This is a genomic window from Terasakiella brassicae (assembly GCF_014641495.1).
GTDB classification, from domain to species: domain Bacteria; phylum Pseudomonadota; class Alphaproteobacteria; order Rhodospirillales; family Terasakiellaceae; genus Terasakiella; species Terasakiella brassicae.
Genome location: NZ_BMHV01000004.1, coordinates 173,015 through 221,055, shown reverse-complemented (window position 1 = coordinate 221,055; position 48,041 = coordinate 173,015). Strand labels below are relative to the sequence as shown.

Annotated in this window: 48 protein-coding genes and 1 pseudogene (1 of these 49 cut by a window edge); 23 read left to right on the top strand and 26 right to left on the bottom strand. The window is 48.5% G+C overall.

The features are described from left to right. Window positions 1-904 precede the first annotated feature (904 nt). The 6 genes and pseudogenes from IEW74_RS04205 to IEW74_RS04180 all read right to left on the bottom strand — a co-directional run bounded on the left by IEW74_RS04205 (window position 905) and on the right by IEW74_RS04180 (window position 4,466). The gene (locus tag IEW74_RS04205; RefSeq protein ID WP_188661923.1) at window positions 905-1,204 is read right to left on the bottom strand and encodes a hypothetical protein; all 300 of its coding nucleotides are present in this window, start codon (window positions 1,202-1,204) and stop codon (window positions 905-907) included. Beyond that, entirely contained in the window at window positions 1,201-1,479 is a 279-nt protein-coding gene (locus IEW74_RS04200; RefSeq protein WP_028879217.1) for a hypothetical protein, read from the bottom strand. The genes IEW74_RS04205 and IEW74_RS04200 overlap by 4 nt, the downstream gene beginning before the upstream one ends. A gap of 68 nt (window positions 1,480-1,547) precedes the next feature. Continuing rightward, window positions 1,548-1,940 carry a hypothetical protein gene (locus IEW74_RS04195; RefSeq protein ID WP_188661922.1) on the bottom strand — a complete coding sequence of 131 codons (393 nt, stop codon included), beginning with the start codon at window positions 1,938-1,940 and terminating at the stop codon, window positions 1,548-1,550. Then, window positions 1,922-2,353, bottom strand: a complete 432-nt coding sequence (locus IEW74_RS04190) for a hypothetical protein (protein WP_156950671.1) — start codon at window positions 2,351-2,353, stop codon at window positions 1,922-1,924. Before IEW74_RS04190 ends, IEW74_RS04195 begins: the two co-directional genes overlap by 19 nt. A gap of 38 nt (window positions 2,354-2,391) precedes the next feature. After that, window positions 2,392-2,760 (bottom strand): annotated as a pseudogene (locus IEW74_RS17490) (putative phage abortive infection protein); the annotation flags it as partial. Between the two features lie 68 nt (window positions 2,761-2,828). Next, window positions 2,829-4,466, bottom strand: a complete 1,638-nt coding sequence (locus IEW74_RS04180) for a tyrosine-type recombinase/integrase (protein WP_028879213.1) — start codon at window positions 4,464-4,466, stop codon at window positions 2,829-2,831. Between the two features lie 351 nt (window positions 4,467-4,817). Here IEW74_RS04180 and IEW74_RS04175 point away from each other — a divergent pair, with 351 nt between their 5' ends. The 4 genes from IEW74_RS04175 to IEW74_RS04160 all read left to right on the top strand — a co-directional run bounded on the left by IEW74_RS04175 (window position 4,818) and on the right by IEW74_RS04160 (window position 8,175). Further along, entirely contained in the window at window positions 4,818-5,882 is a 1,065-nt protein-coding gene (locus tag IEW74_RS04175) for a saccharopine dehydrogenase family protein (protein ID WP_188661921.1), read from the top strand. Further along, window positions 5,883-7,388, top strand: a complete 1,506-nt coding sequence (gene amaB, locus IEW74_RS04170; protein WP_188661920.1) for an L-piperidine-6-carboxylate dehydrogenase — start codon at window positions 5,883-5,885, stop codon at window positions 7,386-7,388. It abuts the gene before it with no gap. An 84-nt stretch (window positions 7,389-7,472) separates the two neighbouring features. Further along, window positions 7,473-8,021, top strand: a complete 549-nt coding sequence (locus IEW74_RS04165; RefSeq protein WP_188661919.1) for a PhnA domain-containing protein — start codon at window positions 7,473-7,475, stop codon at window positions 8,019-8,021. Between the two features lies 1 nt (window position 8,022). Then, window positions 8,023-8,175, top strand: a complete 153-nt coding sequence (locus tag IEW74_RS04160; protein ID WP_188661918.1) for a hypothetical protein — start codon at window positions 8,023-8,025, stop codon at window positions 8,173-8,175. Here the strand turns inward: IEW74_RS04160 and IEW74_RS04155 are convergent. Beyond that, window positions 8,150-8,701 (bottom strand): SLOG family protein, encoded by a 552-nt coding sequence (locus tag IEW74_RS04155; RefSeq protein WP_188661917.1) that lies wholly within the window; start codon window positions 8,699-8,701, stop codon window positions 8,150-8,152. The genes IEW74_RS04160 and IEW74_RS04155 overlap by 26 nt on opposite strands. A gap of 73 nt (window positions 8,702-8,774) precedes the next feature. After that, the gene (locus IEW74_RS04150; RefSeq protein WP_188661916.1) at window positions 8,775-10,343 is read right to left on the bottom strand and encodes a helix-turn-helix domain-containing protein; all 1,569 of its coding nucleotides are present in this window, start codon (window positions 10,341-10,343) and stop codon (window positions 8,775-8,777) included. 266 nt (window positions 10,344-10,609) lie between these two features. Here IEW74_RS04150 and IEW74_RS04145 point away from each other — a divergent pair, with 266 nt between their 5' ends. From IEW74_RS04145 to IEW74_RS04125, 5 genes are all read left to right on the top strand, one after another. Continuing rightward, window positions 10,610-11,938, top strand: coding sequence for a substrate-binding protein (locus tag IEW74_RS04145; protein ID WP_229734232.1), 1,329 nt, complete (start codon window positions 10,610-10,612; stop codon window positions 11,936-11,938). Between the two features lie 90 nt (window positions 11,939-12,028). Next, the gene (locus IEW74_RS04140) at window positions 12,029-13,045 is read left to right on the top strand and encodes a branched-chain amino acid ABC transporter permease (RefSeq protein ID WP_188661914.1); all 1,017 of its coding nucleotides are present in this window, start codon (window positions 12,029-12,031) and stop codon (window positions 13,043-13,045) included. Window positions 13,046-13,049: 4 nt separating this feature from the next. Further along, a complete protein-coding gene (locus IEW74_RS04135) occupies window positions 13,050-14,156 on the top strand; it encodes a branched-chain amino acid ABC transporter permease (protein ID WP_188661912.1) in 1,107 nt (368 codons plus the stop codon). Beyond that, on the top strand, window positions 14,156-14,932 hold the full coding sequence (locus tag IEW74_RS04130) for an ABC transporter ATP-binding protein (RefSeq protein WP_188661910.1): 777 nt from the start codon (window positions 14,156-14,158) through the stop codon (window positions 14,930-14,932). Before IEW74_RS04135 ends, IEW74_RS04130 begins: the two co-directional genes overlap by 1 nt. Continuing rightward, window positions 14,929-15,714: an ABC transporter ATP-binding protein gene (locus tag IEW74_RS04125; protein WP_188661908.1), complete on the top strand. Its 786-nt coding sequence runs from the start codon at window positions 14,929-14,931 to the stop codon at window positions 15,712-15,714. The genes IEW74_RS04130 and IEW74_RS04125 overlap by 4 nt, the downstream gene beginning before the upstream one ends. Before the next feature lie 70 nt (window positions 15,715-15,784). Here IEW74_RS04125 and IEW74_RS04120 read toward each other — a convergent pair whose 3' ends face one another. Both IEW74_RS04120 and IEW74_RS04115 read right to left on the bottom strand, forming a co-directional pair. Next, window positions 15,785-16,432 (bottom strand): type 2 periplasmic-binding domain-containing protein, encoded by a 648-nt coding sequence (locus IEW74_RS04120; RefSeq protein ID WP_188661906.1) that lies wholly within the window; start codon window positions 16,430-16,432, stop codon window positions 15,785-15,787. Between the two features lie 156 nt (window positions 16,433-16,588). Further along, entirely contained in the window at window positions 16,589-18,778 is a 2,190-nt protein-coding gene (locus IEW74_RS04115) for an NADP-dependent isocitrate dehydrogenase (protein WP_188661903.1), read from the bottom strand. A gap of 483 nt (window positions 18,779-19,261) precedes the next feature. Here IEW74_RS04115 and IEW74_RS04110 point away from each other — a divergent pair, with 483 nt between their 5' ends. Further along, a complete protein-coding gene (locus IEW74_RS04110; protein ID WP_188661901.1) occupies window positions 19,262-20,488 on the top strand; it encodes an NADP-dependent isocitrate dehydrogenase in 1,227 nt (408 codons plus the stop codon). Between the two features lie 197 nt (window positions 20,489-20,685). Continuing rightward, window positions 20,686-21,264: a hypothetical protein gene (locus IEW74_RS04105; RefSeq protein ID WP_188661899.1), complete on the top strand. Its 579-nt coding sequence runs from the start codon at window positions 20,686-20,688 to the stop codon at window positions 21,262-21,264. 68 nt (window positions 21,265-21,332) lie between these two features. On the opposite strand, the gene IEW74_RS04100 is transcribed toward IEW74_RS04105, so the two are convergent. Both IEW74_RS04100 and IEW74_RS04095 read right to left on the bottom strand, forming a co-directional pair. After that, window positions 21,333-23,201 carry an alpha/beta fold hydrolase gene (locus IEW74_RS04100; RefSeq protein WP_229734231.1) on the bottom strand — a complete coding sequence of 623 codons (1,869 nt, stop codon included), beginning with the start codon at window positions 23,199-23,201 and terminating at the stop codon, window positions 21,333-21,335. 399 nt (window positions 23,202-23,600) lie between these two features. Then, on the bottom strand, window positions 23,601-23,930 hold the full coding sequence (locus IEW74_RS04095) for a DMT family transporter (protein ID WP_188661897.1): 330 nt from the start codon (window positions 23,928-23,930) through the stop codon (window positions 23,601-23,603). A gap of 327 nt (window positions 23,931-24,257) precedes the next feature. On the opposite strand from IEW74_RS04095, the gene rpmB reads away from it, so the two are divergent. Then, on the top strand, window positions 24,258-24,551 hold the full coding sequence (rpmB, locus tag IEW74_RS04090; RefSeq protein WP_188661895.1) for a 50S ribosomal protein L28: 294 nt from the start codon (window positions 24,258-24,260) through the stop codon (window positions 24,549-24,551). A gap of 79 nt (window positions 24,552-24,630) precedes the next feature. Here the strand turns inward: rpmB and IEW74_RS04085 are convergent, their stop codons facing one another. From IEW74_RS04085 to IEW74_RS04065, 5 genes are all read right to left on the bottom strand, one after another. Further along, a complete protein-coding gene (locus IEW74_RS04085) occupies window positions 24,631-25,521 on the bottom strand; it encodes an esterase-like activity of phytase family protein (RefSeq protein ID WP_188661893.1) in 891 nt (296 codons plus the stop codon). A gap of 2 nt (window positions 25,522-25,523) precedes the next feature. Further along, on the bottom strand, window positions 25,524-27,374 hold the full coding sequence (locus IEW74_RS04080; protein ID WP_188661891.1) for a cobaltochelatase CobT-related protein: 1,851 nt from the start codon (window positions 27,372-27,374) through the stop codon (window positions 25,524-25,526). Next, window positions 27,374-28,372 (bottom strand): cobaltochelatase subunit CobS, encoded by a 999-nt coding sequence (cobS, locus tag IEW74_RS04075; protein ID WP_188661889.1) that lies wholly within the window; start codon window positions 28,370-28,372, stop codon window positions 27,374-27,376. The genes IEW74_RS04080 and cobS overlap by 1 nt, the downstream gene beginning before the upstream one ends. 15 nt (window positions 28,373-28,387) lie before the next feature. Further along, complete coding sequence (locus tag IEW74_RS04070; protein ID WP_229734230.1) at window positions 28,388-28,975, bottom strand: J domain-containing protein; 588 nt, start codon at window positions 28,973-28,975, stop codon at window positions 28,388-28,390. A gap of 141 nt (window positions 28,976-29,116) precedes the next feature. After that, the gene (locus IEW74_RS04065) at window positions 29,117-29,494 is read right to left on the bottom strand and encodes a helix-turn-helix domain-containing protein (protein WP_188661887.1); all 378 of its coding nucleotides are present in this window, start codon (window positions 29,492-29,494) and stop codon (window positions 29,117-29,119) included. A gap of 208 nt (window positions 29,495-29,702) precedes the next feature. Between IEW74_RS04065 and IEW74_RS04060 the strand changes: the two genes are divergently transcribed. Then, window positions 29,703-29,981, top strand: coding sequence for a BolA family protein (locus IEW74_RS04060; RefSeq protein WP_188661885.1), 279 nt, complete (start codon window positions 29,703-29,705; stop codon window positions 29,979-29,981). A gap of 126 nt (window positions 29,982-30,107) precedes the next feature. Further along, window positions 30,108-30,425 carry a ribbon-helix-helix domain-containing protein gene (locus tag IEW74_RS04055; protein ID WP_188661883.1) on the top strand — a complete coding sequence of 106 codons (318 nt, stop codon included), beginning with the start codon at window positions 30,108-30,110 and terminating at the stop codon, window positions 30,423-30,425. 88 nt (window positions 30,426-30,513) lie between these two features. Here IEW74_RS04055 and IEW74_RS04050 read toward each other — a convergent pair whose 3' ends face one another. From IEW74_RS04050 to IEW74_RS04030, 5 genes are all read right to left on the bottom strand, one after another. Next, window positions 30,514-31,080, bottom strand: coding sequence for a DUF2889 domain-containing protein (locus IEW74_RS04050; protein WP_188661881.1), 567 nt, complete (start codon window positions 31,078-31,080; stop codon window positions 30,514-30,516). Window positions 31,081-31,182: 102 nt separating this feature from the next. Then, window positions 31,183-31,638 (bottom strand): CBS domain-containing protein, encoded by a 456-nt coding sequence (locus IEW74_RS04045; protein ID WP_188661879.1) that lies wholly within the window; start codon window positions 31,636-31,638, stop codon window positions 31,183-31,185. Window positions 31,639-31,766: 128 nt separating this feature from the next. Continuing rightward, window positions 31,767-33,026 carry an HlyC/CorC family transporter gene (locus IEW74_RS04040; RefSeq protein WP_188661872.1) on the bottom strand — a complete coding sequence of 420 codons (1,260 nt, stop codon included), beginning with the start codon at window positions 33,024-33,026 and terminating at the stop codon, window positions 31,767-31,769. A 31-nt stretch (window positions 33,027-33,057) separates the two neighbouring features. After that, window positions 33,058-34,185, bottom strand: coding sequence for a 3-dehydroquinate synthase (gene aroB, locus IEW74_RS04035; RefSeq protein WP_188661870.1), 1,128 nt, complete (start codon window positions 34,183-34,185; stop codon window positions 33,058-33,060). Then, window positions 34,175-34,735 (bottom strand): shikimate kinase, encoded by a 561-nt coding sequence (locus IEW74_RS04030; protein WP_229734229.1) that lies wholly within the window; start codon window positions 34,733-34,735, stop codon window positions 34,175-34,177. The genes aroB and IEW74_RS04030 overlap by 11 nt, the downstream gene beginning before the upstream one ends. A gap of 172 nt (window positions 34,736-34,907) precedes the next feature. On the opposite strand from IEW74_RS04030, the gene IEW74_RS04025 reads away from it, so the two are divergent. From IEW74_RS04025 to IEW74_RS04000, 6 genes are all read left to right on the top strand, one after another. Continuing rightward, a complete protein-coding gene (locus IEW74_RS04025; RefSeq protein ID WP_188661866.1) occupies window positions 34,908-35,048 on the top strand; it encodes a hypothetical protein in 141 nt (46 codons plus the stop codon). Window positions 35,049-35,054: 6 nt separating this feature from the next. Further along, on the top strand, window positions 35,055-36,788 hold the full coding sequence (locus IEW74_RS04020) for a hypothetical protein (protein WP_188661864.1): 1,734 nt from the start codon (window positions 35,055-35,057) through the stop codon (window positions 36,786-36,788). A gap of 20 nt (window positions 36,789-36,808) precedes the next feature. Further along, a complete protein-coding gene (locus tag IEW74_RS04015; RefSeq protein WP_188661862.1) occupies window positions 36,809-37,732 on the top strand; it encodes a site-specific tyrosine recombinase XerD in 924 nt (307 codons plus the stop codon). A gap of 148 nt (window positions 37,733-37,880) precedes the next feature. Continuing rightward, window positions 37,881-38,927 (top strand): HpcH/HpaI aldolase/citrate lyase family protein, encoded by a 1,047-nt coding sequence (locus IEW74_RS04010; RefSeq protein ID WP_188661855.1) that lies wholly within the window; start codon window positions 37,881-37,883, stop codon window positions 38,925-38,927. Between the two features lie 153 nt (window positions 38,928-39,080). After that, the gene (locus IEW74_RS04005) at window positions 39,081-40,262 is read left to right on the top strand and encodes a GGDEF domain-containing protein (protein WP_188661853.1); all 1,182 of its coding nucleotides are present in this window, start codon (window positions 39,081-39,083) and stop codon (window positions 40,260-40,262) included. A 102-nt stretch (window positions 40,263-40,364) separates the two neighbouring features. Further along, window positions 40,365-41,324: an acetyl-CoA carboxylase carboxyltransferase subunit alpha gene (locus IEW74_RS04000; protein WP_188661851.1), complete on the top strand. Its 960-nt coding sequence runs from the start codon at window positions 40,365-40,367 to the stop codon at window positions 41,322-41,324. Window positions 41,325-41,403: 79 nt separating this feature from the next. Here IEW74_RS04000 and IEW74_RS03995 read toward each other — a convergent pair whose 3' ends face one another. Continuing rightward, window positions 41,404-42,456 (bottom strand): quinone-dependent dihydroorotate dehydrogenase, encoded by a 1,053-nt coding sequence (locus tag IEW74_RS03995; protein WP_188661849.1) that lies wholly within the window; start codon window positions 42,454-42,456, stop codon window positions 41,404-41,406. A 74-nt stretch (window positions 42,457-42,530) separates the two neighbouring features. Further along, window positions 42,531-43,130 (bottom strand): tetratricopeptide repeat protein, encoded by a 600-nt coding sequence (locus IEW74_RS03990; RefSeq protein WP_188661847.1) that lies wholly within the window; start codon window positions 43,128-43,130, stop codon window positions 42,531-42,533. Between the two features lie 183 nt (window positions 43,131-43,313). On the opposite strand from IEW74_RS03990, the gene IEW74_RS03985 reads away from it, so the two are divergent. The 3 genes from IEW74_RS03985 to der are packed head-to-tail and all read left to right on the top strand — an operon-like array spanning window position 43,314 to window position 46,814. Beyond that, the gene (locus tag IEW74_RS03985; RefSeq protein ID WP_188661845.1) at window positions 43,314-43,979 is read left to right on the top strand and encodes a tetratricopeptide repeat protein; all 666 of its coding nucleotides are present in this window, start codon (window positions 43,314-43,316) and stop codon (window positions 43,977-43,979) included. Window positions 43,980-44,003: 24 nt separating this feature from the next. Further along, entirely contained in the window at window positions 44,004-45,344 is a 1,341-nt protein-coding gene (locus IEW74_RS03980; protein WP_188661843.1) for a PQQ-binding-like beta-propeller repeat protein, read from the top strand. Window positions 45,345-45,383: 39 nt separating this feature from the next. Next, on the top strand, window positions 45,384-46,814 hold the full coding sequence (der, locus tag IEW74_RS03975) for a ribosome biogenesis GTPase Der (RefSeq protein ID WP_188661841.1): 1,431 nt from the start codon (window positions 45,384-45,386) through the stop codon (window positions 46,812-46,814). A gap of 47 nt (window positions 46,815-46,861) precedes the next feature. Here der and IEW74_RS03970 read toward each other — a convergent pair whose 3' ends face one another. Both IEW74_RS03970 and IEW74_RS03965 read right to left on the bottom strand, forming a co-directional pair. After that, window positions 46,862-47,299 (bottom strand): BLUF domain-containing protein, encoded by a 438-nt coding sequence (locus IEW74_RS03970; RefSeq protein WP_188661839.1) that lies wholly within the window; start codon window positions 47,297-47,299, stop codon window positions 46,862-46,864. Window positions 47,300-47,323: 24 nt separating this feature from the next. Further along, window positions 47,324-48,041, bottom strand: the 3' portion of a protein-coding gene (locus tag IEW74_RS03965; protein ID WP_188661837.1) for a vWA domain-containing protein. Its footprint extends 455 nt past the window's final position; the window shows 718 of its 1,173 coding nt (coding positions 456-1,173); its start codon lies off the right edge, out of view; it ends in the stop codon at window positions 47,324-47,326.

Sequence of the window (48,041 nt, the reverse complement as noted above, 5' to 3'; positions counted from 1 at the left end):
GTCCAGTCCGATATAATGTCTCATGGTCACGTTCCTTTTTATGGCCTTTATGAAGCTGCTTTCACAGACTTCGAGCTTACCATCGGAGCGTGACCAACCGCTATTACGGCCATGTTACCACTCTCATCGCATGGTTGCTACTCCGCGATTATTGCGATTTCGGCATCGAATCCAAAACAAGAACATTGTTAGGAATAAATTAATTGACGATTCAGTATGCCCTGATTTAGAAGGCAAATATGGTGGCTGGGACATGCAACTGATGGCCTGTGCTAAATAAAACCATACGACATACAAAGAGGCTCTTGTCACACCTAAATTGGCGATACCGGGACACATGACCGGCGGCGTAAGCTCCAAGCCTCGGAGCGACTGGCAGATCGACTAAATTAGCGGTTCCCACCAGCATAAAAAAAGGGGCCACGGCGGTGTTGCCGCTGTGTAGAACTCAGGCATTTTATTAAATTTTCTCTTAGGTTCAAAAAAGATGCTGGCACTGTGAAAAAGATTACAACCAGCACGTTCACATTGGCTTCCAACCAAGGTCAGTCTGAACGACCGTCAGGTGCTTCGGCACGGATGTTCGATGTATTGTGGTAGTGTAAGCGGCTGACCGCCTACCCGTTGTTATTTCTAGCAACAAGTCGATTGGTTGGGGTGTTATGACGGCTCATTGCAGGTCATACCTTCATCTCCCCTTGTCTCGCGATTATTTTTTTCACGGGACAGGGGGGATGAAGGTATATCTGGTCTATTGCAGGTGATAAAATCATTTGGTCCTCAGACCCAAATGAAAAACAAAATTAACGTAAACCCCGCAGGCGAATGCCAAGGGGTTAAGTTAATTTTCCGACGAACGCGACTGCGTTTGGCGGTTGACTATTATATGTCCTCTTAGCGGACATTATTCTGATTTCAAGAAGTCTATTTTGACATCGAGATCATAGACCAAATAAAGCAGATCGTCGGACGAATTCGACCAAATTTCAATATTCACATAATCTTGCCATATAGCGAGCATATCTCGGCAGAACCGATCCAAGTCTTTTGTGTGAAGTAACGTTGAAATTGATACCGGATGCATTCGCGGCAGCAATTCAACCAATCGATCCAGTTGTTCACCCGTTAAATCAATGCCAAGGCAATGTTCATAGTCGGCATGTGTCGGTTTTTCTAGGGAAACATAATCATCAATAGAAATCATTGTCCAATCTCCATCTCGATTTGACGAATGTAATGCCGCAACCAACGCTTAAGCGTTTCATTGCGACAATTTTTAGTCAATTCTGACAGGAAGTTCTGCATGGCGACCCAAACTTCGCCACTGGGATTACTTTTGGTTCGCCGTAGCGTCGAAAAATACGTTCGGGAACGTTGGACCTGTGCAGTTAGGTCCGACCAACTACGGATCAAATTATTGGCGACCAGAAATTTTTGGATCACCATATAAAGCGGCAAATCGGTGTCTGCGATAATCATAACTTCATCTCCATTAAAATTATTATACAGAGATATTTATCAATGACGATCTACCATGATGAATTATGTCAATCGGATTTACATAGCGGAATGGGAATAACCTGCATAGAATTGTTAACAATGTTAACACTGAGGATGTCATCCCCTGTGATGTTAACGTTAACACCGTCGAGAATGGCGTTAACACCCGTATCTGTCAGTTTACACCATGCAGCGTCTATGACGCTGTTAACGGCATCTTCCGGGCTTGACGATACGATCATCACATTCCCCGTCGCCGCAACGCGATACGGCCCGTTATAGCGTTGCTGGACGCTGATGTCGAGAAACTCAACCTTATAACTATCAATACTCATACCGGGCTGTGCAAATGCATCAGGCATGTATCGGGGTGGAAGTGTCCCAGTGATGGATACCGGGATGATGTAAATCTGCTTGGTCATCATACGGACAAATTCCAATCTGCACCATGATCGGTTGATGAAATTTCCGCCGTTTCCAAATCAACGGCAATGACATTACCATCCAGCATAATTTCGACATCCAGCAGGATGTCAACGAAATCCGTGCAACGAACTGAAACGAGAGGGTTTTGCCCAATACGCTCCAGTGCATCAGTCAGGGTCTTCCCAAAAACCGCAATCACACCACAGCCATGGATAAATGCCGATTGCATGCCACCATCAAGGTTCTTATAGCAATGTTCGAAGGTCGCATTACCCAGCACATGGCCTTCGATAGTCATCTTCATCTGGTCAATAACCAGATCACCTGCCGTGGGCATAGTGTTGCCACGAACCTTCACTGGCACGGTGTATAAAAAATCGGCACATTGATACGGGGTATTTGAAATAGCAAAATCGCACAGTCGCATGGGAACCTCCATCAGTTGATGGCGGTATTTATCAGCAGCTAAGATTTCAGATTGTCTTCTATATAGGGGGCTTCTTCTTGGCGGCCTTCTGACGTAATCTTTGTATATAACGAAATCAAATTATCATTACCTTCAAAAGCCCAACGCTTAAACTGTGTAATGCTTTCTTCTCGGATTAACGATGTTGAACGTAAATCTTTGAATATCGAAATCCGCTCACACTCTGCTTTCAGGGCCATACCATCTCTCGTCAACGACTTGAAATATATTAGTCCTAGTTCAGCTTCGGATAGGTTTGAGCGGAGTATTCCTACGTGCTTCGCAATGTCAAAATCATCTGACAATGAAGCATGCTGACCAGTGATGAGTTTGATAATATTCAGCAGCACCCGGAAGTAATGATCTAAATCTTTGGAATATGATGATGAATACGAATTCTGAACTGAACTATTTTATATAAATATTCAACGGTGGTTCACGATTTATAACTGGCTGGTTTGACAAGGTGTTCGATACCGAACTCAAGTTCTGCGAGGCTGGTAATTAAAGTCGAGGGGGGTATCTGATCTGCGTATTTGGCTGCGGCATCTTTTTTCATCCCCCAACCGGCGACGGTCTTCCAATCGACTTCTCGAATTTTCTTATTATTATTTGCGTAAAACTTGTATGTATGACGATATGAATGGAACTTCTGTTTCTCATTCCAAACGCCACGTTCCTCCATCCACTCCTTCATCATCTTCTGTGGATCGCCAACATAGAAATTATTGGCTTTGGTCGTATGGACATCTGCAAACACCATTTTTTCCCCGGCAACTTTCCGCATACTCACATAATCGATGAACCCCCATTCAATCAGTTTAGGGTGCACCGGAAGCCAGCGTGGTCTGTCGGTTTTAGTATGAGGAAGATGGATGACCCAAAGATCACCGTAATCAAAGAAAACAGATTCAGTCTCCATGGAAAAAATCTCATTCCCCCGCATGCCATGAAACAGTGCTAACAATGGTGCCCAGCCCCAGTTATTATGACGGGTTGGTTCCCAGTCCGTGAACAGATCAGTTAATTGCTCAGGGGTCATATTCGTTCGTTTAGACCCTTCGGTTTTTCCACGGATACGGTTGGCTGGGTGCGACAGGTTGTATTTCTTACCAAATTCATCGATGGTCCAGTTGAAGAATTGGGTGATGTGTCCGATGTATTTTTCGGCTGTATCGTTCATCAGAAGTTGCGGAACCGGCTGTGGCTCTAAACCCTTCTCCAAAATTTCTTCGTTTTCTTCTTTGAGTTCTATTATCTCGTCAGCCTGTTCTTGTGGCGATTTTGTTTTTTTACGATGCCAGCCGTATGGAAGGTTTCGAATGATCCGGCGAATGTCATAGATGTCATCTCGTTCGATGGAGCCTATTGGACGGTCCGCATAGTGCGTTTCAAGGATGGTCAATAATGTTGAATAGTTGCTGCGTTTCCGGTTTCCTTTATCCGGGTTCAAAAAATCGTCTATCACGTCTTTGACTGTTGGTTGTGTCAAGTAAAGAGGACGTTCCCCGATATTGTTTAAGAGTGTTGATGCCAATATTTCAAGTTGGGACGGATCATCAACGCGAGGCGAAAGTTTTGATGCAATGATATTCTGTAGGGCGGCTGTCTTTGTATGATTGGCTAAATCGGCATGCGTTGCGAGCAAGAGCTTGTGTTGAAGTTCTGTAAGATACCGAGGGTCGATTGTGTCCCCATGGCTCTTGACAGCTTCCATGATGAGAAGAGCGGGGTTGTGATGTGGGTCAGCACGCTTGGATCGAATGTCATTAACGATACGGTCAAGGAGCCGCTGTTCGTCCATTGCAGCCATGGTGCGAATGATGGTCGGTTGAGGTCTGGCAGCAAGAAACATGGCTTTTAATTTGGCGGTATGGGACTGTTGTAGGATGTCAGCCATGGCGGGATCGCTGGTTCCCAATGTGAAACGAACATGTTCATGGTGTTTCAGTTTGGCTTTTTTGCCATGATCATATTCATAATGTTCAGGGAGATCGCCTCGGACGTCTGATGGTATCGTCAGCTTGTAATGGTATCTGCCACCGCGTTGCGTAGTATTCGATATTTTTTTCATTTTCGCACCATATTTCCGAGAACTGTGGAAAATCAAAATGGCACAATTCTATGGCACAAAATAATGGCACATGATGCTAAAAAATCAAGCAAAATAGCGTATTTATTAGGGTTTTGTATTTTCTGGAAACGATTATACGTTTCCTCCCAAACTAATACAGGCTCATCTACGGATGGGCCTTTTTTTTGTTCTTATTTTATCGGCATTCCCAAATATAAAAAAAGGTAAAAATAACTAAAATCAAGTTATTTTTATTTCTGCTTTAAAACGGAAATCGGACCACTCCCGCCCCTTTAATCTTTCCTCCCACCCCCCCATATCAAAAGGATAAACGGGTGAGGAGGATGACCAATGCATAAGATTGCTTTATTGGGACTTGGAAACGTTGGCACATTGGCCGGTATTTTATTGCAACAGGCCGGATTTCACGTTGTCGGTTTCGACCAATTTACGCCCCGCCAGGAACTTCCCTACCCTACTATTGAAACAGACCTGAGCAGCGCAGAACAGTTAAAGAAGGAACTCAAAAGTTTTGACGGGGTGCTTTCTGCCCTTCCTTATGCCCTCAATCCATTGGTTGCTCAAATCGCCCATGATCTGAATTTACATTATTTCGATCTGACCGAAGATGTACACGTCACAAAGAAAGTGCGAGAGCTCAGCCAAACCGGTAAGCGTTTAATGGCCCCACAGTGTGGCCTTGCACCGGGTTTCATTTCCATTGTCGCAAGCCACCTCAGCACCCCGTTTGACCGGGTGCGCGCCATTCGCATGCGGGTCGGGGCGCTGCCTCAACACCCGACGGGGCTTTTGGGCTACGCATTCAATTGGTCTCCTGAAGGGGTGGTCAACGAATATCTGAATGACTGCGAAGTCATCGAAGAAGGCCAACATAAATGGGTTTCCCCAATGGAATGGATCGAGACCCTGCACGTGAATGGGCGCAAATACGAAGCTTTCACCACATCGGGCGGCTTGGGCACCATGTGTGAAACGTTTAAAGGACGGGTGGAAAATCTTGATTATAAAACCATTCGCTATCCCGGACATGCCCAGTTGATGAACTTCTTCTTCCATGAATTGCTCATGCGGGAAAGACGCGAAGAAGCCGGCACAATCCTCACCAACGCCAAACCGCGTGTCGATGATGATATGGTTGTCATTCATGCCTCCGTTGAAGGGGAAATCGCCGGACATTTGCAAAGGCGGGAATTTGTACGCACGTACTACCCAAAACCAATTTACCACGACATGCGCCGTGCCATCGCCTGGACAACCACCGCATCGGTCTGCGCGGTTATCGAAATGGTCAGAGACGGTACCCTGCCCCAAACGGGTTTCCTCAAACAGGAAGATATTTCACTGGATGCCTTTCTCAATACAAAATCCGGCGCACTCTATCGGGAGGAAAGATAAATGCCCCACCTTCGCAATATTTTAGAAGACTTGGAACTGCCCATTGACGGCAATGGCGATCTCAGTGTCATCAGTCCCATTGATGGGTCCACCATCGCCAAAGTCTTTCAAACGCCCTTGAACGAAATCAGCCAAATGGCAGAACGTTCACAGACGGCTTTCTTAAAATGGCGCAATATCCCGGCCCCACGCCGGGGGGAACTCGTCCGCCTGTGGGGGGAAGAGTTACGCGCCTGTAAAGAACAGATTGGCACACTTATTTCCTTCGAAGTTGGCAAAATTCTGCAAGAAGGCTTGGGCGAGGTGCAAGAAGCGATTGACATTTGTGACCTCTGCGTCGGGCAATCACGTCAACTCTTTGGTAAAACCATCACCAGCGAACGCCCAGAACACCGCATGATGGAACAATGGCATCCCCTTGGCCCGGTTGCTATTATCACCGCTTTCAACTTTCCTTGTGCTGTCTTTGCATGGAATGCTGCAAATGCCTTGATCTGTGGTGATCCCATTATTTTAAAACCCTCGGAAAAATCGCCCTTGTCCGGTATCGCCACCCTCAACGCCCTGTTGCGCGCCATTGACAAATTCGGGGACGAGGCCCCCGACGATCTCGCACAAGCCATCATCGGCGGCGCAACACACAGTAAATCCCTCGTCAGTAATCCGCATATGGCCCTGGTCAGTGCGACCGGATCGACCAGTATGGGCCGTTCCGTTGCCCTCAGTGTCGCCCAACGATTTGGTCGGCGCATTCTGGAACTGGGCGGTAACAATGCCATGATCGTCACCGCACATGCCAATCTCGACCTTGCCGTTCGGGCCATTGTTTTTGGGGCGGTCGGAACCTGTGGGCAACGGTGCACCTCCTTGCGCCGTATTTTTGTTCATTCTAGCCTCAGCAAAGAATTGCTCAACCGGATTGAGCAAGCTTATGCCAGCCTGAAAATCGGCAATCCATTAAACGAAGACACTTTGGTTGGCCCCTTGATTGACAAGGCCGCCTTTGAAAAATTCCAATCCACCCTCAACCGGGCAAAATCCGAAGGGGGGGAAGTGCGCAGCGGCGGCGAACGCGTTCTGGAAGATATCTATTCAGAAGCCTACTACGTCACCCCTGCCATTGTGAAAATGCCGACACAAACCCCGATCATGCGTGAAGAAACCTTCGCCCCCATCCTGTATATCGTCGATTATGATGATTTTGATACCGCCATACATTTACATAATGACGTCCCGCAAGGACTATCCTCCTGCATTATTTCTGACAATATGCAGGAGGTTGAATATTTCCTCAGTGTCAACGGGTCAGACTGCGGAATTGCCAATGTCAACATGGGCCCAAGTGGTGCCGAGATCGGCGGGGCCTTCGGCGGTGAAAAAGAAACCGGTGGTGATCGTGAAACCGGATCAGACGCCTGGCGTAACTATATGCGCAGGACAACCAACGCCATCAATTATTCCCATGACATGCCCTTGGCGCAAGGGATCAGCTTTGGACGCAATTAAATTTCGTCCTCCCCCTATGCAAAACGCGAATTTCCTGCTAAAAGCGCGCCATCATTTTACATTATTAAATAGGACATTGCGACCATGAGCCTCGCTTCCCAATGCGACCTGTGTTCCAGCACGGACGCACTTTCAACCTTTGACGTTACAGCCGAGGAAACCATTACGGTCTGCGATACCTGTAAAGGCCAGATTGAAAATAACGACACAATGGATGTCCATCATTGGCGTTGCCTGAACGACAGCATGTGGTCACAGGAAAGCGGTGTGCAAATCATGGCTTGGCGTTTGTTGACCACATTGGCACAAAAAGGCGAAGGCTGGGCACAAGACGCGCTTGATATGCTTTATCTGGAAGATGATGTCCTGCAAAAAGCCAAAGCAGGCATGGCACAAGACGCAGATGATGACGACGATGTCAAACATATCGACAGCAATGGTGCGTTGTTAGAAGCGGGCGACACGGTCATTCTGATCAAAGACCTGAATGTGAAAGGCGGTGGATTTACCGCCAAACGCGGAACAGCCGTGCGCAATATCTCGCTGGTTCCCGATAATGCAGAACATATCGAAGGCCGTGTCAGCGGGCAGCAGATTGTTATTTTGACAAAGTTCGTGAAAAAATCCACTTAACATGAAAAAAGCGACCCCGCCCTGCAAACCCGCAACACAGGCACGATGCAAACGCCTGAAGATCGGTCAATGTATCGAATGCGAGAAAACCAAACCGAAGCAGGGCGGAACGCACAAAGCAGAAGAAATCAGCCTGCAAACTTCAAAACCGTAAGGGTTTCTTCCTGCATGATATCCATGCGGATCAGCTCACTAATGGCCTCGTCACACAGGTTCGGGGCATCTTCGTTCGCGACTTCCCAACTCCAGTGTCCATCCTTGAAAATAATACGTCCTTTGCCTGCGTTGACATAATCAACAATGTCACGTTCCAGTTTTTCAAGATCCCCCATATCAACCCCGTAAATTTGGGTATGAATTTTGATCCCTGCTTTGTTGGCTTCGCGTAACATGCAGCTCGCCCCCGGACTTTTTCCGTCCCACAACAAGACCAGCGCATCGGCATAATGGGCCATATCCCGGTTACGTAACTCACCGGCAACACGTCCATGCGTCAGCCAATCTGCGGGAAATGGTCGCACAGGAACACCATTGGCCCGCCCCCATTCCTCGCCCATGACATCTACGCCACGACATGTGCCGGATACAACTTCCGTAATTTCAAAACCGGATGCGGCAATGGTCTGTGCCAAGGCTTCCTTATCTTCAATTTGACGTGAGCCTGCAATAATCGTTTTCATCTCTCCCCCTCCTTACAGACTGAAATGAGTGGCCTTTATATCATAACTGAAAATATTCAGCACCCCCTATTGGTCACGACAGGATCGGCGCTTCTTCACGATGGGCACAATCTTGCCAACTGCATAAACGGCAGCTTAAACCGACCCGATCACTCAATTTCTCAGAACTCATATCCAGTCCATCAGCATAAACAGTCTGTTCGGCGTGCAAAGTCTCACAGGCCAACATCGTGGCCTTGAGAACACGCGGTTGAGAATAACCATGCTGGTCGGAGGCCTCAGCCTTTGCAAAAAACAAAAAGCGTTCTTTATTAGGGAACAACGTAATCTGGCGCACAATGCGCCCCGGTGTCTGAAAAGAACTGTATATATCCCACAAAGGACATGCATTCCCGTGGCGGGGAATGGGCAGACGCGGCAGCGTCAACCGTTTAATAATACGACCTGCCGGATTAATATGCATCAGGGCAAAAGGGATCCCTTCCGATTTTGGTTTTCGCAAACTGACCAGACGACTGGCGGCTTGTAAAAAGCTAACCGTATATTTACGCGATAAGACATCCACATCATAACGTTCGCGCACCGCATCTTCGAGAAATTCATCATACGGCATCAACAAGGCGCGTGCCGAATACGAAATCAACGCAATGGCTGCAAGTTCCTGCGCAGCCGCAGAGATCAAAAAATCAGATTTTCGAATTTCTTCAGAGATCAAATCTACCCAGGACAATTCAACCAACAAACAGGCCATTTCATAACGTCGTGTAAGGGCCGATGCATAAGACGGTACACTTAACACACGTTTGATCGGGTTGTAGCTGCATTGATGCAATTTGCCGACAAAGCCAATTTCACGATCTTTTGAAAAGGTCACTTTCACATCGAATTTTCGTTCCAGAAAATCCTGAATGACACGTTCTGTATCCCCGCCATGAAAGTCCGCCTCCGCCAGCATATCCGCCGCCGCATTTTCAAGTGTTGGGAAAAATCCCTGATGATCCATGACAAAGTCATCGACTTCTTCAGCGGGTGTCATGGACCGGGTCTGGACTTTTGCATTATCCAGAAAATTACCCAGTCCGGCAGCCACCCCTGCCAATTTTTGACTTTCTTCAGAAAGAATAGACAAAAACTGCGCACGGTCAGCCTCTTTCATATCCGGTGCCGTTCCCAGAATTTCAGAGGAAGAGCGGATCGCCGTTGCATTCGTCAACATCTGGAAAATAGCATCATCAATATAAGGCGCATAATTAAGACGTTCGGAAAGTGCCTTGATTGTTTGCCCCTGATCCACATAGGTCCGGTAAAGAATTTTTAAAGCCCGTGCCCAGCGCGGATGCTGCCCGACAAGACTCGGTGCTGTCGCATGCGTTAAATCCATATTCTGAAATAAAGGATCCGTGGTCAGTTCATTTAAATCCATAATCAGGCGACGATCACTTTCCCCATCCAGCGAACCGATATCCAGCCCAAGCTCCTGAGAGATGCGTTGCAGCAATTTACCGCCAATTGCCCGTTTATTATTTTCAATCAGGTTGAGATACGACCCCGAAATACCCAAGCGTTCCGCCAATTGTGCCTGCGTCACGCCGACCTGTTTTCGTTGTTTCTTGATTTTCAATCCAATAGGGGCACGGGCCATTACCTGTCTCTCCGGTCAGAAAAAATATTGCAGCGCAATGTCAATAATTTACAACTTCACATAAAATCATTTTATAAAATTGACAAAAAAATAACGTTACGTCAAAGGCTTATTGTTCTTTTTAAAAATTACCTGTACTTCTATTAAATAATTACAAAAGTACCGTAAGGTCAAAAATAGCTTAGAATTGACGGATAACCGAAAAATCATACCGGAAATTCTTAATGATAAATGTCAACCAAACAGGGAGTAAGACTTTGGTAGATATGAAAGTAAATCGTCGCTCGTTTATGAAGGGTACAGCGGTCGCAGCAGCAGGCGTTGCCGCACCGTCATTCTTTACACGTAACGCATGGGGCGCAGACTTCGTAAACAATCCGGGTAACAATAAGTCCATTACTTTGGGCTTTAACGTTCCGCAAACCGGTGCCTACGCAGACGAAGGCGCAGACGAGCTGCGTGCATACAAACTGGCCGTAAAACACCTGAATGGTGAAGGCGATGGCGGTATGCTCAACACCATGAAACCGCTGTCCCTTAAGGGCAACGGTGTTCTGGGTAAAAAAGTAGAATTCGTAACGGGTGATACACAAACAAAATCTGATGCGGCGCGTTCTTCTGCAAAACGTATGATCGAAAAAGACGGCGCGTTGATGATTACCGGCGGGTCTTCTTCCGGTGTGGCTATTGCCGTTCAATCTTTGTGCCAGGAAGCCGGCGTCATCTTCATGGCTGGCCTGACACACTCCAACGACACCACAGGTAAAGACAAGCGTCGTTATGGTTTCCGTCACTTCTTCAATGCTTATATGTCCGGTGTTGCACTGGGGCCGGTATTGAAAGAAGAACTGGGGATTGATCGTCGCGCCTATCACCTGACAGCCGACTACACATGGGGCTGGACGCAAGAAGAATCCATCAAAAACACCACAGAAGGTCTGGGTTGGGAAACCGTTGCAACCGTGAAAACCCCGGTTGGTGCGGGTGACTTCTCTCAGTACATCACCCCTGTTCTGAACTCCGGTGCCGATGTGTTGATCCTGAACCACTATGGTAAAGACATGATCAACTCGCTGACACAGTCCATTCAGTTCGGCCTGAAAGACAAGCAAGTCAACGGCAAGCAGTTCGAAATCATCGTTCCGCTGTTCTCTCGTTTGATGGCACAAGGTGCAGGCGACAACATCAAAGGTATTCTGGGGACAACAGGTTGGAACTGGGCATTGCAAGATGCTGGTTCGCAAGCCTTTGTAAAATCCTTCGGTCAAGAGTACGGCTTCCCGCCGTCACAGGCTGCCCATACGTGCTATTGCCAGACTTTGCTCTATGCAAATGCTTGTGAAGTTGCAGGTACATTCTATCCGCCGGAAATGATCAAGGCCCTTGAAGGCTTTGAATTTGACGGCATGGGCAACGGCCCAACCCTTTACCGTGCAGAAGACCATCAGTGCTTCAAAAATGTTCTTGTGGTACGCGGTAACCAAAACCCGTCTTCTCAGTTCGATCTTCTTGAAATCGTTAAAGAAGTTCCGAGAGAAGTTGTCACTTACGACGCCAAGATCTTTGGTGGCGAATTAGGCCCGTACAAAGTCTAATTTTAAATGACAGTGAATGGTCGCTCTCTGTTTCAGGGGCGACCATTCTTTTAAAAACAAATTTAATACCGATTTTTGGAATTGAGAGCTATGGAAGCTGTTTTCTTACAACTTCTCAACGGTCTTGATAAGGGGGGCGCTTATGCGCTGATCGCACTTGGTCTGACCCTTATCTTCGGGACACTTGGCGTAGTTAACTTCGCCCACGGCGCGCTCTTCATGCTGGGTTCTTTCTGCGCGGTTTCGCTGCAAAAAGTATTGAGCATGTCAATGAAAGTGCGCGACGAAAGTGTCACCTTTTTCGAGGCCTATAAAGAAGTCCCTTACTTGGAAATCTGGTTTGGTGATGCAGGTAAGGCCCTCATCGACTGGACCGTCCCGCTTGCCCTTCTGATTACAATCCCCATCATGCTTGGTGTCGGATATGTGATGGAACGCGGCCTGATCCAACGCTTCTATAAGCGCACACACGCAGAACAAATTCTTGTCACCTTCGGTCTCGCCATCGTTCTTCAGGAACTGGTCAAAGCCTATTTCGGTGCCAATCCGATCCCGACACCGGCGCCTGAAATCGTTTCCGGTTCCGCCCATGTCGGGGCCTGGTTCGGCCTCAGCGATGCGATCGTTTATCCGTGGTGGCGTTTGATTTACTTCCTCTTTGCTTTCGCTGTTGTCGGTGCCGTCTTCGCCTTCCTGCAACTGACCACCTTCGGGATGGTTGTGCGTGCCGGGATGGCGGACCGCGAAACCGTTGGGCTGATCGGCATTGATATCGACAAGAAATTCACCACCGTCTTCGGTCTCGCGGCCGTGGTAACCGGTCTGGCCGGTGTGATGTACACACCTGTCCTGCCACCGGATTATCATATCGGTATGGAATTCCTTGTTCTTTCCTTCGTCGTTGTTGTGGTTGGCGGTATGGGCTCCCTGCCCGGTGCGGTTGCGGCTGGTTTCTTGCTCGGCATCCTGCAATCCTTTGCATCGATGACTGAAATTAAATCCATCCTGCCCGGTATCGACCAGATCATTATTTATCTCGTCGCGGTGATCATTTTGTTGGTTCGTCCGCGTGGCCTGCTGGGTCGTGAAGGCGTGATGGAGGATTAAGCATATGAACATGAAAGACAATATCCTTGTGCTTATTTTCGGTGCGGTCATTCTGACCATGCCGCTATGGGCCGGCATTGTGGGCGCAGGTTATCCCGACCTGTTGCAAAAATTTGCCATCTTCGGTCTGTTTGCCATCGGGTTTAACATCCTGTTCGGCTTTACCGGCTATCTCTCCTTTGGTCACGCTGCCTTTCTGGGCATTGGTTCCTACACCGCCATGTGGTCCTTTAAACTGCTGACCATGAACGCAATTCCTGCCGTTTTATTTGCAACTGCTGTTTCCGGCTTGTTTGCACTGGCAATCGGGTTTGTCGCGCTGCGTCGTTCCGGGATTTACTTCTCCATCCTGACATTGGCTTTTGCCCAAATGTGCTACAATATGGCCTATTCGGTTCTGACGCCAATCACCAATGGGGAAACCGGCCTGACTTTGACAGCCACGGACCCGCGCATTCTGGATGCGGCAACAACAGAAGGTTTACCGTCCACAGAATTATTTGGCATGGGCTTAAGCGGCTACAACGGTTTCTACTTCTGTGCGATCATTCTGATCATCGGTTTCTATATTTCCGTGCGTTTGTATCGTTCCTCTTTCGGTCTGATGCTTCTGGCTGTCAAATCCAACCAGAACCGCATGAAATACACAGGCTTGAACACCAAACCTTACCTGCTTTCCGCTTTTGTGATTTCAGGGATGTATGCGGGCCTTGCCGGTGCCTTGATGGTCGTGATTGACCCGCTTGCCGGTGCGGAACGGATGCAATGGACAGCCTCTGGTGAAGTCGTTCTGATGACAATTCTGGGCGGTGTGGGGACTCTTCTTGGTCCGTTCATCGGCGCGATTGTGATCAAATATTTCGAAAACATTTTCTCTGCCTTTAATGATGCCGTTCTCAATCAGGTTTTCGGTTTCCTGCCCGACTTCATTCAAGGCATCTGGGTTTCCTTCGCCAGCCTGTTTGTCGGTAAAGGGTGGCACTTGACACTGGGCGTTCTGTTCATGTTGATCGTGATCTTTCTTCCCGGTGGCGCAATGGAAGGCTTCCGCCGCATTGCCGCCAAGTTCAAAAAAGAAAAAGAAGCCCATAGCGCAGGAGGGGCAGAATAATGTCATCTATTCTTACTGTTGAAGGCGTTAATAAAAACTTCTCCGGCCTGAAAGCCCTTGACGATGTCAATCTGGTTGTCGAAGAAGGCTCCGTTCATGCCATTATCGGTCCGAACGGTGCAGGGAAATCCACCTTCCTGAACTGCCTGGTCGGGCGTTTGGTTCCCGATACAGGGACCGTCCTTTACTATGGCAACAAGCCGGAAGGTGAAACCCTGTTCGGTCTGCCTCCCCACGCGATTAACCAAAAAGGCATCTCTCGTGTCTTCCAGACACCGGAAGTTTTTGAAGACTTGACCCTGTTTGAAAATGCCATGATCCCGGTTATGGCCCATTTGGACGGATCTTATCGCTTCAATTCCTGGGGGGGTGTTTTGTCACGCGGCGAAATTGCCGACGCGGCCGAACATATCCTGTCCGATGTCGGTTTGCTGGAAAAACGTAACATGCATTCCGGTTCGCTTTCGCGCGGTGACAAACGCCGTCTGGAACTGGCCATGTGTCTGGCGCAAGATCCCAAACTGTTGTTGCTGGATGAACCGACCGCCGGTATGGCGCGTGCTGATACCAACAACACCATCGATCTTTTGAAAAAGATCGGCGAAGAACGCAAAATTACAAAAGTCATCATCGAACACGACATGCATGTGGTGTTCTCGCTGGCGACGAAAGTAAGTGTTCTGGCACGGGGACACATCATCGCGGAAGGTGCCCCTCAGGAAATGAAGGGCGATGCGCGCGTACAAGAAGCCTACCTCGGAGGGGCACATCTATGAGTGATAAAATCACACAATCACAATATAGCGGTCCGCTTAAAAAAACCCTGCAACCGATTAAATCGCAGGGGACCGACCCGGCTTTCTTCTCTGTATGGGATGTTCATGCCTACTACGGTGAAAGTTACATCGTCCAAGGGGTCAGTTTCGACATTCACGAAGGTGAAATCGTCGCCCTTTTGGGGCGAAACGGTGCGGGAAAAACATCCACACTGCGCGCGCTTGCCCGCACGGATGACCCACAACTTCAACATGGTGAAATCTGGCTCGACCATGAACCGCTTCACGATATGAAGTCGTTTCAAGCCTCACGCGCCGGTCTGGCCCTTGTGCCGGAAGACCGCCGCATCATCCCCGGCCTGACCGTTCAGGAAAACCTTGAACTGGCACAAATCGAAGGCCGTAAAGGCTGGTCGATCGAACGCCTGTACGAACTGTTCCCCCGTCTGGGTGAACGCCATAACCAAATCGGGGTGACTTTGTCCGGTGGGGAACAGCAAATGTTGGCCGTTGCCCGCGCATTGGCCAAAGATATCAAATTGTTATTGCTGGATGAACCTTATGAAGGTTTGGCCCCGGTTATCGTTCACGAGATCGAAAAGACACTGGAAGATATTAAAAAACTCGGTATCACAACGATCATCGTAGAACAGAACGCGATTGCAGCCCTGCATCTGGCAGACCGCGCCATTATCATGGATGCAGGCCAAATCGTTTTTGACGGAACCGCGCAAGAAGTTCTCGATAACGCAGAATTGCGTCAGGAATATCTGGCAATCTGATTCATAAAACCATCAAACCAAGACCTGACAGGCCCGTCCCCTCCCGAGACGGGCCTTTTTTTTCATAACCTCACCGGAAAACCTGCTTCACATTGCCGACAAAACGGGACAGCGATCCTGTAATATCATCCACCGATACACTGTCTTTACGCCCGACTGCCTTACCGACTTCGCGCATGCCCATATAGGTCATAATTACTGCGGCGGCCCAGCCGACCATTTGTTCATAAAGGCTGTTCAACACATCACCCATTTCAATCAGACCAAGCGGTGCCGAGAGGGGCCCAAACGCCGCATTAACCACGTTATAAGCCGCAATCAATGAATTGACCCCGACAATGGCAAGCGGCGGCAAGACAACAGCGATAACCATCCAGCGCACTGCCCAAGGGCGTGTTGTCATCCGCATCAAGGCGACTTGGGCGCGCGCCTGTGGGGGAATTGCATTCAAAATTTCTGCATCCAAATGCCCGCCTTGCACACTCAATCGATTGGTGATGGTTTCATAAAACGCCAGTTCTGATTTCATGCGCTCCATAAATTGTGCCTGTTCCGGCTCACTTAATTTATCAACCTCTTCACGCAATTCATCCGGTGAACGCGCGTTGACGCTTTCCCCCTTTATGTCTTCCACAACTTGTTTGCCGACATCAAACAAATCAACAGCCCCTTTCATTGCCGCAAAAATTGCCGGCAATGCCGCTAAAAACGCAACCATATCCTACCCTTTCATTAAAGAACATTTAATGAATATAGGATTTATATCCTTTATTGCAAGTCTAGCAGAAAAAGCCCCGAAGTTTCCCTCGAGGCTTTTTCAAACGATAAGCAAAAATTCAATTCCGCGTGCTTAACTCACGCAGTTTGAATTTCTTTAACCGATAATATCGTTCAATGTTTGAGACGGACGCATCACAGCCACACGTTTGGCCTGATCCTGATGGTAATAGCCACCCAGATCAGCCGGTGCGCCTTGGCAATCAATCAATTCTTTGCGGATTTGATCTTCGTTTGCCGCCAGTTTTTCTGCCAACGGTGCGAAGAAGGATTTCAGGTCCGCGTCTTCATCTTGCGCAGCCAGTGCTTCTGCCCAGTAAAGTGCAATGCAGAAATGAGAACCACGGTTGTCATGCTCACCCACTTTGCGGCTGGGCGACTCGTTTTTATCCAACAATTTGGCCGTCGCTTCGTCCAGTGCCTTACCCAACACAGCCGCTTTTGCGTTGCCATTTACGTTGGCAAGGTGTTCCAAAGATGCCGCCAATGCGCAGAACTCACCAAGAGAGTCCCAACGCAGGTGGTTTTCAGCAACCAACTGCTGAACGTGTTTCGGTGCAGAACCGCCCGCGCCTGTTTCAAACAAGCCGCCACCATTCATCAACGGAACAATAGACAACATCTTCGCAGACGTGCCCACTTCCAAGATCGGGAACAAATCTGTCAAATAATCACGCAGAACGTTACCCGTTACAGAAATAACGTCTTTACCGTCTTTGATCATCTGGCAGGAATGTGCCGCCGCATCAGACGGGGCCATAATACGAATGTCCAGACCGCTTGTATCGTGATCCGGCAAGTAAGCATTAACTTTCTTGATCAGTTCCGCATCGTGTGCACGGTTTTCATCCAGCCAGAAAACAGCCGGTGTATTGCTCAAACGCGCACGCGTCACTGCCAGTTTCACCCAATCGCGGATCGGGGCATCTTTTGCCATACAGGCACGCCAGATGTCGCCTTTTTCCACATTGTGTTCAATCAGGCTGTTGCCCGCCGCATCGACCACTTTGATCGTACCATCCGCAGGTGCCGTAAATGTTTGCGGGTGAGAACCGTATTCTTCGGCTTTTTGCGCCATCAGACCCACATTGGGAACAGACCCCATTGTAGACGGGTCGAACGCGCCGTTTTCTTTACAGAAATTGATCACCGCATCATAAACACCGGCATAAGAGCTATCCGGGATCACACATTTGGTGTCGCCTTCGTTGCCATCCGGGCCCCAACCTTTACCGCCTGCTTTGATCACAGCCGGCATAGAGGCATCGATAATCACATCGCTGGGGACATGCAGGTTGGTAATGCCTTTATCGGAATTCACCATGTACATATCAGGCTGTTCTTTCAGACACGCCGCGATATCGGCTTCGATCTCAGCCTTTTTATCAGCAGGCAGGGAGGCGATTTTAGAAACCACATCGCCAAAGCCATTGCTCGTATCCACACCCAATTCTGCGAATGTGGCTGCATGTTTTTCAAAGACCGGAGCAAAGAACACTTCCACACAATGACCAAAGATCACCGGATCGGAGACTTTCATCATGGTCGCTTTCATATGAAGCGAGAACAGAATGCCTTGTTCTTTGGTTTCTGCAATTTGTTCCGCCAAGAACTTGCGCAGTGCTTTAACAGACAAATATGTCCCGTCCAGAACTTCACCGGCTTGCAACGGCAAGCTTTCTTTCAAGACCTGCTCAGTCCCGTCTTTGCCGACAAAAACGATCTTGCCTTGTGTGGCTGCGTCCAATGTTACAGATTTTTCATTTGATGCAAAATCATCCTGCCCCATTGTCGCAACGTGGGTTTTGCTGTCTTTTGCCCATTTGCCCATGCGGTGCGGGTTTTTCTTGGCAAATTGTTTAACCGCAAACGGTGCGCGGCGATCAGAGTTCCCTTCGCGCAGAACCGGATTTACAGCAGAACCTTTTACTGTGTCATATTTCTTGCGGGCTTCTTTTTCCGCATCTGTTTTCGGGTCTTCCACATAATCGGGAATGTCGAAACCGTGATCCTGCAACTCTTTAATCGCAGCAATCAACTGGGGAACAGAAGCCGACACGTTCGGCAATTTAATCACGTTGGCTTCGGGCTTTTTCACCAATTCACCCAACTCAGCCAAATCGTCGGAATGCAAATCGAACAAAGCGAGGATACGGGCTGCCAAAGAGATGTCCTTTGTGCCTACCTCGATGCCAGCCGCACCGGCGAATTTCTGGATGATCGGCAGGAAAGAACCGCTTGCCAGTTCCGGCGCTTCATCGACGATTGTATAGATGATGTCAGTCATTTTGTTTCAAAACTCCCAAAAGCCATAGAGGCAAATATTTAATTTCGTGGTCGTATTTGTAGTATCTGGACCGCCGCACCGCAACAAATTTACAGTTTTTTTCGGTATTACCAGTTGAGATTACCTTTTAATCCTTCAAAATCAATCTTCTAGCAAGTGAGCGTACAAAAGATCCACAAACTACAAAAAAACAGGTGAAATTTTTCATAGCTTTTTTGATTATATTTACCCCCTGCAAGGCTATCGATTCTGCCTCCTCAGCCGTCTTAATTCACACGTTTTTACCCGATACATTTGTATTACCACTACGATAGATTTGAGAGACTTTCCTTTGTCTACAACCCTTTGTAAAACATAGAAAAACTGCCGATTTGGTCATACCAAAACTTTCCTTGCCAACCTGTTTCTACAAGCGTATCGTCGCCTGAATGACATGGGAGACTTCGCTGTCGTCCATCCTTGTTCCTCCAGGAGATATCGCACATGAGCAAAATTAAGGTCCAAAATCCGATCGTCGAACTCGACGGCGACGAGATGACCCGCATTATCTGGCAGTTCATCAAAGACAAACTGATCCTTCCCTATGTCGATGTCGATTTAAAATACTATGACCTCGGCATGGAAAACCGCGATGCAACCGATGATCAGGTTACGATTGATGCCGCCAACGCCATTAAGGAACATCGTGTCGGTGTAAAATGCGCGACCATCACCCCGGATGAAGCCCGCGTGGAAGAATTCGGCCTGAAAAAAATGTGGAAATCGCCCAACGGCACATTGCGTAATATTATCGGCGGCACCGTCTTTCGCCAGCCGATTATCTGTAAAAACGTCCCGCGCCTTGTCCCCGGCTGGACCAGCCCGATTGTCATTGGTCGCCATGCCTTTGGCGATCAGTATAAAGCCACTGACATGCGCGTTCCCGGTCCCGGCAAACTGACCATGACGTTTGAACCCGCCGATGGCGGTGAAGCCATCACCCATACGGTTTATGAATTTGAAAGTTCCGGCGTGGCCATGTCCATGTATAACGTGGATGACTCTATTCGCGGTTTTGCCCGCGCCTGCTTGAACTACGGCCTTGAACTGGGCTGGCCTGTCTTCCTGTCCACCAAAAACACCATCTTGAAAGCCTACGATGGACGTTTCAAAGACATCTTCGAAGAAGTCTATGAAACCGAATTCAAAGAACAGTTCGAACGGGCTGGCATCATGTACCAGCACCGCCTGATCGACGATATGGTTGCCTGCGCCATGAAATGGTCAGGCGGTTTCGTCTGGGCCTGTAAAAACTACGATGGGGATGTGCAATCCGATACGGTCGCACAGGGGTTCGGTTCCCTCGGTCTGATGACCTCCGTTCTTATGACACCGGATGGGCAAACGGTTGAAGCCGAAGCCGCCCACGGCACCGTCACCCGTCACTATCGCATGCATCAGGAAGGCAAGGAAACCTCCACCAACCCGATTGCCTCCATCTTTGCATGGACACGGGCTTTGAAATTCCGTGGTCAATTTGATGGCACTCCAGCCGTTGAACGTTTTGCCGAAGATCTGGAAAAAGTCTGTATTGAAACGGTTGAAAGCGGCCATATGACCAAAGACTTGGCCTTATTGGTCGGCCCCGATCAATCCTGGTGTACAACCCAGCAATTCCTTGATCATATTGATGCAAACCTGAGAGACAAAATGGCCCGCCGTCCGGGTTAATCTCGTTACATTACAAATTAAATCCAGAATAAGCTTGGTGTTACAGCCAAGCTTATTTTGTTTTAATCATAAACCAGAAAAGACCGTTTTAAACTGAAATGAAAAAAACTCTTTTCAACTGACTGATCTATCGTCCAAATTGCACGATATATGATAGAATGGTTGTAAATGAACATGTGAGGCAAAGACGTTTTTATATGACACGACTTTATACTCTCTCCTTTATTGTTTTCTTATTGTCAGGTCTTTTTACATCCTCACACGCAGAAAACAGCTTTGTCATCTCTGAAGACAGCTACCAGGGACATATCCAGATATTCGGTCATGTCGGCTTTCTCATGCGTTTGACGCAGAAACAAGCCTTCAGCGTTTCCGTCCACAATCATGTCAACCAACAATGTCGTATCTCGGACGAACTCTTACGCGCCCCGCTTCTCTCTGAATTAAAACTCAGTGATTATCCGACAGCTTCCACCGCCCCATTTACTTTGCATTTGGAACTCATTGGCGGGATGGATCCCCATAAAACATGTCTCGTGAGCTATGACCTCAGCCTCCTTCGTAATTATAGCGGCCATACCGATGGTCAGGAAGAAGTCCAAAACTCATACGATTACATACACGCTGTTCCTTTATTGGAAGTCAAAGGCCTTATGCATATCCGACCAGATACAACAGAACAAAAATTGGTGGAAGGCGTTCAGATAGCAGGGAAACGGCTCCTATACAATTTAGGCCAAATTCAAAAAATATACGCTTTACCCCAAAAACGTTAACTCCCTTCCCTCCTCAAAAAAAAAGGGCGACCACGAAAGTCGCCCTGTCGAGTTTGGGTAAATTCAATTTATTTTTCTAAAACATAAGCCCCCGGGGCGCGCATTAATGGGGCATGCTGATTGCTGCCCAGTTTATAAGGCGCCGCTTTTTCGTCACCGGATCGCGTCCCCAGCCAACCGGCCCAATGATCCCACCAAGACCCTTGTGCCTTGCTTGCCCCCGCCAGCCATTCGTCTGATGTCTTGGCACCTTTGGCATTGTGCATATAGCTTGCCTTCGGGTTGCCCGGCGGGTTGATAATGGATTGAACGTGACCGCTGGAATGCAGAACAAATTCAGAGTCACCGCCAAAGAACTTGGCAGAATTAAAGCATCCCTTCCAGACGCTGATATGATCTGTCTGCCCCCCGACCATATAGATATCGCAATCGACTTGTTTCAGATCGATCGGTTCGCCTTTGACTGTCAGTCCGCCCGGAACTTTCAACAAATCCAGCGAGAAAACATCCAACAGGTCTTCGTGTAGTTTTGCAGTGACGCGGGTGGAATCGTTATTCCAGAACAGAATATCAAATGCAGGCGGTTTTTTACCCATCAAGTAATTATTGACCCAATAGTTCCAGACCAGATCGTTGGGGCGCATCCATGTAAAGACACGTCCCATTTCTTCACCATCCAGTACACCTTTATAACGCGATTTCATCTTCGCCATTGCAATGGCTTCGTTCGAGGCAAACAAGCCAAGGGATTGTTTCTCATTGCTGTCCAGAACCGCAACAACCATCGTTGCCGACTTGACATATTTTTTCTTTTTCGCCGCCAGATAACCCAACAGGGCCGCCATCGGAATAGCCCCGGTACAGGCTGCATACAGGTTGATTTCGTCCATCAAGGTAATGGAACGGATGGCCTCAATCCCTTCTTCCAATGCAGTGACATATTCATCCAGTCCCCAATGACGGTGTTCACGTGTCGGGTTACGCCAGCTGACCATAAAGACCTGAAAGCCACTGTTGACCAGATATTCCACCGCACTTTTCCCCGGCGCGAGATCCAACAGATAGTATTTATTGACGACAGGCGGGATAAACATAATCGGGCGTTCATGCACCAAGGGGGTCGTCGGGGCATACTGGATCAATTCCAAAACATCGTTGCGATAAATCACATCACCGGGGGTGGCAGCAATATTTTCCCCGACTTGAAAGGCTGACTTGTCCACCTGAGCTGGCAACCAATTATTTTCTGAGATATCTTTGGCAAAATTTTGAAACCCTTCCATCAGGCTTTTACCGCCGCTCTCGCGTAACTTTTCCAGTGCTGCCGGGTTGCTCAACAGATTATTTGTCGGGGATAAGGCATCCGTCACCAACGAGGACAGGTAACGCGCACGCTGGACATCCTTGTCTTCCAGTTCAACATGATCGATCATATTGTTGATCGCACGTGACCATGCCAGATAGCCATGCATCGCCATCTTGTGCATCGGGCTACGATCCCACGCATCATCGCGGAAACGTCGATCTCCTTTTTCCACTTCCAGTGCCTCAGGATTGGCGACTGCTGCGGTCAACTCTTTTGCCAGCTTGTTGGTTTCTTCCAATACCACAGCTGGCTTACAGATAACTTGCCCGCCTACTTTGGAAAACAGTTTCACCATATCTTGCGGCGAAACGCCCCCGACGAAAGGTGAATTCAGTTTAACCTTCTCGTCCTGTGCCTTTTTGTCTTCCAATCCCTTGGTTTGGTTCGAAGCCGGAGAATTGACATTACGCACCATCTCAACCCATTGGTTCGCCACGGCGTTGGGCAAACTATAAAGCTGTTGCATACCGTTCATGTAATTTGACAAGGCGGTATTGCCGTCGAACGCGGAAGCCAACGGCTTTGCGGCTGCATTTTTAGGCATATGTTTAGTCGGTTTGTAGTTCCACATGTTTATTACCCTTATTGGCGTTTATTTTATTCTTGTTGTTCTGAATAATGCTGATTTTTCAGCGGCTTAATTAAAGCTTTCCAGAAACCCAACACCATAACTACAGATAGGGTTTTTGCGTTATTTTTAAATTTGTAATTGATGTATCTGCATCTTATACGATGTATGCCTGTAAAGCAGGGCGCGAGCTATCACAAATGTGATCGCGTATCAATTAAGTATAAATACGCCTATACAAATGTAGGCATACTACACCTATACAAGCCACCTATAACAACCATTGGTTTATAGCTCTATATATTTCAATCACTTATCACAGTCGTGATGTGGCAGGACAAACATGCCTTCAGATCAAAACATTCGATTTTGATGAAAATGAATTGAATTTTTTATGATTTTTTAGTGACCCACAGACTTGGAAAAGCCATTTATCAGGATCACACCTGATACAATTAAACCGATTCCCAGTATGGCGGGCAGGTCAGGAATTTCTTTATAAAAGACGATTCCAGATAAGGTCACCAAGACAACGCCAATACCCGACCATATGGCATATGTGATTCCAATCGGCAGGACACGCAAAGTCAGCGTCATAAAATAAAACGCACAACCATAGCCCACCACGACAATTACACTGGGCCAAAATCGGCTGAACTCTTGCGATGCTTTCAACGCACTGGTTCCAATAACTTCGGCAAGAATGGCAATCGCCAGATAAACATATGTCATAAAGAGACCTCAATGGGTGGGTTAATGCGTGTACAGTTTTTACAAACGTTTTTCGCCAACACACGCAACCATTGCTTATGAATAGATCAATGTGTGCCACGGCGATACCCCCTTGGATCAATTCATTCAGAATTTAACAAAGTCATCCGCACCACAGCGCCGGGCGGCTTTTTTGACCGCTTTCCCACAAAGAATAATTTTATTGATAAATAGAGTCAGATTCACCTTGACGAGAGCAGTTGTTTTCCGTAAAAGGCGGGTCTCTCTTGAGGGCGGGACTATGTCTGGCCCCACCTTCAGTATTTATGAGATTGAGGAATTTGTATTATGGCACGTCGCTGCTCACTTACTGGTAAAGGCGTTCAAACTGGCAACAACGTTAGCCACGCTAAAAACCGCACTCGTCGTCGTTTCTTGCCGAACTTGCAAGACGTAACTCTGGTTAGCGACGCCCTTGGCGTTTCCGTTGGCCTGCGCGTTAGTGCTTCTGCACTGCGTACGATCGAACACAAAGGCGGTCTGGATGCGTACTTGCTCGACACAGCAGCCGACAAGCTGCCGCGTGAAGCACGCCGTTTGAAAAGCCGTGTTAAAAAAGCTCAAACTAAAAAAGCTGCTTAATTCAGCCTTTTAGTTACAGTTTACAAAGAAGCCGCCTACTTGAAAAAGTGGCGGCTTCTTTGTGTTTTGATTTTATATTTTAACGTAACAAAAGAAGTTTCATAAGCAAGGTACGTTGTAAAGGACTGTAGTTATCGTCACTGATCAGGCTCAGAATCGTCTCTCCCTTTTCATTTTTTTCGGCAATAATACCTTCAAAATTATCCAGCGGCGTGGGACTACGCAATGTTGCCAGCACCTTTTCACGTTGACCGGTTTCCACGTTCAACACCGACAAACGGATGGCAACACCTTGCAAAGGACGGTAAAACCGTTCCAGAAGCACCATACGTTCATCATCCGGTAAACGCGTCAATCCGGTCGGGCGAAAACCATCGCTAAGCGGAAGTTTATAGGCCTGCCATGTCTTTGCCGGATCCTGCACCCATAAAAAGGTGGCAGGCACGTCTTTTGGGCCTTCTGCGACAATAACCAGACGCCCATCGGAAGAAACTTCAATCGCTTCCAGCCCATCGTTAAAAGGCAGATCATAAACTTCTTTGGGAAGCGGCAGTTCTTTCCCCATCACATATCCAGCCAGATTATAAGGCACAATGCGATCGTCACGTTCAAACGAAACATAGATAAGACCATCGCCTGCATCCGCGAGACTTTCCGCATCAATACGATGATCACCGTCCAGTTCATCGTCGTTTTTTTCCAGCAAGGGCACAATGTCAACCAGACTCATATCTGGATTAAATTGAAACAAGTGGGCGCGATCACTTACCGCCAGCAGTTGCCCCTCTTTTTTCAATAAAGCTGACAGGCCGCCAAACGCACGGCTATCGGCTTCCAACTGCGTCACAGACAGCAATTTAATATGATCGGTCTGAAAAGGCGCAAAGGGAACCTCTTTTTTCCATACCTTGACGGGTTCCGCTACGGCAGGGATTGCCCAAACCAACATGAAAAAAAGAATGTATCGCATTTTTATCCCCTGAGATGCATATGATCCAGTTTCGCGTCAAACATATCCGCCAGGTTTTGCAAAATGGTGCCGCCGAGATCTTCCGGATTGCTGAGTGTCACCGCATTTCGGTAATAACGCGTCACATCATGTCCAATCCCGATGGCGGTCAATTGCACAGGTGTGCGTGTTTCCATCCATTCGATGACTTCGCGCAAATGTGCTTCCAGATAGCTGCCCGGATTGGATGAAAGTGTCGAATCGTCAACCGGTGCCCCATCTGAGATCACCATCAGAATTTTACGTTCTTCCGGGCGCATCATCAGGCGTTTATAAGCCCATAGCAAAGACTCGCCGTCGATATTTTCTTTTAGCAGTCCTTCTTTTAACATCAGGCCCATATTATTTTTAGCCCGGCGCCACGGTACACTTGCCGGTTTATAAACCACATGACGCAAATCGTTCAGACGCCCGGGATTAGGTATCTTGCCTTCCGACATCCATTTTTCGCGCGACTTTCCGCCTTTCCATGCCCGTGTGGTAAAGCCGAGGACCTCAACCTTGACCCCGCACCGTTCCAACGTGCGGGCCAGAATATCGGCACTGATGGCCGCCACCGTAATCGGACGTCCCCGCATGGAACCGGAATTATCAATTAATAAGGACACAACGGTATCGCGGAACTCGGTTTCTTTTTCCCATTTATAAGACAAGGAATGTGTCGGGTTTGCCACAATCCGTGCCAAACGGGCCGCATCCAGCAAACCTTCTTCCAGATCAAAATCCCAGGACCGTTGTTGTTGCGCCATGAGACGGCGTTGCAGACGGTTGGCAATCCGGGCGACAACCCCTTGCAGGTTTGCCAATTGCATATCAAGCTGGCGACGCAAACGTTCCAGCTCTTCTTCATCCGCCATATCTGCGGCTTCGATCTCTTCATCAAATTCGGTCGTATAGGCTTTATAATCAATTGCCAAGGCCTGTGACGGGTCCAGCCAATTGGGGCGGCGCGTTGGCCCGGCGGGGCTTTCTTCATCTTGACCCGGTTCGCTGTCGTCTTCTTCGCCGTCCTGATCTTCTTCAGCGTCCATGCCGCCCATATCGTCACTGGCTGACGGCATATCCATATCATCTGCCGTATCACCACTGGACCCGACACTTTGCAATTCCTGATCAGAGGCACTGTCCTCGCCTTCAACCTCGTTGCTGTCCCCGGTATTTTCTTCTTCTTCCTGATCACCACCGGGTGGTTCCATCAGTTCCAGTTCTTCCAGAAAACGATAGACCGCATCGCTATAGGCTTTTTGATCATCCGCATTGGCAACCAGTTCATCCAGCACATGTTCGCCATGTTCTTCCAGAAACGGGCGCCACATATCAGCGGCCTTCTGGGCCACCGGTGGTAAATCCACACCGGTCAGGCGTTCGCGCACCAACAGGGCAAGGCCTTGTGCCATCGGGACATCTTCGCGATTTAAGGCATTGCCCCAGCCGTTTTCCATGCAGCGCGTATCCAAAAGGGTCCGCAGATTTTGCGCAACCCCTTTCATACGCCGCGAGCCCAAAGCCTCCACACGGGTTTGTTCAACCAGTTCAAAGACTTCGCGCGCATTTGCATCGCTTGGCATCTTGGCACGGTGCAGGTTTGCATCATGGAAACGCAGGCGCAAGCTGGCGGCATCCGCCGTCCCGCGCAAACGTTCCAGATCACTGGCAGATATGGCCCCACGCGATGGCATCGGCAGACGCACTGCCATTTTGGAAACACTTGCGGCACCCGGCGAGTAATTGACCATCAATTCCGCTTCGCCGGAAAATGATCTTACAGTCGCCGTGGTTACCCGTTTCAAAAGGTCGCGTGTTTCTTCCTGCATCAGCTTAAGGCCACACGCGCTGCGCTTAACGGCAGGTCCACATCAAAACAACGTTGGTAGAATTCAGCCACAACGGGACGTTCCATCTCATCACATTTATTCAGGAACGTAACGCGGAACGCATAGGCCAGATCATTATTGAAGATGGCGGCATTTTCCGCCCATGTAATCACGGTACGCGGTGACATAACGGTTGAGATATCACCGTTGATAAAGCCTTGGCGCGTCAAGTCCGCCAATTCAACCATCGCACTGACATTTTTACGCCCTTCGGCGTTATCAAGGGCCGGAATTTTTGCCAGCACGATATCCACTTCGGCATCATGGGCCAGATAATTCAACGTCTGCACAATTGACCAACGGTCCATTTGCCCCTGGTTAATCTGTTGTGTGCCGTGATACAGGCCCGTGGTATCGCCCAGACCGATCGTATTCGCCGTTGCGAACATCCGAAAATGGCTGTGCGGACGGATCACGCGGTTTTGGTCCAGCAAGGTCAATTTACCTTCCACTTCCAAAATACGCTGAATGACAAACATCACGTCCGGGCGACCGGCATCATATTCATCAAAGACCAGCGCACAGGGATGTTGCAGCGCCCAGGGAAGAATACCTTCGCGGAATTCCGTGACCTGCTTGCCATCCTTCAAAACAATGGCATCTTTACCCACCAGATCAATCCGGCTGATATGGCTGTCCAGATTGATGCGCACACACGGCCAGTTCAAACGGGCGGCAACCTGTTCGATATGAGACGATTTACCCGTCCCGTGATACCCCTGCACCATCACACGGCGGTTATGGGCAAATCCGGCTAAAATCGCCAGTGTGGTTTCTTTGTCAAATCGGTAGCTTGGATCCACATCCGGCACATATTCATTGCCTTGTGAAAAAGCGGGCACATCCATATCCACATCAATACCAAAAGTATCGCGAACATTGACGGTCGTATCGGGTGCATTCAGGGGGAAGGCTTGCTTGCCTGCAACTTCGGTCATAATTTCTTTTCTTTGTTAATCGAGGATAACGTTTTTAAGCAATGTATAGGCTTGGCTGATAATTTTGAATCGTTCTTCTGCCTCTTTATCGCCGCCATTGGCATCGGGGTGATATTTTTTCACAAGGACTTTATAACGCGATTTCAGTTCCTGCAAGGTCGCATCCGATTTTAAATCCATCAAGGCAAAGGCTTGACGTTCTTCCAGGTTGAACTGTGCATAATCATCTTCAGGCTCGCGTTTAAAACTGCCATCTTCATTGAAAAACCCAAAATCGTCCTTAAAACCACCACCCCCGCCGGGGCTTTTGCGAAAGGTGCCAAAATTCCAGCTGGGACGATCCCATGTATAATCCTTGCGCATATCACGTTCGATATCGGCGGAATTCATGCCCTCGTAATAATTCCAGCGCCGATTATATTCGCGCACATGCTCAAGGCAAAATAAATGGTAAGATCGCAGGTCATCACGCGATTTGGGTGCCTTGAATTCACCAAAGCCATTGCAGTCGGGCCATGCACATCTGGGGGCATCAGGCGCAATTTCGGTTTCCGGTTCTTCCCAGAAACGGCTGTTGAAGCGAAGATCATTTTTAAACGACACTTAAATCAAACCCGTTATCGACATTGTTTCCATCCCGATATGGGACACAGGGCCGTTTATAACAAGTCGGGGCGTTTTGAAAAAGGGGCAAAAAAATATCCGGTGCAAACGAATGTCACCGGATATTTAATTTTGAGCCTTTTAGCGTCGGTCTTCGGCCAATGCACGCGCCAGACTGGACAGTGCTTCCTGATGTTTTTCATTGCGGATCAGGGAAAAATGGCGTGACAATTCCAGCCCCATGCGTTCGCGCGGGTTGGCTTCACGTTGAATTTCACCCCCAACACCATCGAAAAAGAATTCAACCGGCGTATTCAACATACGGGCAATCTCAAACAAGCGACCAGCGGAAACACGGTTTACACCCTGTTCATATTTATGCGCCTGCTGATAGGTCACACCGATCCCTTTCGCCAATTCCTGCTGGGTCAAGCCCAACATAATACGACGTTCTCTAATCTTCTCACCGACGAACCGATCTACATCATCCGCTCTTTTTTTGTTTACTATATCCGACATCGGCTTATAGCTCCCATTCTCAAAAACTTTACAATTCAGAACACCCGAATTTTCAAAAGACCCTCAAGCCTAATACTTTTTGTTATACTTCCTTAGTATAGTATTGCAAAAAAGTTATCAAGCCTTACATTCCGTAATCCATAAGTTGAACTGTCCCGTACGGGTTAAATACACAAAATCAACCAATTAGTTAGAAAAAGGAATTCTCATGTCCGTTGCAAAAATGATGAAAGAAAAGCTGGAACGCGAATTTTCACCATGTATTCTGGAGCTTGAAGACGAATCTTACCGCCATGCCGGCCATGCCGGGGCAAACCCAGAAGGTGAAAGCCATTTCCAACTCCTGATCGTATCGGACAAGTTTGATGGGGTTTCACGCGTGCAACGTCAACGTATGGTTTATGACGTATTAGCTGTAGAAATGAAAGAGCGGGTTCATGCTCTGGTTCTAAAGACACTTACCCAAAAGGAGTACGATGCGCGTTAAACCTACCACAAATGTAGGTTGGATTGACAATCGTCTTTTTACATTTTATGGTGCATACCGCCTCTCATACTTTAGCATGAAGAAGGTCACAATAATAAAAACCGTCATAAAACCGTTGAGAAGAAAATGCTACCATCACTTATTAGCCGAAACGTTGTTGTGGCAGGACAGCGCACCAGCTTCAGATTAGAACCGGAAATGTGGTCCGCCCTTGATCTGATTTGCCAGCAAGAACAAACCGATGTCCATTCACTTTGCACATGGATCAGTACGTATAAACCCCGTTCCAACCGCACCTCCGCCATTCGGGCATTTATCGTGTCCTATCTACGGGCCCAAATTGACGGTGTGCACATAAATACAGGACAGGACAATCACATTCCTGTTCAGGATCAAGAGGATATGAGCGAAGGCCTGCGCCACCTTTTTCGTGCAGCAGGCTAACCCATAAAGCAAAAACGGCCTGCATGGGGGCAGGCCGCAATGTCTATCTTATATGACTTTGGTGCAGGGCATTTTGCCCTGTCTTTTTTTATGCCTCATCCCCGACATAATGTTCCGGCCATCTTTCTTTCACCAATGATCCGGCGCTGTCCATTGCGTGACAACCATCAATCATCGCCGGACGATCCTTTAAACGTTCCTCCGCAGATTGTGCCTCGCGGCGGCGTTTCAGGGCCGGATAAAGTGTTTGATAAGTTGCTGTTGCCAGTGGTGCCAACATTTCAACCAAATGTGTACACCCCTTTACGCCCCCCAGCTTTGCCCGCACATTTTTATTCCATCCCGGACCGATCTGCATGCCTTTGAGCACATCAAAGGCCGGCGTAATTGTATCGCAGACATTAAACGGACTATGATCAATACAAGCCGCCACATCCTGAATAACCATCTCTTCGTTCACGGTAATGCGCAATTGCATATTATGGATAGGTTCGCCCGCCTCGATAACGCCACGGTCCTGATTGGGAAAAGAATAGGTTTTGGTATCGACCAAATGACCTTCGATATCAAACAAACCATCTTCGCGTTCATATCCTGTAAACGTCACTTGACGGGTATGTTGATGTGTCCGTTTTGCCGGTGTCGGTAAAGGCATAAAACATTTCCTTTTACTGGGACAAAAAGAGATAGCTGTACGGTTTTGCCATACAGCTATTTCGATATTACAGAGTTTGAATAGGCCCATATAGGGTTGAGGTCAAGCCCCCACGCCATAGCTTTCACCACCGTGAACGTATGTTTCACAGGCTTGCAGGTCCTCTGCCAAGCTTTCCTGAACCGCTTGATAGAGATCGCGTTGAGACACCATACCTATGGGATTTCCGGCTGCATCCACAATCGGCAAGTGACGATATCCTTTCTCCACCATCATTTCCAATGCCTTTGAACTCAGGCAATCACCCGTAATTGTATCCGGGTTTTGTGTCATCACATCACCAACGGTGATCACATCCGGGTCTTGATTTGCACCAATCACTTTGCGCATCAAATCGCGCTCAGTCACGATTCCAACAAGCCCACCGGCCCCAACCACAATGGCAGCACCAATATTTTCAGCCGTCATCAAGACAGCAGCCTCACGAACCGTTTTATCGGCTGTCACGGTTGTGCATCGGATTTCCTTAATGACGCCTGGTACGATCTTTCTTTGCATATATGTTCCTCCCTATGAACAATGATCTCCCTGAAAAACAGGACGATTTATACGTGGGGAGCGAAAAATGCAGTTTCAAATCTTATTTTGCAAAGATCCGTTTAAAAAAGTCGTAGATCCAAAGAACATCAATCGCTTTCCGGCGGAAAAACACGGATGGATGTAATCTGGTTTCTTTTGCGGGCCCGGACTTCAAAACGAAAACCGAAAAAGTGAAAAATCTGCCCCACTTCGGGAATGCGCCGTGCTTCATGCAACAGCAACCCCGCAATGGTCGAGGCTTCTTCATCGGGTAAACGCCATTCAAATTCCCGGTTCAAGTCACGGATTGTCACAACACCATCGACAATATACGTGCCGTCCGCCTGCGGTTGCACCCCTTCCACGGTGTCATCATGTTCATCTTCGATATCCCCGACAATTTCTTCAAGAATATCTTCCAATGTGACGATACCCATCACGCTGCCATATTCGTCTACCACAACAGCGAAATGTTCGCGACGGGCGCGAAAGGCTTCCAATTGCCCCAAAAGCGTTGTCGCCTCAGGAATAAACCAGGTTTTTGCCGCCAGTTCTTCAATTTTAAGCTCCGTCAATTCCCCACGCTGCGCCCGAATAGCGCGCAACAAGGCTTTGGCGTGTAAAATGCCAATGATATTGTCCGGTTCCCCCCGATAGACAGGAATGCGGGTAAAGGGGCTGTCCAAAACCTGTTCGACCATTTCTTCTGCCGGCAAGTCCGCATCAATCATTACCACCGCTTTGCGGTGTGTCATAATTTCCCCGACCTCGACTTCGTTGAGATCAAGGATGCTATGCAGCATCGTGCGTTCCTGACTGATGGCTTCATCATTTTGCGCATCATGCAAATTAATCGCACCGCGCAATTCTTCGGCAGACTGCCCGCCATCTTCGGATTGTCCGGCGCCAAACAGGCGCAACGTGCCCGCAACGATGAACTGCGTGGTCATGGTGATCGGTGCAAGCAGATAGACAAGCACCTTCATAATCGGGGCAATCGCCAGTGCCATGCGATTTGCGTTTTGGATCGCAAATGTTTTCGGCATAATTTCCGCAAAAATCAGAACAACAACGGTCATCGTCAAGGTTGCCCAAACAACACCTGTCTCGCCAAACATCTCGATCATAACACTGGTCGCCAAAGCCGATGCCAGAATATTGACCAGATTGTTCCCCAATAAAATTGCACCGATCAGGCGTTCCTTGGAATCGAGAAGGCGGTTTACAATGCCCGCACGGCTATCTTCACCACTTTGTTCCAGCTGATGCATCAATGGTCGTGACGCTGCCGTCAGCGCCGTTTCCGAACCGGAAAAAAAAGCAGAAAACAGGATCAATAGAAAAATAGCACCCAGAATAATCGTCATTCACGTTTTCCTTTTTGATAAAGGAACCTTCCTATGATTTTGATCGAACCAACAAATCGTCGAGATATTCTTTCAAGGCTTGATCTTCAACATCACGGCTCAGATAAGCTTGACCGATCCCGCGCACAAGAACGAACATAACCTTGCCGTCTTTAACCTTCTTGTCTTTCAACATATGTTTCATTAACAATTCAGCCGTCCAATCCTCACAGGGCAAAGCCCTTAAGTCCACCGGCATGTCCAAAGACAAAAGATGTTCTTTCACCCGCACCACATCTTCTTGCGGACACAGCCCTTGGGCGGCACAGTATTCAAAGGCCATGACCATACCGATGGCAACCGCTTCCCCATGCAACAGCCCCCCATCGTAACCGCATTCTTTTTCCAGCGCATGCCCGAAGGTATGCCCCAGATTTAACAAGGCGCGCACCCCGCCTTCGCGTTCATCCTGTGCAACAACATCGGCCTTGGCCGCGCAACTGCGCAAAATGGCTTCACGGCGTACATCCTGATCGCCATCAATCAGTTTTTGACCGTTTTCTTCCAGCCAATTAAAAAAGTCTGCATCGCCCAGCAATCCATATTTCACGACCTCGGCATATCCGGCCAGAAGTTCGCGTTTGGGCAGACTGTTCAGACTTTCCGTATCAATTAACACCAGTCGCGGCTGATGGAACGCACCTATCAGGTTCTTTCCCGCCTTGGCATTGATCCCGGTCTTGCCACCGACCGAACTGTCCACCTGTGATAACAGAGTCGTCGGCACCTGAATAAAATCAATTCCGCGCAAAAGCGTACTGGCGGCAAAGCCTGTAATATCGCCAATTACCCCGCCACCGAGTGCAATCAACGTTGTGCCGCGTTCAATCCCCATCGCCAAAATATCTTCCAGCAATTGTTCAAAATGCGCCATACTTTTGGTGGCTTCACCTGCGGGTAAGGTAACAACATCATATGTAATGCCCGAATCTGTCAGCGACTGCCCCAATTGATCCAGATAAAGCGGCCCCACATTGCTGTCGGTCACAATAACCACGCGCTTTGTTTTTAAAAGCGGTAAAAAATAGCGGCCCGCATCCGACAAAACACCGGGGGCAGCAATAATATCGTAGCTGCGTTCATCAAGGGCGACATGCAATGTCTTTTTATCAATCGTCATAGGTTCGGCTCAATTCATCCAAAGTGGCAATCACACGGGCAACCGTGGTGTCTTGTGTTTCATCGCGGGTTTCAACCGTAATATCGGCTTCAGCATAAACCGGATAGCGTTCCTCGACCAGTTTGCGCAAGATTTTTGCAGGATTTCCCTGATTCAGCAACGGTCGATGTTTACGCCCTGTCGTGCGTTTGATCAGCACCTCCAGATCCGCTTTCAGCCAAAGGCTCGTTCCGGTTTTGCCAATCAGTTTACGGGTTTCCCTGTTCATAAAGGCCCCCCCCCCTGTTGCCAGAATGCACGGTTCGCCTTCCAGAATACGCTTGATGACGCGGCGTTCGCCATCGCGAAAGGCTGCTTCACCGTAAATTTCAAAAATATCGGCAACGCAACAACCTGCCGCTTCTTCGATTTCACGATCCGCATCAATAAAAGGAACATCGAAATGTTGCGCGAGATTACGCCCAATACAGGACTTGCCAGCGCCCATCAACCCCACAAGAACAAGGGATCGACCTTTGGGCAGCTTGAGTTTCGTTCGTTGATCTGACACCTTTTTCCGTTTCAAAGTAGAATTAATTTCAAAATTTGAGCCTACTTTAATTAAGATTTTATATTTTCGTAAGTAGAATTCTTCATCGGCACCGTTGAAACTGTTGAAAGAGACGGTTAGACTGCGCGCAAAGATCGTTATTCACGAAAAGAAAAGAAGACGAAAACCTCCCATGAAGGCATTTTCAAAATTTCTCCTCATCCTTATTCTGCTGGTCCTTGGTGGTGCCGGTGTTTTTCTGGCAACGTGGGATATCCCGGCCCCGACCTCCCCGGTCAGCAAGACCCTGCCCGATGACCGTTTTCCACGTTAAATGAACATGCGCTTCTTTCTCAAAGCTACCGTATGCCTTTCCATTCTCGTGGGGTCCCTGACCAATGGATATGCGCAAGACAACAGCCCGCGTACCTTGTCCCCGCGCAACATCATGCAGGAAGAACAAGAGGTACCGGACGTTACCCCTGTTCCGGTAAAAACCATATCCGGCGGGATCAATGTGCGTTCACTGGACAGCGTTGATAAAGAAGCTCTCGGCGTGCTCAGCGGATCACAAGCCTTCCCGGCGGATATGTGGTCACAAAGTGAGCGCACCTTCGTCGAAGCCTTAATCGCAGATTTACCAACACAACCCTCCGCTCCTTATTTGCGCATCCTGCAACGCCGCCTGCTGTTAAGTGCGGCCCAACCGCCACAAGGGTCCCAAACAGATATTTCCCTGCTTGGTTTGCGGGCTAAAAAATTAGCAGATATGGGGCAGGTCAAGGATGTCATTTCCTTAATCCGCAGCGCGCCACAGAACGAACGTCAGGACGCGCTTCAAATGCAATTGGCTCAAGCCCACCTGCTGGATGACAATGTATCTGAGGCTTGCGCATTGGCGGCAACAGGTTCACAAGAAAGCAGCGATCCTTTTTGGATCAAGACACTCGCCTTTTGCCGTCTACTCGCCAAACAAAATGACCGGGCCATGCTGTCTTTGAATTTATTGCGTGACGGCGGGGATAACGACCCGATCTTTTATCGATTAATGGAAGGCTTAAATGCCGGCGAACGCCCGACCCTTGAAAACCTGCTCGCACCAAAGCCGTTGGAAATTGCCTTGATCAAAGCCAGTCAGGCTATTTTGTCCGCTGACATTCGCAACAGTGACGATCCTTTGGTTTTAAGCATGCTGACCAAAGCAGGTGACGTCGAGGCCACACAAAAAGCGGTTGAGCTTAACCTTGCCAGTGCCGATTTTCTGAAAGAAGCCTTTCTGCATGTCAAATTTAGTGCAGACGAATTGGCCAATCCACTGGACAGCGCCGAAAAGCTCGACACCTTGAAAGCGCAGGCCTTGCTGTATCAGGTCAGTTCGCAAGATGGTCAACTTCCTGTTGTTCAAAGCGAAACCATCGCCTTGGCATTTGAACTCGCCAACAACGATGGTAACTTTTTCAGCATTGCCCGTCTTTACAGTCCGATGATTGCACAGTTGCCACGTGGCATCGACATGTTGTGGTTTGCCCCACAAGCCATGCGCGCCCTGTTAGGGGCAGGGGATTGGGAAAGTGCAAAATCCTGGTATCTCATGCTTCGTAACGCCGCCTTCAGCGATAACGAGGCCGCAAAACACTGGATTGCCATCCGCCCCTTGGCCGTTTTAGCCGGATTTGACGTTGCACAGGAAGCTGTTCATCAGACCTTGACAGACTGGTGGGCCGCACAAGAAAAAATCCCGCAAAGCTATCAAAAAGCTGCCCTTTTATTTTCCATCATCAATGGCATGGGGCTGAACGTTGCGAACACCTTGTGGCTGGATATGATACAAGGCCCAAAACTGACAAATGGACAATCGCCCAAAACAGGCCTTTGGGTTAAGATGAATGAAGCGGCAAACCAAAACCGTCTCGGTGAAACCGTTCTGATAGCCTTACTCGCCTTTGACGGGGCCAAAGCCGGCGAAATGGACAGCACCTTCTTGCATGATACCTTGGCGGCATTGCGCACAGTTGGTCTGGAACGTGATGCGCGCGCTGTTGCTGTGGAAACACTTTTACAAACAGGGTTCTAGATACTGAATAAGGTCTGCTTATGAAACCATCGCGTCACATTACTTCATTTTTACAAATGATGTCCGTTGAACGCGGCGCAGCGCCAAACACATTGGACAGTTATCGACGTGACCTTGAAGGATTGGAAAGCTTTCTTAAAAGCTTGGCGCAGCGTTTGGAAACAGCGTCAACGGAAGATTTACGGCGCTACATCAAAAAAATTCACGATAGTGGATATGCACCACGTACCGCTGCACGCCGACTTTCCGCCCTCAAACAATTTTTCAAATTTCTATACGGGGAACGTATTCGCCCGGATGACCCGGCTGCCAATCTGGACAGCCCCAAACAAGGTCGCCCCTTACCCAAGTTCTTAAGCGAAGAAGAAGTCAATCAACTGCTGGAACAATCGCGTTCAAAGCAACAGCCCAAAGATATTCGTCTCACGGCCATGCTGGAAATTTTATATGCTTGCGGCTTGCGGGTGTCCGAACTGGTCAGTCTGCCATTGGCAGCCTTTACCCGTCAGTCCGGGATGCTGATTGTCACGGGTAAAGGTAATAAAGAACGCATGGTTCCCATTGCACAAAAGGCTGTTGATGCCACACACTTATACCTGAACATTCGACATGAGTTTTTACGCAGCGCACAGGAAAGCCCGTGGCTGTTCCCCGCCCCCAGCGCAAAAGAAGGCCATATGACACGCGCAACCTTCGACAAAGAATTGCGCCAGTTGGCCATCCGTGCAGGTATTACAAAAAAAGTATCAGCCCACGTGCTGCGTCATTCCTTCGCCAGTCACATGCTGGACCATGATGTTGATCTGCGGTCCCTGCAACAAATGCTGGGACATGCCGATATCTCCACCACAACAATTTACACCCATATGATCGGCGAACGTGAAAAGCAACTGGTGTTAAATAAACACCCGCTTGCCGCCCTTTTTAATCCCGAAGACGATTAGAAACACATATAGTTGCAAGTGTAACCTCTTTTTTCTTTCTCTTGCCAGAAAAAACTTGTGCAATGCCATTTCGCAATGCACAATCCCTGCCAGAATTTAAAAAGCGAACCAATCGCTTTCGTTAAAAAACATATGGAAACGTTTAAAAATGACAAAACCTGCAAAGAAATTTTTCGAGCCATTGGCCATCGGTGCCCCGCAACCCTATCGTGAAATTCCGGTCAAGCTGGAACGCATGATCCACTTTTTCCCGCCCCATATTGAAAAAATGCGCGCCCGCGTTCCCGACATGATCTCGCAGGTTGATGTTATCCTTGGTAATTTGGAAGATGCCATCCCTGCCGATATGAAGGAAGAAGCCCGCGCCGGTTTCATCGAAGTCGCCAAAAATAACAATTTTGGCACCACTTCTTTATGGACTCGCGTCAACTGCCTGAACTCCCCTTGGTTCCTTGACGATGTTCAGCAAATTGTTGCAGAAGCCGGTGATAAACTGGATGTTTTGATGTTGCCCAAAGTCGAAGGCCCGTGGGATATCCATTACGTCGATCAGCTTTTGGCGCAGTTGGAAGCCAAGCATGGCGTGAAAAAACCGATTATGATCCATGCAATTTTGGAAACTGCCCTCGGTGTGGAACAAGTCTCTGAAATTGCGGCTGCGTCCCCTCGCATGCATGGCATGAGCCTCGGCCCGGCTGATTTGGCAGCCTCACGCGGTATGAAAACCACACGCGTTGGCGGTGGCCATCCCTCATACGGTGTTTTGTCCGACGCCACCGAAGACGGGGCCGTTCGCACACATTACCAACAAGATCTGTGGCATTTCACCGTTGCAAAAATGGTCGATGCCTGTCAATCCAACGGCATTAAAGCCTTCTACGGTCCGTTCGGTGATTTCTCCGATGATGCAGCTTGTGAAGCCCAGTTCCGTAATGCCTTCTTGCTCGGTTGCGTAGGGGCATGGTCCCTGCACCCCAAACAAATTGATATCGCGAAGAAAGTTTTCTCCCCGGATATCGACGAAGCCAAATTTGCCCTGCGCATTATCGAAGCCATGCCCGATGGCACCGGCGCTGTTATGATTGATGGTAAAATGCAGGATGATGCAACATGGAAACAGGCCAAGGTGATTGTTGACCTTGCCAAACAAGTTGCCGAAAAAGACCCTGAACTGGCGAAAGCTTACGGGCTTTAAAACTTAAAGTTACCAACACCTTAGAAAGGCTCAAAAGTACAGCAACTTTTGAGCCTTTTTGATTCCTTTTGGTTGATAACCACAATTTAATTGTGCTATTTGACGCACACAATAATAATAAATCTAAAACAGTATTTTTAGCGGGACATGACAATGGCCAACAGTAGCAACCAAACGTCTGTGATAGACTCTTTGCGTAAAGAATTTAAGCGCATACATGAGTTCCGGGAACTTATCCTTCCTTTTACACATTCTGCCCATATCCGCCGTCATCGTGCGAAAATCATCGCAAGTCGAGTCGGGTTGATGTCGTTGCTGTTTTCTCTCGTCATTCCTTTATGGATCGGGATTGATTATTTTGCCTTTTCCTGGCCGACCTGGGCAATTTTAGCTGTTCTGCGTATTGTCTCTGCTATCGTTTTCTTCGTCTTATATATTTTACACAGTTCCTGTAAGACCCTGCCCAATGCCTATCTCCTTTTGGGCGGTATGATGGCCATTCCGCCGGTCTTTTATCTGATTTCCCAACCTTTCTTAATGAATGTGGAAACCAATGCCTTTGGGGCTGCTGTTGTCAGCGCCTATGCGTTGCTTCCGTTCATTGTGGTCGCTGGTCTCAGCGTCTTTCCCCTGACCGCACTGGAAGTTTTATTTACCGGCAGCGGCATCATGGTTGTTGTCATGCTGGGCGCTGCCCAACAAGCCGCGTTTCAACTGCAAGATTTCATCACAACCATCTGGTTGATGGTTCTTGTCATTGGTGTGTCTATTTTTTCCGGCATGAGCCAGTTACACTATATGATATCCCTGATTAATCAGGCCTCAAAAGACTTACTGACGGGGGCGTTTACCCGCCGTTCAGGCGAAGAATATCTCGATCTTCAATTCCGCATTGCCTCTCGCACCGAAGTTCCTTTCAGCATCCTGTTTATGGACGTGGATAATTTTAAATCCGTCAATGATGAATTTGGCCACGAACAAGGCGATATGGTCCTTAAGCAAGTCGCAGAAAGACTGCAACGTTGCTTGCGCCGTTCCGATCAACTCATTCGCTGGGGCGGGGAAGAATTTGTTATTCTGCTGCCCAATACATCCGCTGAATATATCAAACCCATCTTGAACCGACTGAGCGAAATCACACTGGGAAAACGCCCGGATGGTCGCCCGATTACCATCAGTATCGGCATCAGCGAGCTGTCTCTGGATCGTTGCGAAGACTGGATCGAAATGGTTGAAAAAGCGGATCACCGGATGTATGAGGCCAAAAAATCAGGTCGCAATAAAAGCGTTGGACCAAAGCCGGACCTCAATCTTGAAAATATTATCGCCGCCTAAAAGAACTAAAAAGCTTGCATTCTCAAAACCGCTGGCGCAAAAAGACCGCTGGCGGTTTTGTCCGTTTGAGCACCGAACAAATGAACTGTTTTTGGGGTTTCCATGCATACCTATCTCGATTTCGAAAAGCCGATTGCCGAACTGGAAGGCAAAATAAAAGAATTGCGCCATGTCAGCGCGTCTGGCGAGGAAATCAATATCGCCGATGAAATCGGCCGCCTGCAAAACAAGGTGGAAAGACTCCTGCAAAACACCTACAGCAAGCTGACCCCGTGGCAAAAGACACTGGTGGCCCGCCACCCGGAACGTCCCCACACCGTTAATTACATTGAAAATCTTATCGAAGATTTCACACCGCTGGCTGGTGATCGACTGTATGGCGAAGATTGCGCCATTATCGGCGGTCTGGGACGTTTTGAAGGTCACAGCGTTGTCGTCATGGGCCATGAAAAAGGCCACACCACCGAAACCCGTGTGAAACACAATTTTGGCATGGCCAGACCGGAAGGCTATCGCAAGGCCCAACGCCTGATGGATATGGCGGAACGTTTTAACCTGCCGATCGTGACATTCGTCGATACAGCGGGCGCCTTTCCCGGTGCAGATGCCGAAGAACGCGGACAATCTGAAGCCATTGCCCGTTCCATTGAGAAATGCCTGCAAGTCAAAGTGCCCTTTACCTCCATCATCATCGGTGAAGGTGGGTCCGGCGGGGCAATCGCCATTGCCTGTGGCAACGATGTTTTCATGCTGGAACATTCCGTTTATTCCGTCATTTCACCTGAGGGCTGCGCCTCCATTTTATGGCGTTCCAACGATTATACGGAATCGGCGGCTGATGCGCTGAACATCACAGCACAGGATTTACATCGTCTTGGCGTTATCGATGATGTGATCGCAGAACCCTTGGGTGGCGCACATCGCAGCCATGAAACGACATTTGCCTCCGTACGTAGCGTTCTGGAAAAATCCATTCGTGAACAACTGCAACATGACGGTGGTGTTCTAAAAGCAAAACGCCGCGAGAAATTCCTGGCAATGGGTCGCCTCAGCGCCGCTTAAGACAAGAACATGAAGACAAAGAAAAAGGCTTGAGAGGATATAACCGCTCAAGCCTTTTTTATTGGACGAGGTCCTGTCCCTAAAGATCAGCGCCGATGGCCTGCGTAATATTGGTATATCCATCAACCATCAAACGTTCGACCAGCCCCCGGTTAATCTCTCCAACCAATTCCAGCCCATCATAAATCAAAGCGGAATAAAGCTGGACCAACGATGCGCCCGCCCGAATTTTTTCATAAGCCTGATCGGCGTTTGAAATCCCGCCGACCCCGATCAACGGAATACGACCATCTACAATTTTGGCGATTTCTTTCAAAACCTGCGTTGAAGGTTCAAACAAAGGCTGACCGCTTAATCCCCCACCTTCACCTTTATGTTCACTGCGTAAACTGTCTGGGCGTTCAATTGTGGTGTTGGAAATGATCATCCCATCAATGCCGGTTTCCAAGGCCACATCAACGATATCGGCCTTGTCTTCATCCGTCAGGTCCGGGGCAACTTTCAACAATAACGGGGCTTTGCCTGTCGCAACAACTTCATTTCGTGCGATTAAAACAGCCTTCAACAATTCAGCTAACTGATCTTTACTTTGCAAGGCGCGCAGACCCGGTGTGTTGGGTGAGGAAACATTAACCACCAGATAATCAGAAAGGGGTGCCAGCGCACGCGTCCCGACAACATAATCAGAAACCGCATCTTCCTGCGTTTTGTTTTTACCGAGGTTTGCCCCAACAATGCCTTTGCGTTGACGTTTTTTAAGGCGCTCGGCAACCGCATAAAGACCCTGATTATTAAATCCCATACGGTTAATCACCGCCTTGTCTTCCAACAGGCGGAACAAACGGGGTTGTGGATTGCCGGGCTGGGCACGCGGTGTGACGGAACCGATTTCCGTAAAGCCGAATCCTTGCTTCAAAATCGCATCCGGCACTTCTGCATTTTTATCAAACCCTGCGGCCAGTCCGATCGGATTATAAAAATCCAGCCCCCAAATGGTTTGATTGAGGATCGGGTCGCTCACAGGCGATGTTTTCGGCATCAAACCGCTTTTTAATGCTTTAATGGCAATACCGTGCAATGTCTCCGGTGACAATTTGTACAGCATCGGTGCGCAAAGTTTGTAAAGACCCATTTTCGTCTCCCCCTCGGTGAGCATGAATTTACCTGCGGGAACTTATCTAAATCCGCACAGAAGAGCAATGCTTATCACTTACCCCAACCTTGCGCCATTTTCTCCGCTTGTTCACGGTCAAATTTACTCATGCGTCGATCCAGCTCGACCAAGGCAACATAAGGATCGAACCTTTCATTTTCCGCGCGAACCAGTGGCGCATCACGATTGGCAAGCAAAAACCATTTATAAGCCTCGATAAAGTCCGCTTTGCGTTCCCAACCATCACGATAGGAAACCCCCATAAAAAATTGTGCGCGCACATCCCCTTTTGCGGATGACAAACGAAACCATTTCATTGCTTCGGCCAGATTATTTTCCACACCCAAGCCATTCATATACAGTTGAGCAAGCTTATATTGCGCCCCGGCGTGCTGGCCTTTGGTTGCTGCAACACGGTACCACTTCTGTGCATTTAAATAATCGGTGCGGTCTTTTTCATAATATATGCCCAGTTGATATTGAGCTTCAGGATCCCCTTGCATGGCCTGTTTGCGCCAGGTTTGCACCTGTGCGCCACGATCAACGACAACCTGAGTAATTTTGGCTTCTTTTTCCCAGTTTTTTCCGATCGTGTACCCCACAGCCGTGATGATCGTCAGAAGCAGTGCAAAAAGATATAAATTCCGTTTCATCCGTCTTGTGCGCCTATTGAGCCATACTATTTATCAAAGCTTTTTTCCTTTTTAGCAACTTGTCCTCATTTTCGTCACAAAAAAACGATAAATCGGCATATGAAAGTGAAAGCGCGTTTGCAATAGCGATAATGAAAAGCTATGTTAGCGCAACAATTTTGATTTTTTTTGGGAATATGTGCCGTGGCTGAAGATGATGCTTCCGTAAGCAATCTGTTTAAAGAAATTGACGAAGAATTGCGTCAGGACAAAGCGACAAGGCTTTGGAAACAATATGGCAATACATTAATCGGCGCAATTGTTGCCGTTGTTATCTGTGTTGCAGGTTATGAAGGCTGGAAAGCTTATGACCTAAGCAAACGCGAAGAAATAAGTGCAAAATACGCAAACGCACTTGATCTTGTCCAGCAACAAAACTTCACAGAAGCCGAAAAAGCCTTCAAAGCTTTATCTTCACAAAGTGGCAGCGGTTACGCCACATTGGCACGCATGCAGGAAGCTGCTTTGCTCGCCGATCAAGGCAAACATCAAGAAGCTGCTGAACAGTATTTCCTGATTGCACAAAATGGCGAGCTGGACTCGGTCTTTCGCGATATGGCTTTGATTCTGGGGGCGATGAACGGTCTGGACAGCATGGATGGTGCCGAGATTTCTCGCCGCCTGCAACCCTTGATCGGGGGAACAAACCCTTGGCGCCACAGCGCAACGGAATTGCAAGCCTTTGCCGAAGCCAAAGCGGGCAACAAGGCAAAAGCCCTTGAGTTGGTGAAGAATCTGGCAGACGATGCAAGCGCACCAGCCGGGATGCGCCAACGCGCGGCAGAATTTGCCAAAGCCTACGCTGACTAATTAAAGCCCACGGATCGAGATGTGATGAAACAACCGGAGACACCGAACATGATGCGCCGTTTTTTGATGGCTGGACTTTGTGTCCTCTCCCTCAGTGCTTGTGACACCTGGCTGGGTGAGAAAGAAGCCTCGCCCCTGCCGGGTGAACGAATCTCCGTTTTGTTGCACGAACGTACCCTTGATCCGGACCCGGAAACAGCCGCAAAAGAAATTTTGCTGCCCCCACCATCGCCCAATATGGAATGGCCACAAGCCGGTGGTTTTGCCAATCACGCCATGCACCATATCGAAGTGGCCCCAAACCTGCACCGGATTTGGCGAACTAGCATCGGGTCCGGGTCTGATGATTCTGAACGCATTGTTGCCCAACCGATTGTGGCAGACGGCAAAATCTTTACCGTGGATTCAGAAAACCTTGTCAGTGCCTTTAACGCTGAAACGGGCCAACGCCTTTGGGAATTGGAACTGACCCCCGAATATGAAGACGATGGTCATATCAGTGGCGGCTTAGCCTATGAAAATGGGCGTCTTTATGTCGCCACCGGATTTGCCCTTGTTTTCGGTATTGAAGCCAATACAGGAAAAACCATCTGGGTTTCCAAGGCAGATGCACCGATGCGCGCAGCACCGACCGCACGGGGCAACCGTTTGTTTGTAATCACATTAAACAACGAACTCATCGCCTTTGATGGTCGCAACGGCGAAAAAATTTGGAACTATAAGGGCATCAGCGAAACAGCCAGCATTCTGGGTGGGGCCAGTCCCGCCGTGGATCAAGGCGTGGTCGTTGCCGCATTTTCATCCGGTGACATTGTTGCCCTGAAAGTTGAAAATGGCACTCAGGTTTGGACGGACAGCCTCACAGGTGGCAAACGTCTTGATGCGGTCTCTGCCTTAACAGCCATTCGCGGGCGTCCTGTCATTGACCGGGGACGGGTTTACGCGATTTCCAACTCTGGTAGCTTCACCGCCATTGACTTGACAAGCGGACGGCGCTATTGGTCCAAGGAACTCTCCAGTCAGGAAACACCTTGGATTGCCGGTGACTATCTTTATGTTGTTACACCGGACTCCGAACTTGTCTGTGTCAGCCGTTACAATGGGCGCATTCACTGGGTCACACAACTGCCGCGTTGGCAAGACCCGGAAGAGCGCACAGGAAACCTGACGTGGAGTGCACCGATTCTGGTTTCCAACCGACTGATCGTTGCCGGCAGCAACGAAGAAGCCTATTCCGTTTCCCCCTACACAGGTGAAATTTTAGGCAAGGTGGATATGCCGGATAAAATTATTGTTCCGCCACTGGCAGCCAACGGGGCCTTGTATTTCCTGTCGGATGACGCGGATCTGGTTGCTTACCGCTAAAACGTTGCGAAACGTTTGGCTCATTTAGGATAGAAAGAAATGCCCTTTACCGTGGCAATCGTTGGTCGACCCAATGTTGGGAAATCGACCCTTTTCAACCGTCTTGTCGGCAAAAAACTGGCAATTGTAGACGATACACCCGGCGTTACCCGTGACCGACGCGAAGGAACAGGTCGTATTGGTGACCTTGAATTCAAAGTCATTGACACCGCCGGCCTGGAAGAAGCTTTCGATGATTCATTGGAAGCCCGCATGCGCGAACAAACCGAACACGCATTGGACGAAGCCGACATCACATTGTTTATGATTGATGCGCGTGCCGGCATTACACCGCTGGACAGTCACTTTGCCGATTGGCTGCGCGGACGCGATAATCCGGTGATCTTGCTTGCTAATAAATGCGAAGGCAGCGCGGCTGATAACGGGATTTACGAATCTTACGGTCTTGGCCTCGGGGAACCCTTTCCATTTTCAGCCGAACATGGCGTTGGCATGAACAATGTCTATGATGCCATTCAACCGGCCTATGACAAATGGATGGAAGAAAACGCTGCCCTGATCGAAGAAGAAAAACTGCTGGCCCAAGTGCAAACCCGCACGATCATCAATGAGGAAGGGGAGGAAATCGAAGAGATCGATACCTCCAAATCGCCTTTGCAGATTGCCATTGTTGGTCGCCCAAATGTCGGTAAATCAACCTTGATCAATCATTTCTTGGGAACAGAGCGTCTCTTGACCGGGCCGGAAGCCGGGATCACACGCGATTCCATTGCACTGGATTTTGAAGTCGATGGTCGTAAAATCAAACTGATTGATACGGCAGGTATGCGCCGGCGCACAAAAGTAAATGAAAAAGTCGAAACCCTATCGGCTGCGGACTCGCGCCGTGCCATTCGTTTTGCACAGGTGGTTTGTCTGGTTCTTGATTCTTCCCTCATGCTGGAAAAACAAGACCTGACCATTGCCAAAGAGACCATTGATGAAGGCCGCGCCCTTATTATTGTGTGTAATAAATGGGACGCTGTCAAAGACCGTAAAGAACAGTTACAAAAGCTCGCCGACCGTATGGAAACTTCCATGCCACAGGTTCGCGGTATTCCGATTGTAACGCTTTCGGCCAAAACAGGACGGGGCACGGATAAATTGTTCCCTGCCATTTTCCAGCTTTATGAAAACTGGAACATTCGCGTACCCACTGGTAAATTAAACCGTTGGCTGGAACAAATGACAGAAGCACACCCGCCGCCCTTGGCCCAGGGTCGTCGCCTGCGTTTGCGTTATATGACACAGGCCAAGACACGTCCGCCAACCTTTGTGATTTTCGCCAACAAACCCGGTGACTTGCCCGGGTCATATCTGCGTTACATCGCCAATGGCATTCGCGAAGATTTCGGCATTGATGGCGTTCCCATCCGGGTCATGATGCGTAAAGGCGAAAACCCTTACGAAAGCAAAAAGAAAAAACGGTGATCGAAATAGCCCGTTATTTCATTTCTAATTCCAAAAACGGGCTATTTCTAAGTTTTTCTCTGACTATAATGTTCCACACAGTTTCGCAGAAAATCCGCGACCCATGATGTATCATCCGTCATTTTTTTCAACGTTTCTTCTAATGAAAGAATCTCTTGAAAATAACCGATATCTCTAACTTTATAGTGACTTTCATCAACATATCCCATCGACCAGTCAGGGAATAAACGGTGCTCTATCGGGTTGGACTGCAAGACAATCAAGCCAAAATTTCGCTTATCCTTTTCAATCTTTGCAACAAGTTGCTCGACTTTGACTGACTCACCTTCCAATACCTGAATAAAGACATCATTCAGGACTGTAAGCACTCCCGTTATATTGTGCTTTTTATTATTTTCGACCGCCGTTGCCAGTATACTTTCAAGATCGCATAGATCAAAACCCGGTGATATTTGCGACACATATATAAGTTGAATTTCTGACATTTTGCTATCCTTAAAAAGTAGCCTTTATTTATTCAATTCCTGTATGGCCTGATCAATCCCTTCCAAGGTCAGGCCATACATACGATCAGACATCAACTGTTTCATCATTTGAATGGACATGGTGTGTCGCCACCAGTTTTGCGGCACCGGGTTAATCCAGACGGCATGGGGATACACATCTAAAATGCGTTGCATCCAAACGGCACCGGCTTCTTCGTTCCAATATTCCACCGCCCCGCCGGGGTAGGAAATTTCATAGGGACTCATCGAGGCATCCCCAACAAAGATCACCTTGTAATCGCTGGGATAGGTATGCAGCACGTCCCACAAGGCGATTGTATCATTGTGGCGCCGTCGATTATCTTTCCACACGCCTTCATAAACACAGTTATGAAAATAAAAATATTCCAAATGTTTGAATTCAGACCGACAGGCTGAAAACATTTCCTCACAAACCTTGATATGGTCATCCATCGACCCACCGACATCAAAGAAAAGGAGCACTTTCACCGCATTGTGACGTTCTGCAACCATCTTGATATCCAAAAACCCCTTATGGGCCGTGGATTTTATGGTATCATCCAGATCAAGTTGGGTTTGCGCCCCGGTGCGTGCAAATTTGCGCAAACGGCGCAAAGCAACTTTGATATTACGGGTCCCCAGTTCAACCTGATCATCCAGATTTTTAAATTCCCGTTTATCCCACACCTTGACTGCACGACGATGGCGCGATTCTTTTTGA

Excerpts from the sequence above, each read along its gene's own strand:
- IEW74_RS04110 (WP_188661901.1), top strand. The coding sequence starts at position 19,262 with ATGAGCAAAATTAAGGTCCAAAATCCGATCGTCGAACTCGACGGCGAC.
- IEW74_RS04135 (WP_188661912.1), top strand. The coding sequence starts at position 13,050 with ATGAACATGAAAGACAATATCCTTGTGCTTATTTTCGGTGCGGTCATT.
- IEW74_RS04190 (WP_156950671.1), bottom strand. The coding sequence starts at position 2,353 with ATGCGACTGTGCGATTTTGCTATTTCAAATACCCCGTATCAATGTGCC.
- IEW74_RS04205 (WP_188661923.1), bottom strand. The coding sequence starts at position 1,204 with ATGATTTCTATTGATGATTATGTTTCCCTAGAAAAACCGACACATGCC.
- IEW74_RS04180 (WP_028879213.1), bottom strand. The coding sequence starts at position 4,466 with ATGAAAAAAATATCGAATACTACGCAACGCGGTGGCAGATACCATTAC.
- IEW74_RS04105 (WP_188661899.1), top strand. The coding sequence starts at position 20,686 with ATGACACGACTTTATACTCTCTCCTTTATTGTTTTCTTATTGTCAGGT.
- IEW74_RS04145 (WP_229734232.1), top strand. The coding sequence starts at position 10,610 with ATGAAAGTAAATCGTCGCTCGTTTATGAAGGGTACAGCGGTCGCAGCA.
- IEW74_RS04040 (WP_188661872.1), bottom strand. The coding sequence starts at position 33,026 with ATGACGATTATTCTGGGTGCTATTTTTCTATTGATCCTGTTTTCTGCT.
- IEW74_RS04100 (WP_229734231.1), bottom strand. The coding sequence starts at position 23,201 with ATGTGGAACTACAAACCGACTAAACATATGCCTAAAAATGCAGCCGCA.
- IEW74_RS04175 (WP_188661921.1), top strand. The coding sequence starts at position 4,818 with ATGCATAAGATTGCTTTATTGGGACTTGGAAACGTTGGCACATTGGCC.
- IEW74_RS04120 (WP_188661906.1), bottom strand. The coding sequence starts at position 16,432 with ATGGTTGCGTTTTTAGCGGCATTGCCGGCAATTTTTGCGGCAATGAAA.
- der (WP_188661841.1), top strand. The coding sequence starts at position 45,384 with ATGCCCTTTACCGTGGCAATCGTTGGTCGACCCAATGTTGGGAAATCG.
- IEW74_RS03990 (WP_188661847.1), bottom strand. The coding sequence starts at position 43,130 with ATGAAACGGAATTTATATCTTTTTGCACTGCTTCTGACGATCATCACG.
- IEW74_RS04060 (WP_188661885.1), top strand. The coding sequence starts at position 29,703 with ATGTCCGTTGCAAAAATGATGAAAGAAAAGCTGGAACGCGAATTTTCA.
- IEW74_RS04095 (WP_188661897.1), bottom strand. The coding sequence starts at position 23,930 with ATGACATATGTTTATCTGGCGATTGCCATTCTTGCCGAAGTTATTGGA.
- amaB (WP_188661920.1), top strand. The coding sequence starts at position 5,883 with ATGCCCCACCTTCGCAATATTTTAGAAGACTTGGAACTGCCCATTGAC.
- IEW74_RS04080 (WP_188661891.1), bottom strand. The coding sequence starts at position 27,374 with ATGCAGGAAGAAACACGCGACCTTTTGAAACGGGTAACCACGGCGACT.
- IEW74_RS03980 (WP_188661843.1), top strand. The coding sequence starts at position 44,004 with ATGAAACAACCGGAGACACCGAACATGATGCGCCGTTTTTTGATGGCT.
- IEW74_RS04200 (WP_028879217.1), bottom strand. The coding sequence starts at position 1,479 with ATGATTATCGCAGACACCGATTTGCCGCTTTATATGGTGATCCAAAAA.
- IEW74_RS04055 (WP_188661883.1), top strand. The coding sequence starts at position 30,108 with ATGCTACCATCACTTATTAGCCGAAACGTTGTTGTGGCAGGACAGCGC.
- IEW74_RS04005 (WP_188661853.1), top strand. The coding sequence starts at position 39,081 with ATGGCCAACAGTAGCAACCAAACGTCTGTGATAGACTCTTTGCGTAAA.
- IEW74_RS04155 (WP_188661917.1), bottom strand. The coding sequence starts at position 8,701 with ATGAAAACGATTATTGCAGGCTCACGTCAAATTGAAGATAAGGAAGCC.
- IEW74_RS04000 (WP_188661851.1), top strand. The coding sequence starts at position 40,365 with ATGCATACCTATCTCGATTTCGAAAAGCCGATTGCCGAACTGGAAGGC.
- IEW74_RS04150 (WP_188661916.1), bottom strand. The coding sequence starts at position 10,343 with ATGGCCCGTGCCCCTATTGGATTGAAAATCAAGAAACAACGAAAACAG.
- IEW74_RS04125 (WP_188661908.1), top strand. The coding sequence starts at position 14,929 with ATGAGTGATAAAATCACACAATCACAATATAGCGGTCCGCTTAAAAAA.
- IEW74_RS04025 (WP_188661866.1), top strand. The coding sequence starts at position 34,908 with ATGAAGGCATTTTCAAAATTTCTCCTCATCCTTATTCTGCTGGTCCTT.
- IEW74_RS04140 (WP_188661914.1), top strand. The coding sequence starts at position 12,029 with ATGGAAGCTGTTTTCTTACAACTTCTCAACGGTCTTGATAAGGGGGGC.
- cobS (WP_188661889.1), bottom strand. The coding sequence starts at position 28,372 with ATGACCGAAGTTGCAGGCAAGCAAGCCTTCCCCCTGAATGCACCCGAT.
- IEW74_RS04115 (WP_188661903.1), bottom strand. The coding sequence starts at position 18,778 with ATGACTGACATCATCTATACAATCGTCGATGAAGCGCCGGAACTGGCA.
- IEW74_RS04045 (WP_188661879.1), bottom strand. The coding sequence starts at position 31,638 with ATGCAAAGAAAGATCGTACCAGGCGTCATTAAGGAAATCCGATGCACA.
- IEW74_RS03970 (WP_188661839.1), bottom strand. The coding sequence starts at position 47,299 with ATGTCAGAAATTCAACTTATATATGTGTCGCAAATATCACCGGGTTTT.
- rpmB (WP_188661895.1), top strand. The coding sequence starts at position 24,258 with ATGGCACGTCGCTGCTCACTTACTGGTAAAGGCGTTCAAACTGGCAAC.
- aroB (WP_188661870.1), bottom strand. The coding sequence starts at position 34,185 with ATGACGATTGATAAAAAGACATTGCATGTCGCCCTTGATGAACGCAGC.
- IEW74_RS04020 (WP_188661864.1), top strand. The coding sequence starts at position 35,055 with ATGCGCTTCTTTCTCAAAGCTACCGTATGCCTTTCCATTCTCGTGGGG.
- IEW74_RS04010 (WP_188661855.1), top strand. The coding sequence starts at position 37,881 with ATGACAAAACCTGCAAAGAAATTTTTCGAGCCATTGGCCATCGGTGCC.
- IEW74_RS04015 (WP_188661862.1), top strand. The coding sequence starts at position 36,809 with ATGAAACCATCGCGTCACATTACTTCATTTTTACAAATGATGTCCGTT.
- IEW74_RS03995 (WP_188661849.1), bottom strand. The coding sequence starts at position 42,456 with ATGGGTCTTTACAAACTTTGCGCACCGATGCTGTACAAATTGTCACCG.
- IEW74_RS04165 (WP_188661919.1), top strand. The coding sequence starts at position 7,473 with ATGAGCCTCGCTTCCCAATGCGACCTGTGTTCCAGCACGGACGCACTT.
- IEW74_RS04050 (WP_188661881.1), bottom strand. The coding sequence starts at position 31,080 with ATGCCTTTACCGACACCGGCAAAACGGACACATCAACATACCCGTCAA.
- IEW74_RS04130 (WP_188661910.1), top strand. The coding sequence starts at position 14,156 with ATGTCATCTATTCTTACTGTTGAAGGCGTTAATAAAAACTTCTCCGGC.
- IEW74_RS04065 (WP_188661887.1), bottom strand. The coding sequence starts at position 29,494 with ATGTCGGATATAGTAAACAAAAAAAGAGCGGATGATGTAGATCGGTTC.
- IEW74_RS04160 (WP_188661918.1), top strand. The coding sequence starts at position 8,023 with ATGAAAAAAGCGACCCCGCCCTGCAAACCCGCAACACAGGCACGATGC.
- IEW74_RS04085 (WP_188661893.1), bottom strand. The coding sequence starts at position 25,521 with ATGCGATACATTCTTTTTTTCATGTTGGTTTGGGCAATCCCTGCCGTA.